At 71.2% G+C, this 56,010-nt stretch carries 53 protein-coding genes and 1 pseudogene; 25 read left to right on the forward strand and 29 right to left on the reverse strand.

Going from position 1 to position 56,010, the window contains the following annotated elements; all coding sequences use genetic code 11:
- On the forward strand, positions 1–222 hold a 222-nt coding region (locus ABZS69_RS15220; protein WP_355371656.1), incomplete at its 5' end, for a transposase.
- A gap of 1 nt (position 223) precedes the next feature.
- On the opposite strand, the gene ABZS69_RS15225 is transcribed toward ABZS69_RS15220, so the two are convergent.
- Entirely contained in the window at positions 224–352 is a 129-nt protein-coding gene (locus ABZS69_RS15225) for a hypothetical protein (RefSeq protein ID WP_355371659.1), read from the reverse strand.
- Positions 353–1,007: 655 nt separating this feature from the next.
- On the opposite strand from ABZS69_RS15225, the pseudogene ABZS69_RS15230 reads away from it, so the two are divergent.
- The 3 genes and pseudogenes from ABZS69_RS15230 to ABZS69_RS15240 all read left to right on the forward strand — a co-directional run.
- A pseudogene (locus ABZS69_RS15230) lies at positions 1,008–1,650 on the forward strand (IS30 family transposase); the annotation flags it as partial.
- Positions 1,651–1,805: 155 nt separating this feature from the next.
- A complete protein-coding gene (locus tag ABZS69_RS15235) occupies positions 1,806–2,867 on the forward strand; it encodes a DUF6461 domain-containing protein (RefSeq protein WP_355371662.1) in 1,062 nt (353 codons plus the stop codon).
- Positions 2,868–3,256: 389 nt separating this feature from the next.
- Positions 3,257–3,580, forward strand: a complete 324-nt coding sequence (locus ABZS69_RS15240; protein ID WP_355371665.1) for a hypothetical protein — start codon at positions 3,257–3,259, stop codon at positions 3,578–3,580.
- A 453-nt stretch (positions 3,581–4,033) separates the two neighbouring features.
- Here ABZS69_RS15240 and ABZS69_RS15245 read toward each other — a convergent pair whose 3' ends face one another.
- The 4 genes from ABZS69_RS15245 to ABZS69_RS15260 all read right to left on the reverse strand — a co-directional run bounded on the left by ABZS69_RS15245 (position 4,034) and on the right by ABZS69_RS15260 (position 6,658).
- Positions 4,034–5,119, reverse strand: a complete 1,086-nt coding sequence (locus ABZS69_RS15245; RefSeq protein WP_355371668.1) for an IS110 family transposase — start codon at positions 5,117–5,119, stop codon at positions 4,034–4,036.
- Positions 5,120–5,363: 244 nt separating this feature from the next.
- Positions 5,364–5,834: a DUF397 domain-containing protein gene (locus ABZS69_RS15250; RefSeq protein ID WP_355371670.1), complete on the reverse strand. Its 471-nt coding sequence runs from the start codon at positions 5,832–5,834 to the stop codon at positions 5,364–5,366.
- The gene (locus tag ABZS69_RS15255) at positions 5,831–6,289 is read right to left on the reverse strand and encodes a sigma factor (RefSeq protein WP_355371672.1); all 459 of its coding nucleotides are present in this window, start codon (positions 6,287–6,289) and stop codon (positions 5,831–5,833) included. Before ABZS69_RS15255 ends, ABZS69_RS15250 begins: the two co-directional genes overlap by 4 nt.
- A gap of 141 nt (positions 6,290–6,430) precedes the next feature.
- Positions 6,431–6,658, reverse strand: a complete 228-nt coding sequence (locus ABZS69_RS15260; protein WP_355371675.1) for a hypothetical protein — start codon at positions 6,656–6,658, stop codon at positions 6,431–6,433.
- A 778-nt stretch (positions 6,659–7,436) separates the two neighbouring features.
- On the opposite strand from ABZS69_RS15260, the gene ABZS69_RS15265 reads away from it, so the two are divergent.
- From ABZS69_RS15265 to ABZS69_RS15280, 4 genes are all read left to right on the forward strand, one after another.
- A complete protein-coding gene (locus tag ABZS69_RS15265) occupies positions 7,437–8,012 on the forward strand; it encodes a hypothetical protein (protein ID WP_355371678.1) in 576 nt (191 codons plus the stop codon).
- 187 nt (positions 8,013–8,199) lie between these two features.
- Positions 8,200–9,087, forward strand: a complete 888-nt coding sequence (locus ABZS69_RS15270; protein WP_355371681.1) for a hypothetical protein — start codon at positions 8,200–8,202, stop codon at positions 9,085–9,087.
- A gap of 23 nt (positions 9,088–9,110) precedes the next feature.
- The gene (locus ABZS69_RS15275; protein ID WP_355371684.1) at positions 9,111–10,019 is read left to right on the forward strand and encodes a hypothetical protein; all 909 of its coding nucleotides are present in this window, start codon (positions 9,111–9,113) and stop codon (positions 10,017–10,019) included.
- Positions 10,020–10,040: 21 nt separating this feature from the next.
- On the forward strand, positions 10,041–10,928 hold the full coding sequence (locus ABZS69_RS15280) for a hypothetical protein (RefSeq protein ID WP_355371686.1): 888 nt from the start codon (positions 10,041–10,043) through the stop codon (positions 10,926–10,928).
- Between the two features lie 4 nt (positions 10,929–10,932).
- Here the strand turns inward: ABZS69_RS15280 and ABZS69_RS15285 are convergent, their stop codons facing one another.
- The 3 genes from ABZS69_RS15285 to ABZS69_RS15295 form a co-directional block, all read right to left on the reverse strand.
- Positions 10,933–13,674: a SpoIIE family protein phosphatase gene (locus ABZS69_RS15285; protein ID WP_355371689.1), complete on the reverse strand. Its 2,742-nt coding sequence runs from the start codon at positions 13,672–13,674 to the stop codon at positions 10,933–10,935.
- A gap of 196 nt (positions 13,675–13,870) precedes the next feature.
- Positions 13,871–15,001 carry a UDP-N-acetylglucosamine--N-acetylmuramyl-(pentapeptide) pyrophosphoryl-undecaprenol N-acetylglucosamine transferase gene (locus tag ABZS69_RS15290; protein WP_355371692.1) on the reverse strand — a complete coding sequence of 377 codons (1,131 nt, stop codon included), beginning with the start codon at positions 14,999–15,001 and terminating at the stop codon, positions 13,871–13,873.
- A 4-nt stretch (positions 15,002–15,005) separates the two neighbouring features.
- The gene (locus ABZS69_RS15295; RefSeq protein ID WP_355371695.1) at positions 15,006–15,914 is read right to left on the reverse strand and encodes a formylglycine-generating enzyme family protein; all 909 of its coding nucleotides are present in this window, start codon (positions 15,912–15,914) and stop codon (positions 15,006–15,008) included.
- 49 nt (positions 15,915–15,963) lie between these two features.
- Between ABZS69_RS15295 and ABZS69_RS15300 the strand changes: the two genes are divergently transcribed.
- Genes ABZS69_RS15300 through ABZS69_RS15310 form a run of 3 tightly spaced genes read left to right on the forward strand, consistent with a single transcriptional unit; the run spans position 15,964 to position 18,592 of the window.
- On the forward strand, positions 15,964–17,172 hold the full coding sequence (locus tag ABZS69_RS15300) for a cytochrome P450 (protein WP_355371698.1): 1,209 nt from the start codon (positions 15,964–15,966) through the stop codon (positions 17,170–17,172).
- A gap of 15 nt (positions 17,173–17,187) precedes the next feature.
- A complete protein-coding gene (locus tag ABZS69_RS15305; RefSeq protein ID WP_355371701.1) occupies positions 17,188–18,153 on the forward strand; it encodes a Ppx/GppA phosphatase family protein in 966 nt (321 codons plus the stop codon).
- A gap of 58 nt (positions 18,154–18,211) precedes the next feature.
- Entirely contained in the window at positions 18,212–18,592 is a 381-nt protein-coding gene (locus ABZS69_RS15310) for a hypothetical protein (protein WP_355371703.1), read from the forward strand.
- Between the two features lie 22 nt (positions 18,593–18,614).
- On the opposite strand, the gene ABZS69_RS15315 is transcribed toward ABZS69_RS15310, so the two are convergent.
- Together ABZS69_RS15315 and ABZS69_RS15320 are read right to left on the reverse strand one after the other, a co-directional pair.
- Entirely contained in the window at positions 18,615–19,046 is a 432-nt protein-coding gene (locus ABZS69_RS15315) for an ATP-binding protein (RefSeq protein ID WP_355371706.1), read from the reverse strand.
- A gap of 90 nt (positions 19,047–19,136) precedes the next feature.
- Complete coding sequence (locus ABZS69_RS15320; RefSeq protein ID WP_355371709.1) at positions 19,137–19,682, reverse strand: helix-turn-helix domain-containing protein; 546 nt, start codon at positions 19,680–19,682, stop codon at positions 19,137–19,139.
- Between the two features lie 103 nt (positions 19,683–19,785).
- On the opposite strand from ABZS69_RS15320, the gene ABZS69_RS15325 reads away from it, so the two are divergent.
- The gene (locus ABZS69_RS15325) at positions 19,786–21,357 is read left to right on the forward strand and encodes an MDR family MFS transporter (RefSeq protein ID WP_355371712.1); all 1,572 of its coding nucleotides are present in this window, start codon (positions 19,786–19,788) and stop codon (positions 21,355–21,357) included.
- 78 nt (positions 21,358–21,435) lie between these two features.
- A complete protein-coding gene (locus ABZS69_RS15330) occupies positions 21,436–22,380 on the forward strand; it encodes a GNAT family N-acetyltransferase (protein ID WP_355371714.1) in 945 nt (314 codons plus the stop codon).
- 12 nt (positions 22,381–22,392) lie between these two features.
- On the opposite strand, the gene ABZS69_RS15335 is transcribed toward ABZS69_RS15330, so the two are convergent.
- From ABZS69_RS15335 to ABZS69_RS15350, 4 genes are read right to left on the reverse strand one after another with little or no spacing between them, the layout of a single operon-like run.
- Positions 22,393–23,670, reverse strand: a complete 1,278-nt coding sequence (locus ABZS69_RS15335) for an AAA family ATPase (protein WP_355371716.1) — start codon at positions 23,668–23,670, stop codon at positions 22,393–22,395.
- On the reverse strand, positions 23,667–25,094 hold the full coding sequence (locus ABZS69_RS15340; protein ID WP_355371719.1) for a hypothetical protein: 1,428 nt from the start codon (positions 25,092–25,094) through the stop codon (positions 23,667–23,669). Before ABZS69_RS15340 ends, ABZS69_RS15335 begins: the two co-directional genes overlap by 4 nt.
- On the reverse strand, positions 25,091–26,221 hold the full coding sequence (locus tag ABZS69_RS15345; RefSeq protein ID WP_355371721.1) for a hypothetical protein: 1,131 nt from the start codon (positions 26,219–26,221) through the stop codon (positions 25,091–25,093). The genes ABZS69_RS15340 and ABZS69_RS15345 overlap by 4 nt, the downstream gene beginning before the upstream one ends.
- On the reverse strand, positions 26,218–26,988 hold the full coding sequence (locus ABZS69_RS15350; protein ID WP_355371725.1) for a hypothetical protein: 771 nt from the start codon (positions 26,986–26,988) through the stop codon (positions 26,218–26,220). Before ABZS69_RS15350 ends, ABZS69_RS15345 begins: the two co-directional genes overlap by 4 nt.
- 149 nt (positions 26,989–27,137) lie before the next feature.
- Here ABZS69_RS15350 and ABZS69_RS15355 point away from each other — a divergent pair, with 149 nt between their 5' ends.
- The gene (locus ABZS69_RS15355; protein ID WP_355371728.1) at positions 27,138–27,596 is read left to right on the forward strand and encodes a hypothetical protein; all 459 of its coding nucleotides are present in this window, start codon (positions 27,138–27,140) and stop codon (positions 27,594–27,596) included.
- A 33-nt stretch (positions 27,597–27,629) separates the two neighbouring features.
- Positions 27,630–28,265 carry a TetR/AcrR family transcriptional regulator gene (locus ABZS69_RS15360; RefSeq protein ID WP_355371730.1) on the forward strand — a complete coding sequence of 212 codons (636 nt, stop codon included), beginning with the start codon at positions 27,630–27,632 and terminating at the stop codon, positions 28,263–28,265.
- A 16-nt stretch (positions 28,266–28,281) separates the two neighbouring features.
- Here ABZS69_RS15360 and ABZS69_RS15365 read toward each other — a convergent pair whose 3' ends face one another.
- From ABZS69_RS15365 to ABZS69_RS15375, 3 genes are read right to left on the reverse strand one after another with little or no spacing between them, the layout of a single operon-like run.
- The gene (locus tag ABZS69_RS15365) at positions 28,282–29,235 is read right to left on the reverse strand and encodes a phosphotransferase family protein (RefSeq protein ID WP_355371733.1); all 954 of its coding nucleotides are present in this window, start codon (positions 29,233–29,235) and stop codon (positions 28,282–28,284) included.
- A complete protein-coding gene (locus ABZS69_RS15370; RefSeq protein ID WP_355371736.1) occupies positions 29,232–30,422 on the reverse strand; it encodes an acyl-CoA dehydrogenase family protein in 1,191 nt (396 codons plus the stop codon). Before ABZS69_RS15370 ends, ABZS69_RS15365 begins: the two co-directional genes overlap by 4 nt.
- 52 nt (positions 30,423–30,474) lie before the next feature.
- Positions 30,475–31,269 carry a CPBP family intramembrane glutamic endopeptidase gene (locus ABZS69_RS15375; protein WP_355371739.1) on the reverse strand — a complete coding sequence of 265 codons (795 nt, stop codon included), beginning with the start codon at positions 31,267–31,269 and terminating at the stop codon, positions 30,475–30,477.
- Between the two features lie 61 nt (positions 31,270–31,330).
- On the opposite strand from ABZS69_RS15375, the gene ABZS69_RS15380 reads away from it, so the two are divergent.
- Positions 31,331–31,675 (forward strand): DUF6285 domain-containing protein, encoded by a 345-nt coding sequence (locus ABZS69_RS15380; protein WP_355371742.1) that lies wholly within the window; start codon positions 31,331–31,333, stop codon positions 31,673–31,675.
- A 99-nt stretch (positions 31,676–31,774) separates the two neighbouring features.
- Here the strand turns inward: ABZS69_RS15380 and mctP are convergent, their stop codons facing one another.
- The 3 genes from mctP to ABZS69_RS15395 all read right to left on the reverse strand — a co-directional run bounded on the left by mctP (position 31,775) and on the right by ABZS69_RS15395 (position 34,676).
- Positions 31,775–33,385: a monocarboxylate uptake permease MctP gene (gene mctP, locus ABZS69_RS15385; RefSeq protein ID WP_355371745.1), complete on the reverse strand. Its 1,611-nt coding sequence runs from the start codon at positions 33,383–33,385 to the stop codon at positions 31,775–31,777.
- Positions 33,382–33,591 carry a DUF3311 domain-containing protein gene (locus tag ABZS69_RS15390; protein WP_355371747.1) on the reverse strand — a complete coding sequence of 70 codons (210 nt, stop codon included), beginning with the start codon at positions 33,589–33,591 and terminating at the stop codon, positions 33,382–33,384. Before ABZS69_RS15390 ends, mctP begins: the two co-directional genes overlap by 4 nt.
- A gap of 536 nt (positions 33,592–34,127) precedes the next feature.
- Complete coding sequence (locus ABZS69_RS15395; RefSeq protein ID WP_355371750.1) at positions 34,128–34,676, reverse strand: VOC family protein; 549 nt, start codon at positions 34,674–34,676, stop codon at positions 34,128–34,130.
- A gap of 78 nt (positions 34,677–34,754) precedes the next feature.
- Between ABZS69_RS15395 and ABZS69_RS15400 the strand changes: the two genes are divergently transcribed.
- A complete protein-coding gene (locus ABZS69_RS15400) occupies positions 34,755–35,645 on the forward strand; it encodes an SDR family oxidoreductase (protein WP_355371752.1) in 891 nt (296 codons plus the stop codon).
- 6 nt (positions 35,646–35,651) lie between these two features.
- Here the strand turns inward: ABZS69_RS15400 and ABZS69_RS15405 are convergent, their stop codons facing one another.
- The 7 genes from ABZS69_RS15405 to ABZS69_RS15435 all read right to left on the reverse strand — a co-directional run bounded on the left by ABZS69_RS15405 (position 35,652) and on the right by ABZS69_RS15435 (position 45,510).
- Positions 35,652–36,596 carry a WYL domain-containing protein gene (locus ABZS69_RS15405; RefSeq protein WP_355371755.1) on the reverse strand — a complete coding sequence of 315 codons (945 nt, stop codon included), beginning with the start codon at positions 36,594–36,596 and terminating at the stop codon, positions 35,652–35,654.
- Positions 36,578–38,164 (reverse strand): CocE/NonD family hydrolase, encoded by a 1,587-nt coding sequence (locus tag ABZS69_RS15410; protein WP_355371758.1) that lies wholly within the window; start codon positions 38,162–38,164, stop codon positions 36,578–36,580. Before ABZS69_RS15410 ends, ABZS69_RS15405 begins: the two co-directional genes overlap by 19 nt.
- 60 nt (positions 38,165–38,224) lie before the next feature.
- Positions 38,225–39,097, reverse strand: a complete 873-nt coding sequence (locus tag ABZS69_RS15415; protein ID WP_355371761.1) for a DUF4394 domain-containing protein — start codon at positions 39,095–39,097, stop codon at positions 38,225–38,227.
- A gap of 105 nt (positions 39,098–39,202) precedes the next feature.
- Positions 39,203–42,724: a S8 family serine peptidase gene (locus ABZS69_RS15420; protein WP_355371763.1), complete on the reverse strand. Its 3,522-nt coding sequence runs from the start codon at positions 42,722–42,724 to the stop codon at positions 39,203–39,205.
- A gap of 166 nt (positions 42,725–42,890) precedes the next feature.
- Complete coding sequence (locus tag ABZS69_RS15425; protein WP_355371766.1) at positions 42,891–43,505, reverse strand: TetR/AcrR family transcriptional regulator; 615 nt, start codon at positions 43,503–43,505, stop codon at positions 42,891–42,893.
- Positions 43,502–44,323 carry an oxidoreductase gene (locus tag ABZS69_RS15430; RefSeq protein ID WP_355371769.1) on the reverse strand — a complete coding sequence of 274 codons (822 nt, stop codon included), beginning with the start codon at positions 44,321–44,323 and terminating at the stop codon, positions 43,502–43,504. The genes ABZS69_RS15425 and ABZS69_RS15430 overlap by 4 nt, the downstream gene beginning before the upstream one ends.
- A complete protein-coding gene (locus tag ABZS69_RS15435) occupies positions 44,320–45,510 on the reverse strand; it encodes a cytochrome P450 (RefSeq protein WP_355371771.1) in 1,191 nt (396 codons plus the stop codon). The genes ABZS69_RS15430 and ABZS69_RS15435 overlap by 4 nt, the downstream gene beginning before the upstream one ends.
- 276 nt (positions 45,511–45,786) lie before the next feature.
- On the opposite strand from ABZS69_RS15435, the gene ABZS69_RS15440 reads away from it, so the two are divergent.
- From ABZS69_RS15440 to thyX, 3 genes are all read left to right on the forward strand, one after another.
- Positions 45,787–47,913: an anthranilate synthase component I gene (locus ABZS69_RS15440; RefSeq protein WP_355371774.1), complete on the forward strand. Its 2,127-nt coding sequence runs from the start codon at positions 45,787–45,789 to the stop codon at positions 47,911–47,913.
- 76 nt (positions 47,914–47,989) lie between these two features.
- A complete protein-coding gene (locus ABZS69_RS15445) occupies positions 47,990–49,150 on the forward strand; it encodes an amidohydrolase family protein (protein WP_355371777.1) in 1,161 nt (386 codons plus the stop codon).
- Between the two features lie 196 nt (positions 49,151–49,346).
- A complete protein-coding gene (gene thyX / locus ABZS69_RS15450) occupies positions 49,347–50,036 on the forward strand; it encodes an FAD-dependent thymidylate synthase (RefSeq protein WP_355371780.1) in 690 nt (229 codons plus the stop codon).
- 7 nt (positions 50,037–50,043) lie between these two features.
- Here the strand turns inward: thyX and ABZS69_RS15455 are convergent, their stop codons facing one another.
- The gene (locus ABZS69_RS15455; RefSeq protein WP_355371782.1) at positions 50,044–50,334 is read right to left on the reverse strand and encodes a hypothetical protein; all 291 of its coding nucleotides are present in this window, start codon (positions 50,332–50,334) and stop codon (positions 50,044–50,046) included.
- A 334-nt stretch (positions 50,335–50,668) separates the two neighbouring features.
- On the opposite strand from ABZS69_RS15455, the gene ABZS69_RS15460 reads away from it, so the two are divergent.
- The 3 genes from ABZS69_RS15460 (at position 50,669) to ABZS69_RS15470 (ending at position 53,295) form a co-directional block, all read left to right on the forward strand.
- Positions 50,669–51,787: a globin domain-containing protein gene (locus tag ABZS69_RS15460; RefSeq protein WP_355371785.1), complete on the forward strand. Its 1,119-nt coding sequence runs from the start codon at positions 50,669–50,671 to the stop codon at positions 51,785–51,787.
- A 66-nt stretch (positions 51,788–51,853) separates the two neighbouring features.
- The gene (locus ABZS69_RS15465; protein ID WP_355371788.1) at positions 51,854–52,489 is read left to right on the forward strand and encodes a sialidase family protein; all 636 of its coding nucleotides are present in this window, start codon (positions 51,854–51,856) and stop codon (positions 52,487–52,489) included.
- Complete coding sequence (locus tag ABZS69_RS15470; RefSeq protein WP_355371791.1) at positions 52,462–53,295, forward strand: hypothetical protein; 834 nt, start codon at positions 52,462–52,464, stop codon at positions 53,293–53,295. The genes ABZS69_RS15465 and ABZS69_RS15470 overlap by 28 nt, the downstream gene beginning before the upstream one ends.
- Here ABZS69_RS15470 and ABZS69_RS15475 read toward each other — a convergent pair.
- Positions 53,292–54,098 carry a helix-turn-helix transcriptional regulator gene (locus ABZS69_RS15475; RefSeq protein WP_355371793.1) on the reverse strand — a complete coding sequence of 269 codons (807 nt, stop codon included), beginning with the start codon at positions 54,096–54,098 and terminating at the stop codon, positions 53,292–53,294. The two genes, ABZS69_RS15470 and ABZS69_RS15475, sit on opposite strands and share 4 nt — an antisense overlap.
- Before the next feature lie 139 nt (positions 54,099–54,237).
- On the opposite strand from ABZS69_RS15475, the gene ABZS69_RS15480 reads away from it, so the two are divergent.
- Both ABZS69_RS15480 and ABZS69_RS15485 read left to right on the forward strand, forming a co-directional pair.
- Positions 54,238–55,317: an exo-alpha-sialidase gene (locus ABZS69_RS15480; RefSeq protein WP_355371795.1), complete on the forward strand. Its 1,080-nt coding sequence runs from the start codon at positions 54,238–54,240 to the stop codon at positions 55,315–55,317.
- A 3-nt stretch (positions 55,318–55,320) separates the two neighbouring features.
- The gene (locus ABZS69_RS15485) at positions 55,321–55,620 is read left to right on the forward strand and encodes a hypothetical protein (RefSeq protein WP_355371797.1); all 300 of its coding nucleotides are present in this window, start codon (positions 55,321–55,323) and stop codon (positions 55,618–55,620) included.
- Positions 55,621–56,010: the final 390 nt, after the last annotated feature.

The following is a 56,010-nucleotide window of genomic DNA, read 5'->3' on the forward strand; positions in this document are numbered from 1 at the left end:
CCCGAGCCGCGCGATCAGCGCGCCAACCGGCGTCGGCGCGGCTCGGCCGGGGGACGGCCCACCGGCTTCGACGCCGAACGCTACAAGGCAAGGAATGTCGTGGAACGGGCGATCAACCGGCTGAAGAACTTCCGAGCCGTGGCCACGCGTTATGACAAACGCGCCTACATCTTCCTCGGCACCGTCACTCTGGCCGCCCTGATCATCTGGCTCCGCACCTGATCTAAGAAACAGCTCTTAGCGGCCAGCCCAGCTCGGCACCCACGGCGACGTGGAGGCGCACGGCTATGCGTTCGCTGTCGATGAGCACGCCGTCGCAGTCGAAAATGACGAGTTCAATCGGATTGATCATCCGGACAGCGTAGGGAGGAGTGGTCGCCCGTGTCAGCTGCATGGTCCGGTTGAGGGGCTTCGGGACACCAGGCGCCGTACTCGGTTGCTGTGGTCGTCTTGTCGGCGGAGTCGCTGGATCTCCTCGTGTTGGGCGGCGAGCCGGGAGAGTGCTTGGGTCTTGAAGGCGGAAAGGTCGGCGATCGTCTGGTCTCGGTGGGTCAGCCGTTCTCTGAGCGAGTCGATCTCGGCTTTGAGTCGCTGGATCTGGGCGTCGCGCCGGTCGGGGAAGCCGCCTGCCTGGAGCTGGGCTTGGAGCAGGGTCTCGAACTCTTCGCGGAGATGGGCGTAGGGCCGGGTGCCGTAGGAGCTGTCCGGTCCACGTTTGATTCTCGGGCGAGGGTCTTGACGTCGCATTTTCCGTCCGCAGGGATCTCCCCGCTCAGCAGCGAGTCCATGACGTCCCGGATCCGGCGCTCGTTCTCTTTGCGCTGCTCAGCACTGATCCGCATGCTTACTGTTCCTGGACCCGGACCCTTCAGTGGTGAAGCGTCCGGAAAACCGGGACCCTTCGCCCGTGCCGAAGGGTCCGGAAATCCAGACCGAAGGGTCCGGGAAAACCGGCGGTAGCGTCCGGGAAAGGCGGACCCCATCCCCTCAATCCCCTCAAGACTCCTCATCTCCGCGCGCGGCCGCGCGAGCTGCGCCGCGAGCTGACCCGGGCGCTGCGTACCGGCCGCGCCATGCGCAAGCCGCGCCGCTTGGCCCAGCAGCGCCAGCCCCGCTACAGCACGCCCATGGTCATGATCAGCGAGCGGCCCGCCGAAGCTGACGACCGGACCGTCCCCGGCCACTGGGAAGGGGACTGCGAACATCATCGGCAAGAACGGCAGCTCGGCCATCGGCACGCTGGTCGAGCGCACCACCCGCTACGTGATGCTCGTCCACCTGCCGATCGACCGCAGCGCCGAGCGTATGCGCGACGCCCTGCTGGACACTGTCGCGACGCTACCCGGGCATCTCAAGCGCCCTCTGACCTGGGACCAGGGCAGTGAGATGGGTCGTCACCACGAGTTCTCCGTCGCCGCCGACATGCCCGTCTACTTCTGCGACCCGGCCAGCCCCTGGCAGCGCGGCTCAAATGAGAACACGAACGGCCTGCTGCGCCAGTACTTCCCCAAAGGCACCGACCTGTCGGTCCACACCCGCGACCAGCTCGACGCCGTCGCCACCGAACTTAACGCCAGACCAAGAAAGATGCTCGGCTGGGAAACCCCAGCCGAGCGTCTCGCCATGCTGCTGGCCGTCGACAGCTCATGAAATCCCCGGGAATCCTCCGGAGGAGGACGTGACACCGCTGTTTTGGCAGTGTGCACCGCCTTCGGGGGTGCCGCTCGACCTCGGCCCCGGCCCGAACGTCGGCAACACATTTATGCTGTCGCCCAATTGTCGGTGAGGGTGGACATACTGCCCCAGTGATTGACGAGACGCAGCGCCGGTATGCCGATTTCCTGCAGCGCAACCCCTATCTCGCACAGGCCACCTGCTGGACTGTCGTGCAGCCGATCGCCTCCCCCTTAACCGTCGAGGCCATCGCCGAGCGACTCGGCGGACGGGCCGAGGACCTGGAGCCAGAGCCCGACGACAATGTGGACGAAGCCGACTACGAAGGGGCTTTCTACATCAGCCACGACGACGCGTCGTTCGTCCTCTACGAGGACAACGGCTACCAGGGCAACCGTCCGGAGGTGTTGCGGCGGCTGAGTGACGGAGCCCGCGCGCTGAGCCTTTTCTGGAACGTCAACTGGACGGCCAGGCTGACATACGCCGCTTACGGCACGATTGTCACCGAGTTGGACCCGAAGTTTCCCGGTGAGCGATGGGGTAAGACTCCGCACGTACTAGATACAGAGCTCACGGTTCTGGAGGCGGCGGCCGAACCTGGCGAATGGCAGGCGGCCGCAATGGCCGTCGTCGAAGCCGTCACCGGAGTGAGACTCGATCTGCCTGACGCGAGCGCGCCACGACTGCTGCTGGAGGAGACCATCCCGGATGACCCGCGTGCTCCGAGCGCATTGGGTGGCGTCGATCCCGATCTGGACGTTCGGCTGCGCCTGGCACCCGAGCCCGTACAGCACGCGGTGATCCATCGCGTCGTCAACGCCTACGTCGCGGCAACTGGCCTGACGGGCGAACCGATGGTCCGGGAGGCGCTCGACCGCCTGGTGACCGGCGGCGGTGATGCAAGGCGAGCAGGGGCCGGCCTGACGCCGCTCCTGGCCCGGCTCATGGACGATAGGCGTGACGAGCAAGGAGCGGTTCTTGCGGAGGACCATCCTGTTTCGCGCCGCTTCTGGGCGGCCCGGGCTCTGGACGAGGCCATGCCGGGACGCACTTGGCCTGACCGCCTGGATGTGCTCGCCAACGCGCCCACGATCCTCGGCGACATGTGGCCGGCGCTACGTGCCCAGATCAAAACCATGATCGCCGAAGGGAGGAGCTCATCGTCCACCCGCGCTCCTCAACCGTTCGAATAGCTATGCCCTGGGCAGACGCGCTCTCTTGGGCTGGTCACACGTTCGATCACGGCATCTAGACCCAAGGTGAGGGCGGCCCACGCCAATAGCGAAAGACGCTCGGCCAGGGCAGCCCTACCGAGCGTCTCGCTATGCTTCTCGACGGTAACAATTGATCACTGTGTTGCGACGACCCCTGGAATTCGCCAATTTTGAGGGGGCCGGGGGCCTCTCTTCGTGCCGGGTTCCCCTGGTAGGGGGACCAGGATGGCGCCGATACTGTGCTGGCGCTCCTGGACACCGGCACCACGGTGGTCCTGGCCCGCTGCGACTCTGCATGATCATGCACACGATTCCAACTTTGGAGAGTGGCATAGTTGTGCCGGTGTGTGACGCCACGATGAGGCGCCATGAGCTTCCCCCGTCGCAAGAGTGCCGCCACGACCGCGGCCGCCGCTGTCATCGCCGTCGCCGGCTGTGGCTCCACGTACGACGAGCGCATGAGCTATCTGCACAAGGTGGCCAGCCGAGGTGTGGACACCTACAAGCTGCTGTACTCCCAGGAGGCGCACATCGACAAGGCGCGCTGCGAGCGTGCGTTCGAGGGAAACAGTGCTGGAAGTGACGTGCCCGGTGACTACGAAGACGGCAGCACTGCCGTCGGTTGGAGGGCGCAGGTAAAGGTTCTTCGTGGACTCCTGCATCAGCGGCAAGCCCAAGCTCCTCCCGGGTGACCTTCCCGACCCCTCCGCCTCACCGCAGGCCTCCACGACAGCCTCTCCCACGTCATCGCCCACGAGGTCGGCCGCGACGGTCACCCCGACCACGACGCCATAGACGGGGAACGGAGGAGTAGGGCCCGCGCTCAGCCCTGGAACCTCTGGCTGCGGGGCCGGGGGTTCCTCCTTTCGACCGGAAATGAGGTCGCCGAGTGGCTTATTGAGCACGCCCGATGGCCGCCTTGTGAGAGAAGGCCAGCTTGGGAAGTTTGGCCCACGCCGTGGGGCGGCTTTGTCTTGCATGGCCGCCCCACGGCGGGGCTTCGCATGTCCATCCACGGTGGGGACATGGATTTTTGGACATCACCAAGTCCTGGTCATCCACTCGAGATCCCCGCGCCGAGACTGATCCAGAACGATGCCGTCTTCCTGCTTGATGCCTGGGCGATGGGGATGCTCCTATTGATGTCAATCGTTGGGACCATGATCGTTTCTGGTGATGATCTGGTAGAGCTCGCGGGCGATGTAGCGCTTGAGACAGCGGATGATCTCTTTCTTGGACAGGCCGTCTTGGGTGCGTCGGTCCATGTAGGCGCGGGTGCGTGGGTCCCAGCGCAGGCGGACGAGGGCGATGCGGTACAAGGCCGCGTTGGCTTGGCGATCGCCGCCGCGGTTGAGGCGGTGCCGGTGGGTTTTGCCGGAGGAGGCGGGGATCGGGGCGACGCCGCAGAGCATGGCGAAGGCGGCTTCGGAGTCGAGACGGTCGTGGTTCTCTCCGGCGGTGACCAGGAGTTGGCCGGCGGTGTCGGGTCCGACGCCGTGCACGGCGAGCAGGGCGGGGTTGATGGCGGCCACGAGGGGTTCCAGCAGTTCGTCGAGGTCGTTGATCTCTGAGGTGAGCTGCTGGTGGCGGCGGGCCAGGCAGGCGAGCGCGATCATCGTCGCGGTGGCTGGGTCGTGGGCGTGGTCGTGGGCGTGGGCGTGATCGGGTCGCAGGGTGGCGCAGGTTGCGATCAGCTTGCCGGTGGGCAGGCCGCGTAGCTGCGAGCGCAGATGGTCGGGAGCCGTGACGATCAGGGTCTTGATCTGGCGTTGGGTGTTGGCGCGCTGGTCGACGGCCGAGCGGCGGGCGATGCGCAGGCAGCGCAGGGCTTCCACCCGGCCGTCGCGCTGTTTGGGAGTGCCGGTCCGGTCGCCGGACAGTGCTGTCTTGGCGGCGGCGATGGCGTCGATCGGGTCGGACTTGCCTTGGAACCGTCGGGTTTTGCGGTCGGGCCGGTCGATCTCGATGACGTCGATGTGTTCGGCCTGCAGCCGGCGGGTGAGCCCGGCTCCGTAGACGCCGGTGCCCTCGACCCCGATGCGCGTCAGCTGCCCGAAGGTGCGCATCCATGCCAGCAGGGCGGTGTATCCGGCCGGGGTGGCGGGGAACTGCTCGGTGCCCAGCACCCGGCCGACCACATCGATCACGGCGGCGGTGTGGGTGTCTTGGTGGGTGTCCACACCGCCGGCGACTTCGGCGAGCGGCGCGTTGTGGGGTGTAATGGGGGTCATCGTCGTCCTGTCGTCTTGACCGGGGCAGGGCGGCACGCACCAGCCGGGCAACGCGGACAAGACAGTGATGGGGCCTCTGGCCAGGCTCCTATGAAGTCACAGGCGCCACGTCCGGTGAGTGCACATGAGCGCTTCCCGGCCGGGGACGACAGATCCCGTTGAGGACCCGAGGTCAGTCAGTCGGTGGGTCAGACCCTGGCGGGAAGCGCTCACCTACACCATCACTGTCAGTCGGTCATGATCATCAGCTCACACTGTGAGATCGAGTTGGCGCATCTATGTCCGGTGCCCGATCTTGGTCTGACGCTCCGGGTGGAATCATCCGGCTGCCGCTTGCGTATTCGTCCTCCGGAGTGTCGTATTCGCCCATCTTGACGCCTTGGATGAATTTGTTCCACTCCGCCAGCGTGAAGATGAGGACGGGGCCGTCGTGTTTCTTAGAGTCGCGAACCGCGATGTGTCCGTCCGCTAGAAGCGTGACCTCGACGCCGCCGCCCCGTTCGGCAGGAGCAGGCCTGGGTTGTGTCTGATCGTGGTGGCGTGTATCTGCAATAGGAGTCTCGTGCTGGCGGAGTCCTGCGGCCGACCGTTGTGCGCGCGCCTGGGTCTGGGCGAGAGTCCGCTCGACATCGACTATCTCGTCCAGGTAGCCGACAAGGTCCTCATGTGAATTCTGGAGGCTGCTGAAGGCGTCCGGAGCCGTGTCACCACTCATGGGCGGCCTCCTTCCTCGCTTCGAGCCGACCGCAGCTGCTCCAGCCGTCGTCGCGCGTGCCTTCGAACGGAGCGGACAGTCGCCTGGGTCATCTTGCGCTCCCGGATCGCGGATATCCGTTCGGCGATTTCCGCGCTGGTGAAGCCGTCCAGAGTCCATGAAAGCACCATCCGCTGCAGGGCGGTCAGCTGGTTGAGAGCCTGGACATGTTCGAGGTTGTCGATTCGGGAGGTGATCTCATCCTGATCGCGTCGATCATCGTTCCCCCAGTCAGCCTGTTCTTCCAGTTGGCGCCCCCGTTTTAGCCGATTGCGCCATTCGATCATCAGGCGTGTCGCGGTCGTCCGAGCGTAGGACTTGGGCGACGCGATCTCTGACCACTTCTCGTAGACCCGCAGCATCGTTTCGGCGACAATCTCTTCCGCCTCATGAAACCGGCAGCCTTGGTTGATCATGAATGCGGTGAGGCGGGAGAGATCAATCCGAACGTACTCCTCAAAGGCGGCATTCGTAGATCCGCTACTGGTCCGTACAGGGCTCGACTCGCCTGACGGCAACTCGCCTGCAGCCGCAGCAGGGTCGGCGCTACCCATTGCTCAGCCGCTGGTCCGACGGCCCCGCAGGGCCATGCACCCCGCCAGCGCCGCCACCAGAGCCGCAGCGACCAAGGTGACGAGCACGGAATGTGTAGCGATATAGAGGCCGCCAAGGCCTGCGGTCGTGGCGTTCAAGAAGAGCACCAGACCGGGGATATCCCAGCCAGACTGAGCTGGAGTCTCGTTCTCCTCCGACCCGGTGGGGTCGGCTTCGTTGTCGTGTTCCATGCCTGTAAGAAGGCTGGGGAGGCTGTCGCGTGCAGTCCAGCTCTGCCATCAGTTCAGGGCAAGCACACCACTGTGCCATGCGGCTGAAGCTAACTCTGGAACGCCACTCGCACAATGAGAGATCGCGGTACTGTTTCGGCGCCCGAGCCTTTTTGGGGTGATCGGGTGGAACATGTCGGGTTCATTCCTGGGACGGCCCCGGTACCGTCTTGAACCCCTGGCTCCGTCCCACATGGTCGCCGGCGACATCAACGTCAACACCGTCGTGCTGAGCGGCGACGGCCTCACCACCGTCCCCGGCGACAACCCCGCCGGGATCTCCAAGTCGTTCGGCGGCGGCAAGAACAAGAAGAAGCGCAAGGCCCTGGGCTCCCCTCCTCCGCGAGGGGAGCCCAGGGCCTCTTTGCGTCTCAGGCGGCCGCCGCAACGAGGCCCGCACAGCCACCAGCCCCCACCATCACTCTCATTGGGCTGTTCGGGTGCGTGCTCGTGCTCGCCGCCGCGCTGCGCGCGCTGGTCATGCTGGGGTACGACACGGCTCGGCTCTATTGGTACGACTCGTTCACGTACCTGGAAACGGCGGTGCGCCTGCGGCCGCGGGGAGCCTTCCACCCGGCGGGCTATTCGTGGTTCCTGTGGGCGCTGCGGCCCTTCCGGAGCGTGGAGCTCGTGGCAGGGGTCCAGCACGCGATGGGGCTGGCCGTCGGCGTGCTGATCTACCTGCTGCTCCGCCGCCGGTCGGTGCCCGGCCGGGGGCGCGGCGCCGGCGGCGGCGCCGGTGCTGTTCGACCCGGCGTTCGTGCGCCTGGAGCACGCCGTGCTGTCGGACACGCAGCGGCGGGTGCCGTGGCGGGCGTCACTCGCGCTGGTGGCGGCGGGCGCGCTGCCGCTGGCCGTCTACGCCGGCTGGTACGCCCAGCACCACGGCAGGTTCGCGCTGAGCGGCTCGGACGGCGTCGCCCTGTGGGCCCGCACCATGACCTTCGCCGACTGCTCGATCATCGAGCCGCCCCCGGACCAGGCCGCGCTCTGCCCGAACGGCACCGTCCTGGACGCCGCCTCCGAGTACGTCTGGGACCCGCGGGCCTCGCTCAACCGCCTGCCCGGCGACCGGTTCGCCCACAACGACCTGGCCAGGGCGTTCGCGATGTTCCTGCTCGTGGCGCCGGTGGCCGCCCTCGACTTCGACCACCGCTACGTCCTGCCCGCCATCCCGGTCGCCTGCGTGGCCGCCGCCCTGGCCCTCGCGCCGACCATCCGGGGGCTGACGCCGGGCCGCGTGGGTGGTTACCCTCGTGGCTACGATCATGTTGCGCGTCCGAAAGCAACGGCGAGCGGGTCCCGCGCGTCTTAAAAGGGTGGGGTGGCCGTCGCGGTGCTGGTGGAGGCCGCCGTGACGAGCCCTGCCGGTCATGGACGCGTCCCGCGATCGCCTCCACAGGTCCCCCCGACTGACCTTTCCGAGGCTGACACTTCGGCGGAATGTTACGTAATATCCGAACATCGCGAGCGTTGGGGGCGCCAGGGTGCCAGGACAGAGCGTGGGTGTGGTCGTCGATCCCGGAGTGCCTCCGGAAGTAGCCGGACTGCTGCGTGCCAACGCCTCGCTGCTGTCCAGGGTCAGGTCCGGATGGGTGCCGCCCGCGGAGCCGCCCGCGTCGCGCCGCAAGAGCCCGTCCAGCGCCATGCTCCTGGCCGCCACCCCCTTCGTGGTCGCGCTCATGGCCCTCCTGCTCGCCTCGCGGTTCGCGCCGGCCGGGTTCGTGCTGCTCGGCACGTACGTCTTCGTCGTCCTCGTCAAGATCGCCTCCATGAACGAGGTGCCCGAGGACGACCGGCCGCAGGAGCGCGGCATCTACGAGCAGGCCCGCTGGTACGACGGCCGCTACCTGCTGCCCGAGGACTTCGACCAGGAGGCCCGCGCCGTCCTGGTCAGGGCGCAGCGGGCCATCGGGTCCGTGCTGCGCTCCCACGTCAACGCCGAAGGACTGCTCGACGACGCCCGCAACGCCGTGATGCTGCCCGCCCAGGAGTGGGAGATCGCCCGCCTGCTCGCCAAGCTGTCGGCGCTGCGCCTGGAACACCGGGAGCTGCTGGCCAGGGGCATCGCGCCCGAGGTCGTCGCGGTGATCGAGCCGCTCGAACGGGCCCTGGTCAACAGCGAGGCCGCCGTCGTCGCCCGCGTGGAGGCGCTGGAACGTTACGCCGGCCACGTCGCCGAGGCCGAGCGCGCCTACCACGCCCGCGGCCAGATCGAGGAGCTGCGCGCCCGGCTGCCGCGCTACGAGGAACTGCTGGCGGAGTCGGGCGCGGACAAGCTCGCCGTACCCGAGATCGAGCGCCTGGCCGAGGACGCCGACGTGCTCGAACGCACCTTACGGCGCAGCGTCCAGTCCGCCCACGAGGCGTTCCGCTATCTCGAAGGCTGACACGCGGACATAGGATCGATAACGTGCCCGGACGTCATACGAAGGTGATAGTCGATCCGGCGGTGGCCGACGACGTGGCGGCCCTCTTACGTGACAACCGCAAACTCCTCGTACGCATCCGCGCCGGCTGGGTGCCCGCGCACAGGCGCCGCCGCCCGCTGGTCGGCATCGTGACCAGGCTGGCGGCCACCGGCACTGCCGCGGTCGCGGCCGTCTACGGCCTGGCCCTGTTCGTCGCCGGCCGCTACACCCCCTTCGCCGTCATCATGACCGGCGCCGCCCTGCTCGTCGTCAGCGTCCTGCTCAGGCCCAGGCCCGACGCCGAGGTGGAGCGCGCGCACGCGCTGGAGCGGGCGGTCTACGACGGCGCCCGCAGGCATGAGGGCCGCTACGTCATGCGCGAGCAGCTCGACGAGCCCGCCAGGGCCCTCATGATCCGCGCCCAGACCGCCATCGACCAGGTCATGTCCTCCGGCGTCAACGCCGAGGGCCTGCTCGACGACGTGCGCAACGCCGTGATGCTGCCCGCCCAGGAGTGGGAGATCGCCCGGCTGCTGGCCAAGCTGTCGGAGCTGCGGGCCGAGCACGAGGAGGTCGTCGCCGAAGGGCTCACCCCCGAGGTCGCCGCCGTCGCCGAACCCCTCGCCCAGGCGCTCGACAGCAGCCAGCAGGCCGTGATCGCGCGCGTGGAGGCGCTGGAACGTTACGCCGGCCACGTCGCCGACGCCGAGCGCGCCTACCGCGCCCGGCACCAGATCGAACGCCTCAACGCCAAGCTGCCCCGCTACGAGGAGCTCCTCGCCGAGTCGGGTGCCGACGGGGCGGCCGTGCCGGAGCTGAGCCGGTTGTCCGACGACGCCGACCGCCTCGAACAGGCCCTCCGCGACAGCGTCAGCTCCGCGCACGAAGCTTTTCGCCACCTGAGGGGGTGACTTCCCTTAGGATCCGGTTCTGTGGCGGATGTGGTGGTAGACCCCGAGGTACCGCCGGATGACGCGCAGTTGCTCAGGGACAGCCGGCGGGTGCTGACCAAGATGCGCCAGGGCTGGGTCCCGGAGTCGAGGCGGGCCATATCGAGCGCGCAGTACCGGATAATCGCGGCGTTCGGATCGGTGGCGCTCTTCGGCGTGATGGCCGGCAGCGGCCTGGTCGGCAAGGGCCTCGGCCTGCTGATGCTCGTGCTCTTAGGCATCCCTCTGATGATCGTGCTGTTCGTCCGCAACGACCTGCCCGACGACGACGAGGAGGAGTACGAGCGCGAGGTCTACGAGCAACTGTGCTGGTACGAGGGCCGCTACGTGCTCGTCGACGACCTCGACGAGTCCTCCGCCCGACTGCTCGCCCGCGCCCAGCGCGCCATCGACACCGTGACCGAGTCCCGGGTCAACGCCGAGGGCCTGCTCGACGACGTGCGCAACGCGGTGATGCTGCCCGCCCAGGAGTGGGAGATCGCCCGGCTGCTGGCCAAACTGTCCGCGCTGCGCACCAAGCACAGGGAGACCGTCTCCAAGGGGCTCACGCCCGAGGTGGAGGCCGTGGCCGAACCCCTCGCGCGGGCGCTCGACAGCAGCGAGGCGGCCGTGCTGGCCCGCGTCGAGGGGCTGGAGCGTTACGCGTCCAACGTGGCGGACGCCGAGCGCGCGTACCAGGCCCGCCACCAGATCGAGGAGCTGCGGGGGCGGCTGCACCAGTACGAGGAGCTGGTGGCGGAGACGGGGGCCGACGGGTTCGCGGTGCCGGAGCTGGAGCGGCTGTCGCAGGACGCGGACCGGCTGGAGCAGGCGCTGCGCCGCAGCGTCACCTCCGCCCACGAAGCCTTCCGCCACCTCGACCGTCCGTAGCGCCTCACTCGTCGTCCAGCAGGTCGTACAGGTCCAGGCCGGCCTGCTCGGGGATCAGGGTGGGTGATTCGGGGTTCAACGGCTGTTCGGTCCAGATGGATTTGCCGGTGGCGGTGTAGCGGGTGCCCCAGCGCCGGGAGATCGCGGCGACCAGCTGGAGCCCGCGGCCGCCCTCGTCGGTCTCGGCGGCGCGGCGGATGCGGGGCGTGGTGAGGCTGCCGTCGGAGACTTCGCAGGTGAGCACGTCGGTGCGGAGCAGGCGCAGGTGGATGGGGCCCTTGGCGTGCCGGACGACGTTGCCGACCAGCTCGCTGGCCAGCAGCTCGGTGGTCATCGACAGGTCGTCCAGGTGCCAGGCGCTGAGCTGGGCGCGGACGTGTTCGCGGGCCTCGCCGGCGGCCTTGGGGTGCTCGGGCAGCGGCCAGGTGGCCATGTCGTCGCTCGGCAGCGCGTGGGTGCGGACGACCAGCAGGGCGGCGTCGTCGTCGGCGGTCCCCTGCCTGCCGGGCAGCAGGGCGGCGGTGATGCTGTCGCACAGGGATTCGAGGCATTCGAGGCAGTCGAGCCCCGTCGCGTCCGGCTCGGCGGCGTGCTCCCGGTGCCCGGCCGGCGCCCCGGAGATCGTGCCCCTGAGCGCCCTGGCGAGCTGGGCCATGCCCTGGTCGATGTCCATGGTGGAGGATTCGACCAGGCCGTCGGTGTAGAGCACCAGCAGGCTGCCTTCGGGCAGTTCCATTTCCACGGTGTCGAAGGGCGGGGCGGCCGCGCCGAGGGGCGAGTTCGGATCGGCCTCGGGGAAGAGCACGGTGCCGTCGGGGCGGACCACGGCGGGCGGGGGATGGCCGGCGCGGGTGAGGACACACGAGCGGGTGGTGGCGTCGTAGACCAGGTACAGGCAGGTGGCGTAGAAGTCGTCGCCGAGCTCGCTGACCAGGTCGTTGAGGTGGGAGAGCAGCTCGTCGGGAGACAGCTCCAGGTCGGCCAGGGTGCGCACCGCGGTGCGCAGGCGGGCCATGGTGACCGCCTCGGCCACGCCGTGCCCCATGACGTCGCCGATGACGATGGCGACCCGGTCCGCCGACAGCGGGATGATGTCGTACCAGTCGCCGCCCACCTCCATGTCCTTGCCGGCGGGCAGGTAGCGGGCCGCGGCGGTGACCGCGGGCAGCCTGGGCAGCTCACGCGGGAGCAGCCCGCGCTGCAGCTCCCGGGCGCGCGTGTGCTCCCTGTCGTACAGGCGCGCCCGTTCCATGGCCTGGGCGATCAGCCCGCTGAGCGTGGTGAGCAGGTTGCGCTCCACGCCGGTGAACTGGCGCGGATCGGTGAAGCCGACGACACAGCTGCCCACCGGGCGTCCCGAGGCGATCAGCGGCAGGAAGGCCCACGCCTGCTTGCCTCCCACCGCCGGGATGTCGGCCGTCGCGGGATAGCGTTCGACGTACTCCTCGGACGAGCTGATGAACATCGGGGTGCGCTCCCGCAGGACCACCGTGATCGGGAACCCCCAGGAGACCGGCATCTGGGCTATCCGGTCGACGAACTCCTTGGGATACCCGGTGGACCCGACCGGCCGCAGGTGCTCGCCCTCCAGGAGGGCGAGCATCAGCCCGGAGGCGCCGAACGACGGCAGGATGTGATCGGCGGAGGCGGCCACGACGTCGCGGACGGTGACCGCCTCGGCCAGCGCGCCGGCCAGCCGCCTGATATGGGAGGCCCGCTCCGCGGAAGAGCTCTCGGCGTTGCGCGCCTGCGGTTCGGTGATCGCGTCCAGGACGTCGTGGGTCCTGGAGACGTCCCACAGCGTGCCGATCATGCGTGCCGGCTCGCCGTGGTCGTCGCGCACCAATCTGCCGCGGACCCGCACCCAGCCGGTCGTCCCGTCGGGGTGGCACACCCGGTACTCGGTGCTGTGCATCCTGCCCGTGTAGATCGCCTCGTCCATGTCGGACAGCACCCACGGGAGGTCTTCGGGGTGGATGGTGCCCATCCAGGTGTCGATCCGGCCGTCGACGGTGTCCGGATCGAGGCCGAGCACCGTGGGCATCGCGTCGTTCCAGCTGATGTCACCGGTGCGGATGTCCCAGTCCCACGTGCCCACCGCCTGCAGCTCCTGCGGCAGATGCGAGCCGGTGGGCTGTTCCTGCTGCTCCGTGAGGGCCGGATCGGGCGTGGAGGACTTGCCCAGGCGCTCGCCCGCCCATCGGCCCAGGGTGTCGAGGAAGGCCCGTCGCCCGGCCGACGGCCGGTGCGTGGAGAGCGTCACGACCGACAGCGTGCCGACCGGCCCGCCGGGGCCGAGCAGCGGCACGGCCGCCATCGCCGTGCCGGCCGGCCAGGATCCGGCCCTGGCCCCGTCCTGCCGCCCATCTGGCCGCCCGTTCGCCGCCCCGCCGGGCTCGGGCATCCCACGGTCAACGTTCGACAAAGAGGCCTGTACGAACACGCCGTCGCGGAACGCGCGTGCCGGGGCGAGCGGGCCGTTCCCGTCGACGCGCTCCCAAGCCTGGGTGAGGGCCGGAGGCAGCCCGCTGGTCACCGCCAGGCGCAGCCCGCCACCGTAGCCGGGACTGCCGAGGTGCACCATGCCGCCCAGGCCGGCGAGCTCGGCGACCGCCTGCTGGATCGCGAACCGGAGCAGCTCGATCCCCCACAGGTCGTCACCGGCCAGCGCCAGGAGCCGTTTCCGCTTCTCGGAAACCTGGCCCGCCCCCCTGAACCGCAGACCCGGCGCACGCTGTTCGCGCATCCCCATCCCCTGCCCTTCACCGCGTCACCTGCGGAGCCCAGGCTCTGGCACGCGTCTGCGGCACCGATCCGGGAGGAATCTGGCATTCGGCGATATACCAGTATAACTACCTAAACGCGCACGTCATGGCCCCACAGCGCCGATCCCGAAGGACCTCAAAGCGCGGTGGGGCGGCTCAGGAGAGGCGGGGAGCCCGTCAGACGGGGCGGGCGGTCTCCAGAAGGAGGTCGCACAGGGCGTCGGCGGCGTCCACGCGGCCGAGCTTGGCCGACGCCTGGCCCATCGTCTGGCGCAGCCCCGGGTCGGCCAGCAGCGGCATCAGCTCGGCCAGCAGCTGCTCGGCCGACGGATGCGGCTCCAGCAGGGCCCGCGCCGCCCCCGCCTGGACCAGGTAGGCGGCGTTCTTGCGCTGCTCGTCGCCCCCGGTGGGGATCAGGGGGACCAGCACGGCAGGCTTGCCGATGGCCGTCAGCTCCGACACCGTCCCCGCCCCGCTGCGGGAGATCACCACGTCCGCGGCGGCGAACAGGTCGGCCAGCTCCGCGCCGACGTACGGCACCGGATGGTAGCGATCGGCCAGGTCCACGGGCAGCGCGACGGCCCGCAGCTGGTCGATCCACGCGGGCCCGCACTGGTGCACGACCTGCGCGTGCGGCAGCAGCCGCGGCAGGACCTCCGCGATCAGCGTGTTGACCTGCTTGCTGCCCTGCGCGCCGCCCGTCACGTAGATCAGCGGCACCTCGAACGTCAGCCCGAACAGGTCGTACGCCGCCGCCCGGTTGCCCTGCAGCAGCTCGGGCCTGATCGGGTTTCCCGTCACCACGGCCTTGGGCCGCGCGGAGGCGGGCAGGTAGTCCAGCGACGACTCGTGCGACAGCGCGATCCTGGTCGCCAGCCTGGCGAGGATGCGGTTGGCCAGCCCCACGACGGTCGTCTGCTCGTGCATCACCAGCGGCCGGCGGATCAGCTTGGCCGCGACCCCGATGGGCACCGCCACGTACCCTCCGGTCGACAGGACCACGTCCGGCAGGTAGCGGGCCGCGTGCCCCACCGCCTGCAGCACTCCGATCGGGATGCGGAAGACGTCGGCGATATTGGTGCCCAGCTCTTTGAGGTTCGGACGGCGGCGCAGCTTTCCTGTGGTGATGGCCTTGAACGGGATGCCGTGCTCGGAGGTGATCCGCGCCTCCAGGCCGCTGGCCGTGCCCACCCAGAGCACGTCGTGGGGCACCTGGCGCCGCTGGACGGCCGACAGCGTGGTCAGAGCCGGATAGGTGTGACCACCGGTGCCGCCGCCGGTGATCAACAGTCGCAGGGTTCGTGACATGCGATCAGACTAGGGCCGCACAGCGGAAACCCGTGTGCCCGGTGGAGGAGTCAGGCGTGTTGGAGGTGCGGGCGGCCACGCGGTAGCGGTTGCAGTAGGAGTCGTGGCACAGGTACGAGCCGCCGCGGATCACCCTGGCCGTGCCCTGCGCGGGCCCGGCGGGGTCGTCGGCGAACGGCTCCCAGGCCGTGCCCCACCAGTCGGCCGTCCACTCCCAGACGTTGCCGGAGACGTTGTAGAGGCCGTACCCGTTGGGCTGGAACGACTTCACCGGCACCGTCCCCTTGCTCGGCGCCACGGGGAAGCGGCCCTGCCAGATGTTGCACCGCTGCCGCCCCTTGGGCGCCAGTTCGTCGCCCCACGGGTAACGCCTGCGCTCAAGCCCGCCGCGGGCCGCCATCTCCCACTCCGCCTCCGTGGGCAGCCGCTTGCCCGCCCACGTCGCGTACGCGGTCGCGTCGTTCCAGGACACGTGCACGACGGGATGGTTCTGCCGGTCGCCGGCCGACGACCCCGGCCCTTCCGGCGAGCGCCACGACGCGCCCTCGACGCCCGCCCACCAGGGCGCGCCGGGCACGGCGGCGTCCATCACCCCGCCCGTGGCGAACTGGGCGAACACGAACGACCAGCCGATCCGCTCCGCCTCGGTGACGTACCCGGTCTCCTTCACGAACGTGGCGAACTGCGCGTTCGTGACGCACGTCGGATCGATCATGAACGGCTCCAGCCGCACCTCGCGCACCGGCCCCTCGCCGTCCTCGGGCCGCCCGTCGGGGTCGTCGCCCCCCATGAGGAACGTCCCGCCGGGCACGCGCACCATCCCGCGCGGCGCCTCCCGCCGCACGGCGACCACCGGCCGCGCGTCCGGCTCGGCGGCGGCGCCGTCTCGGCTCGGGCCACAGCAAGCGCTCAAAAGTCCCCCAAACGTGTCCACGACATCAAGGAAGGGTAGTCCCTGGAACATGTCCACGATCACGCGGCCGTCCCGGGTCACGCCTGCGGAGGCCCTCGCGCTGGCCGCCACGGTGGCGCTGCCGTCCATCGCGCAGGGCCCCGTGGCCCGCCGCCCGTTCGCGGTGCGCCTGGCGGAGCTGACCGACGCCGACGGCCGGGCGATCCGGCTGCTCGCGCGGCTGCGCGCCGGGCACGGCGACGGGCCGCTGCTGGTACGGCTGCCGGGCGGCCGCTGGGTGATGCTGCCGCTGGCCTCCCGCGACGTGCGCGCGGTGCTCGAGGACCGGGCGTTCACCCCGGCGGCCAGGGGGAAACGCGGCGCGCTCGGCCACTTCCAGCCCGACGGCGTGCTGATCACCCGCGATCCCGACCTGCGCGAGCGCCGGCGCGCCCTGAACGACCAGGTGCTCGGCTCCGGCTTCTGCCACTTCGCCCGGGTCGTCGAGGAGGAGGCCGCCACGCTGCCCCGCTACGGGCTGCTGACCTGGCCGCGCTTCCACGCCATGCACTGGCGGATCGTGCGGCGCGTCGTGCTCGGCGACGGCGCGCGGGACGACGTGATCCTCACCCGGCAGCTCGACCGGCTGCGCGCCGACGCCAACTGGTCGGACCTGCGCGGGCGCCGTACCGACGTGTTCAACGCCTTCCGGCGCCGGCTGGACGGGCACCTGGCGCGGGCCGAGCCGGGCAGCCTGGCCGCCGTGCTGGCCCGCGCGCACGCCGCGCCGGACGTGCACCCCGAGGGGCAGGTGCCGCACTGGCTGTTCGCCTTCGACGGGGCCGCCATGGTCGCCTACCGGGCGCTCGCGCTGGCCGCCGCGCAGCGGGGGCCCGTCGACCTGCGGGCCACCGTGCTGGAGTCGGCGCGGCTCTGGCCCGTCACGATCGACATCGTGCGCGAGGCCGTCGGCCCGACCGAGTGGGACATCCCGGAGGGTACGACCGTGGTCAGCCACAGCCCGTATGTCAACAGGGCCGAGCCCGGCGACACCTACCGGCCCGAGCTGTGGCGCGAGGGCGGCGGCGAGTGGGCGGGGGTGCCGTTCAGCGCCGGGTTCGCGCGCTGCGCGGGGGAGGACCTCGTGCTGTTCACCGCGGCCACGCTTCTGGAGGCGGTCCTGCGTGAGCGGTCAGTCAGAGCGTCCGTGAGCTTGACGGGCGCGCTGCCGGCCATGCTCAACCACTTCCGGCTCCGCTTCGCCGTAAAAGCCACGTAACGGTAGCGTTTTCCCATGCGACTCGGCGTGCTGGACATCGGTTCGAATACCGTCCATTTACTGGTCGTCGACGCCCACAGGGGCGCCCGGCCGATTCCCGCCTACTCCCACAAGGAGGGGCTTCGCCTCACGGAATACCTGGACGAGGACAACCGGCTCGCCGACGAGGGCATTGACCGGCTCGGCGCCTTCGTGGAGGAGGCCGTGCGCCTGGCGGAGGACAAGGGGGTGGAGGACCTGCTGTCCTTCGCCACCTCGGCCGTGCGCGAGGCGGCCAACGGCGAGGCGGTGCTGGCACAGGTCGCCGAGCGCAGCGGCGTGCACATCGAGGTGCTGTCCGGGCGCGACGAGGCCAGGCTGACGTTCCTGGCCGTGCGGCGGTGGCACGGGTGGTCGTCAGGGCGGCTGCTGGTCTTCGACATCGGCGGTGGCTCGCTGGAGATCGCCTCCGGGGTGGACGAGGAGCCCGACGTGGCCGTCTCGCTGCCGCTGGGGGCCGGGCGGCTGACGCGCGACTGGTTCACCGACGATCCGCCCTCCGCCGAGGAGGTGCGCAAGCTGCGCAAGCACGTACGGACCGAGATCGCCCGCACGGTCGGCGACGTCGTCCGGTACGGCGAGGCCGACCGCGCGGTGGCCACGTCCAAGACGTTCAAGCAGCTCGCCAGGATCGGCGGCGCCGCGCCCTCCAGCGACGGCCCGTACGTCTCGCGCCCGCTGTCCAGGCAGGCCATGGCCGACTGGGCGGTCAAGCTGACCACCATGGGGGCCGCCGACCGGGCCCAGCTGCCCGGCGTGTCCGAGGGGCGGGCGGCGCAGCTCGCGGCCGGGGCGCTGGTCGCCGACGCGGCCATGGACCTGTTCGAGGTGGACCGGCTGGAGGTGTGCCCGTGGGCGCTGCGCGAGGGTGTGATACTGCGCCGGCTCGACATCCTGCCGGGACGTTTCGACCAGCGAAGCGGCGGCACCTCAGCAGAGTAAGGTTGATCTATCCCGAAAAATCGGCATAAAGCGCTGGTTGACGGGCATTCTCCGCCGAATGATGGAGGTGCTCGGCACGATCGGCTCCCTCGCCGTCGTGCTCCTGCTCATAGCCCTGTCCGTGCTGACCCTCTCGGTCGTCGTGCTGGTCGTCCTGGGGCTCATGGCCGGCTCCATGGTGGCCGACCGGCGCGGCCTGTGGCGGCGGCTCACCCGGCACGGGCCGCTCGGGCGCGGCCGGGACCCGAGGCTGACGCTCAGGCGCAGCGGGGACGCCGCGCCCGCCCGGCTGCGGGCGAAGCTGAGCGGGAGCACACCCGGGACGCGCCGCCGCTTCCTGCTAGGCGGCTCCCGGCCCGGAGGGCACGGGCGCGGCGGGGACCCGCGCGGTTCGAGGATTCACGGGCCTCGCCCGGTGGAGCGGCAGACCCGGCTTTGAGCGCGCGAACGGCCGGGCCGTGTCACATGGCCATGAGGTACTGCCCGGCCGCCCCCGGCGCGTACCGCAGCCGTTTCTCCAGGCAGACCACCGCGCCGTGCTCCCGCCTGTTGACGAAGCGGATGTCGTCGGCGAGCGCCCGCATGATCAGCAGCCCGCGCCCGTGCTCGGCGCCGGGGGTGGGCTCCATGATCAGGCTCGGGTCGAAACCGTCCCCGTTGTCGATGACCTTGATGATGCACCTGTCATCGAGGACGGACGCGCTGACCGTGTAGTCGTCGCTGGGATCCGCGTGCCTGATCACGTTGGAGCAGGCCTCGGTGAGCATGAGCTCGATGTCATCGCGGATCTGCGGCTCGACGCCGAGTGAACGCAGCGTGCCGTCCAGCATCTTCCTGATCAGGGGGACGCTCGCCGCATCCCTGGGCAGTCGGAGCGCTATCGTGGCCTCCACTGGGGCCTCCTTCTCCCATCTGGATGCGTGTGTCCCTCCTTCCCCCGTTCAGGCGCGCCAATCGTCCCGTCAGCGCTCCGGAGCCCGGAACTACGGCTCCAGCAGGCGCAGGGCGACCTCCAGGGAGGCCTTGGTGACCTCGTCCTCCGAGAGGTCGCCCGACTCGATCATCCATTTCCCGGCGTGTATCGCGAACAGCGCCGTCGCGCGGCTGACGCGCTCGACGGGCGTGGCGCCGGGCTCGTTCAGCTCGGCCACGAGCTCCATCATCCGCTCACGGGTCTTGATGAGCGTCGGATGGTCGCGCAGCGCGGTCTGGTTGCGCTCCAGGAACCTGGCCACCCCGATGTGCTGGGCGCGCAGGATCCCCTCGGCGTAGCGCTCGACCAGCTCGCGGCGCGTCTCCGGCGTCTTCGGCCGGCCCCGGACCCACGCGAGGAGCTCCTCCAGCTCCACCAGCCGGCCCTCGACCAGGCTGGTCACGATGTCGTCCTTCGTCTTGAAGTGGTAGTACAGGGCAGCCTTTGTCACCCCGAGCTCCTCGGCGATCTCACGCAGTGACGTCGCCTCGTAACCCTGCTCGGTGAACAACCTGAGCGCGATCTCCTGGATCCGGGTCCGCGTGTCTTCCCGCACTTCACACCTTTTCGACTTGACGGCCGACAAGTAAGTATCTAGCTTATTCTATGCTTGCCGGACGGCAAGTAAGCAAGATCCAAAATGCAATGGGGGGTGTCTGGTGGCGGAGGCAGTCGGACGGCGCCGCGAGGTCATGGTCGTCCTGCCAGGACTGATGTTAGCCATGGTTCTGGCGATGCTCGACAACATGATCGTGGGCACGGCCATGCCGCGCATCGTCGGGGAGCTCGGCGGTCTGACGCATCTGTCCTGGGTCGTGACGGCGTACGTGCTGGGCACGACCGTATCGACGCCGATCTGGGGCAAGATCGGTGACCTGTACGGACGTAAGACGATCTTCATCATCTCGATCGTCATCTTCATGGCCGGCTCCGCGCTCTGCGGCATGGCGGGCTCGTCGCTGCTCGGCGGGCCGGACGGCGGCATGGGCGAGCTGATCGCGTTCCGCGCTATCCAGGGGCTCGGCGCGGGCGGTCTGATCGTGAACGTCATGGCCATCATCGGCGACCTGGTGCCGCCCCGCGAGCGGGGCCAGTACCAGGGCATCATGGCCGGCGTCATGTCGCTGGCGATGATCGCGGGCCCGCTGGTCGGCGGCTTCATCACCGACCACCTCGACTGGCGCTGGGCCTTCTACGTGAACCTGCCGATCGGCGCGATCGCGCTGGGCATGATTGTGACGCAGCTGCACCTGCCGAAGCTGCGTAACAAGGTGCGCATCGACTGGGCGGGCGCGATCCTGCTGTCCGTCGGCATCACCGCTCTGGTGCTCATCACGACCTGGGGCGGCAACGAGTACGCCTGGGGCTCCTGGCAGATCCTCTCCCTCGTCGCGGTCGCCGTGGTCACGCTGGCGGCGTTCGTCGCGGTCGAGCGCAGGGTCGAGGAGCCGATCATGCCGTTGCAGCTCTTCGCCAACCGCAACTTCACGCTGATCTCGATCATCGGCTTCCTGCTGGGCTTCGCCATGTTCGGCGCGATCAACTTCCTGCCGCTGTTCCAGCAGATGGTGCAGGGCTCCACGGCCACCAACTCCGGCCTGTTGATGCTGCCGATGATGGGCGCCGCGATGGTCGTGTCGCTGTTCGTCGGCAAGGCCATCACCGTCACGGGCAAGTACAAGATCTACCCCGTGCTCGGCGGGATCGGCATGGCCGTGGGCATGTGGCTGCTGTCCACGATGGACGTCGCCACGCCCTCCTGGGTCACCGGGATCTACATCGCCGTGCTCGGCCTCGGCATGGGCTTCCTCATGCAGACCACGATGCTCATCGCGCAGAACAGCGTCGAGCAGAAGGACCTGGGCGTCTCCAGCAGCGCCACCACGTTCTTCAGGTCGATCGGGGGCTCGTTCGGCGTCTCGCTGTTCGGGGCGATCTTCAACAACCACCTCCTGTCGGAGCTGACCGCCCGCTTCGGCGAGCAGGCGGCGGACCGGGTGGCCAAGAGCGGCGGCCGGATGGACCCGAGCGCGGTCGCCCAGATGCCCGCCCAGATGCGCACCGGGCTGCTGGAGTCGCTGGCGATCTCGATCTCCGGCGTCTTCTGGTGGGCCATCGCGTTCGCGGTCGTCGTGCCCGTGCTGGCCGCGTTCGTCAAGGAGATCCCGCTGCGCGGCGGCGCCCCGGCGCCCGCGCCGGACGAGCAGGCCGTCGGCCAGGCGGCCGGCTGAGCGGCCGGCTGAGCGCGCCTCCCGCCTGGTGAGAAAAATGGGAGGCGCGCGGCCGGTGTTTTGTGGACAATCCCCGCTATGCACCACACCCTCGGCCGCCCGCGCGTAGAGGACGCCGCGGCCATCCACGAGCTGATCACGGCCTACGACACCGCGGTGATCGGCGGCCCGGACATGACGCTCGACGACGTCGCCGACGAGCTGGCCGAGCCCGGCTTCGACCGCGACCAGGACGGCTGGCTCGCCCGCGACGCCGGCGGCCGTCTCGACGGCTGGGCCTGGGCGTGCCGCGTCGGCGACAGCGGCACGGTGGACGTCGAGGTGATCGTCCGGCCCGGCGTGACCGGCCTGGACGACCGGCTCTGGCGCCTGGTGACCGGCCGGGCCCGCGAGCTGGCCGCCGAGGCCGGCCACGACGGCGCCACCCTGCACATCGGCGTCTACCGCGCGGACGACGCCAAGCGGGCCGCCGCCGAGGAGCGCGGCTTCGCGCCCGGCACCAGCTTCCACCGCATGCGCATCGACCACCCCATCGACCACGGGGGGCCCGTGGAGCCGCTCGCCCCGCCCGCCGGGCTGACGCTGCAGACGGGGGAGAGCGAGGACGCACGGCGCGATGCCCACCAGGTGCACCAGGAGGGCTTCGCCGAGCACTTCGGGTTCGTGCCGGTCGACTACGACGCGTGGTACGCGCGCCGCCAGGCCCAGTCCACGACCGACTGGGCCCAGCTCACCCTCGCCCGCCTCGACGGCCGCCCCGCCGGGGTGCTGATCGCCAACAACCAGTTCGTCCCGGACGAGGGCTGCGGCTACGTGGCCACGCTCGCGGTCGTCCCGGAGTTCCGCGGCCGGGGCCTGGGGCGCTTCCTGCTCCGCCACGCCTTCGCCGCCGACGCGGCGCGGGGCCGCAAGGGCACGATCCTGCACGTCGACTCCAACAACACCACCCCGGCGCTGGGGCTGTACGAGTCGGCCGGCATGCGCCCCGTCCTGGTCATCGACGTCTGGCAGCAGCACATCTGAGCACCGGCGGTCTCAGACGCGGTGGCGGGCCAGGTGGTCGAGGATCGACTGGTTGGCCTCCCAGCCGTCGGGGAACTTGACCGGCACGCCCAGCTGCACCGGCTCCCCCGACGGGTGGGCGTCCAGGAGCTCGGCGATGCCCGCCCTGGCCACCACGACGCAGGCGTGCCGGTGCCGCGAGGCCAGCACGCACAGCCGCCCCGACTCCAGGTGGAAGGCCGTGGCGTCCCGGCGGCCGGACAGCGGGTGCAGGACGATGGTCACGTCGTACTCGCGCCCCTGCAGGCGGTTGGCCGTGTCCACGGTGATCTCCGCCGGCACCCCGGCGGCCCGGATGGCGGCCACCTGGTCGCGGTGGGCGGCCCCGACCGCGATGCGGTCGGCCGTCACCGGCCGCTCGCCCTGCTCGGAGGAGGCCACGGCGCCGCGCTGCAGCAGCCGCTCGGCCAGCAGGGCCACCGCCAGTACGGCCTCCCCGTCGGTACGCACGGTGTGCCGGTTCGGCAGCTCCAGCAGCGCCCACCCCGACCGGGCCGCCTCCTCCAGCGCCCGGTCGTGCACGGTCCCCATGCCGCCGGTCATCAGCTCCAGCCGCCGATCGCCGTGCGAGGTCCCCGACCGGAACCCGGTGAACGGGTAGAACGCCTGCGACACCACCGGCGCGGCCGAGGCCGGCAGGCGCCACGACACCGGCAGCCGGTGCACCGGGAGGTCCGGGTTGTGGCGCAGCAGCACCGACACCGCGCTCTGCAGCGGGTCCCACGACAGCCCCGACCACCGGTCACCGTCCACGATCGAGAACGGGTCGAGCTGCCCCGGATCGCCCACGAACAGCGCCCGCTCGAAGAGCCCCGCGATCCGCAGCAGCTTGTCCGAGCGCATCTGGTACGCCTCGTCCACGATCGCCCACGGCCACACCCGGCCGCCGATCCAGGCCCACTTGTCGGCGGTCGCGATGACGATGTCCGGATCGCCGAGATCCTGGATGCGGGTGCCGACCCGGACGCCGGGCAGCTCCAGCAGCCGCAGCGGCGGGATGTAGCCGCCGGCCGACAGCCGCCCCACGGTCAGGTGGGGATGCTTGTCGGAGATGCGGGTCACCAGGTCGTCGACCTGCTCGTTCGTCTGGGCGACGATCATCAGGGGCTCGCCGGTCGCCGCGATGTGCGCCGCCGCCCGCACCACCAGCGTGGACTTGCCCGCGCCCGGCGGGGAGTCGACCACGACGCCGCGGTGCCTGGGCAGGTCGGCGAGGACGTTCCTGATGACCTGCTCCGGGCTGTCGGTCACGACCACTCCTCCTGGGCGTCCTCGTCGTCGGGCACGTACTCGTGCGGCGGCCCGCCGTGCGTCCACGGCGTGGCCTCGGAGTCGGGCAGGCTGGGGGAGCCCTGGAAGTCGTCGGTCAGCGAGGTGTAGCAGACGCGCTCGCCGATCTCGGGCACGGCTCCCGGCGCGGCCGTCTTTCCCCGGCCCATGCCCTTGGTGATCTTCAGGGTGACCAGGCCCTCGCCGGCCTCCACGAGCTCGGCGCCCTGGCCGCGGCGCTGCGGGGTGCCCAGGGAGGTGCCGGGCGCCAGGCGTACCGGGTCGTCGGTCTTGATCACCACCAGCGGGCGGAGCTTGCGCGAGCGGCCCTCGCCCTCGGTGTTGTCGGGGACGGTCTCGATCACCTCGCCCGCGAACGCCTCCCCGGTCAGCCGGTACTCGGCCATGACCAGGGGGTCGTCGTAGGCGCGCTGCACCTCGTACGCGGCCTGGGCCCGCTCCATGCGGGACAGCTTGGCCGCGGCGGCGACCGCCCCGTCGCGCCTGGCCTGCGGCGGTGCGCCCTCCGCGACGTGCACCGCCATGCCGCTGAACGAGCCGCGGTCCTGCTCCCACCGCTGCGCGACGCCGGCGCCCGCCTCCAGCCCGGCCAGCAGGTCGACGGCCTGCCACATGAGCCGCCACGTGGGCTCCAGCTGGGTACGCAGCGCCTCGGTGACGCGCTCGGCCGACTCGCTGTCCATCGCCGGCGCCAGCACCTCCGCGTCGAACCCCGGGTCGGTCGCGGGCCCGGCAGGCGGCCAGATCAGCGGGTCCTCGGCCTCGTCGTCCGGCCCCCTGGTGATCCAGGCCAGCAGCGCGGCCAGGTTGGCGTCCTCCAGGGCGCTCTGCCCGCTCGCCCAGTGCCGCCCCAGCTCCTCGGTCGCGGCCAGCATCATCGACGAGCCCGGGTACGCGGCCCGCTCCGCGAAGTACGTCAGCCACCGCCCCAGCAGCGGCACCGACTCGGGCACCGGATAGGGCCCGTCGGCCCGGCGGAAGCGCGTGGAGCGGCCGAGCAGCCTGGTGAAGGCCACCCCGGTCTGGTTGGGCACGATGAGCTGCGGCGCGTCCAGCGCCCGCTCGTAGGGGTCGGCGTTCTTGCGCTCGACCGTCTCGGTGTCGGCCAGGAAGCCCTCGACGTACGGCAGCAGCACCCCGGCCAGCTCGGCGGCCCAGGCGAAGCGCAGGTCGCGGTTGCGCGGCTGGGTCACCACGAGCAGGCGCGGCCGGCGCCTGTCGGTGCCGAGCATGGCGGCCAGCGGGGCGGCGGCCTCGCCCGACAGCTTGAGCGGGATGAACACCATCGGCCGGTCCGACAGATGGCAGTGCCTGACGGTCGCGACCGGCTGCGCGATGCCCTCCTCCAGGGCCCGCAGCCGCGCGAGCGAGGTCAGCAGGCTCACGTGAGGCACTCCCTGCGCAGGCGTTCGGCGTTGCGGAGCAGCCGGGCGATCTCCTCCTGGCCCTCGGCCGGGTCGCGGGAGCCGTCGGCCAGCCCCAGCGCCTCCGCCACCGAGGCCACCCCGCCCAGCTCGTCGCGCACCTGCCGGCCGAGCAGGTCGGAGGCGCCCTCCTGGCGGGCCTCGTCGCGGCAGAAGAAGCACAGGTCGCACGCGGACATGCAGTCGGGAGCGTAGCGGGCGGTCGCCCGGCGCAGCGCGTCGGCCAGCTCGGCGACGGGCCTGGTGGGCCGCCCGTCCTCGCCGGGCCGCAGGTCGAACGTCAGGTCCTCGGGCAGCCCGTCCAGCAGCCGGTCGAGCGAGGTCATCCGGGTGAGCTGGCGGCGCAGCACGGCCAGCTGCTTGCGCACGTCGACGAGGGTCGCCGCGGGCCGGTTGGCGAAGTTCTCCGGGCAGACCAGGACGACGTCGTGCGAGACCTTGCCCGGGTCGTGGCCCAGGTCCTCCAGGAGCGTGCGCAGCGCCAGCACGTACACCGCCGCCTGCCGGGCCGCCGCGGCGACCGCCGCCGGGTCGGCCTGCCCGTCGATCACCGCGAACGACTTGATCTCCACGATGTGGAAGCGGCCGCCGAGCTGGAAGGCCACGACGTCGGGCTCCAGGTAGGCGGTGTGGCCGGCGATCTCCAGGGTGAGCAGCGGGTGATCGTACAGGGTGCCCACGTCCTGGCCCTCGCGGGCCGCGCGGTCGATCAGCGCGCGGGTGTGGGCGTGGCGCAGGTGGGCGCCGACGTTCTCCACGTCGTGGTAGGCGACCTCGGCGACCGGCAGGCGCAGCAGCTCGCGCAGCATCCGCAGCAGCTCCGCGCATCCGTCGGCCTTGACCAGCGCCTCGAACATGTTGCCGCGCGTGATCGCGAACGGCGACTGGCCGAACGGCGCGGGGAAGCCGAGGTGCCGGGCGGCGGCGTCCTTGTCGATGCCGGCGCCGTCGAGCAGGGCCCGGCGGGTGCAGCCGGGGTTGGCGGCCAGGGCCGCGATGGCGCGGGCGTCGTGCGGGCGGGGCGGCGTGGTGCCGCGCAACGCGTCGAGCTTTTTCACGTGGTCGCCTTCGCGCTTCAAGCCGCTCACTTCGCGTTCTCCTTCTTGATCGTGCTCAGCGTAGCGGCGCCGAACAGGCGGGCGGCGTCACCGAGCTGTGCCGCGGCGCGTTCTGCCAGCTCGGCGCGATCCCGCGTGTCGCGGTCGCCGTGCACGCGCAGCTCGGCGCGGGCCGCCTCGATCACCCGGTCCGGGTCGGGCGGGCCCAGCGTGCCGTCGGTGGCGCCGGGGATGTTCCTGGCCATCCGCAGGAGTAACCGGTCTGCCCGCCCGTCCGGCGACTCGTGCGAGGCGACCGCGATGGCGCAGGTCAGGAAGTCGACGCGGGGGCTGAGCGGGCCGACCACGCGCTGCTCCAGCGGCCAGGCGCTGAGCGTGAGCAGCCCGCGGGCGGGGGAGAGGCGGTCGGTCAGCGCGGCGCACAGGTAGTAGGGCCGCCCGTGCGGCGAGGACCGGAACGAGCGCTCCTCGTCCCTGCGCAGGCTGGTGAGCTGGGCGCTGCGGATCGTGCCGCCGAAGAACGCGTCGCTGACGGCCACGACCAGCCGCGGCTGGGCGGAGGCCCCGAGCAGCCGCAGCCCTTGGTGCACCTGCTCGCGCACCGTGACCAGGCGGGGCGGCTCCGGCTTGGGCTGGGCGGGCTCGCCGCTCACGAGGGCGTCCCAGGCGCGCTCCGCGGTGCGCAGCTCGGCGCGCAGGGCGCGGGCCGTGGCGCCGTCCCTGACCCGCATCGCCTTGCGCACACCCGCCCGCAGCTCGTCGATCCGCCGTTCGAGATCGTCCAGCCGGTCACTCATGGCGGCGAGCGTATCAACAGTCCCAGTATTTTCCAGTAATTTCGCGATTTCGAGGCGAACGTGTGATCTACGACGTAAAGGGGGCCGCGCTGCCGGGGGACAGCGGCCTGACGTGCGTAATCGGTGCGGGAGGCGGGGACGAAGGCGGTGTGACCCGTGAGAATCTCCATCTGGTGGGAGCCGCCGCAGGCGTGGCCGCCCTCGTGCCCGTCTACTACCTCACCGAGGCGGCCGCGAGAGCCCTGCGTTCGAGCAACGCCACGTTCGGCCCCGCGCCCGCGGCGCTCGCCTATCTGGCCGCGGTGGCGGTCATCGTCACCCTCCTGACCGCCTGGCCCGCGGCGGCCCTCGGCTGCGGCATCCCGCTGGCGGCGGCGGGGGCCGTGTTCGCCCTCGACGTGAACGCGGCGCTCGGCGTGGCCGGCAGCCTGCCCTGGGCTCGGGAGGGCGGCCTGCCGTGGTCGCAGCCGACCGGCGTGCCCTGGGCCGAGCTGACCGAGCCGCCCGGCACCATGGCCGGGATGACCGGCCTCTACACGATCATCGGCGCGCTGCTGGTGCTCTCGGCGCTGCTGCCCGGCAGGCTGCGGTCGGCCCTGGGCAGGTGAAGGGAGAGATCCGGGGCGTCCTATCCTGGGCGGGTGAGTGGACGGGACCCCGACCGGCGCAGGGCGCTGCTCGACGCGGCCGACCGGGTCATCCTGACCCAGGGCCCTGAGGTCTCGATGGCGGCCATCGCCGCCGAGGCGGGCATCACCAAGCCCATCCTCTACCGCCACTTCGGTGACAAGAGTGGCCTCTACCAGGCGCTGGCCGACCGCCACGTGCGCAAGGTCATCGCCCAGCTCCGCCCCGAGCTCGTCGCCCCCGGTGCCGACCTGCGGGGCAGGGCCAGGGCGACCATCGGCGTCTACCTCGACCTGATCTCGGCCAACCGCAACCTCTACCGGTTCCTGTTCCACCGGGCCAGCGCCGAGGACTCCAGGATCCGCTCCCACATGACCGCGCTCGTGCGGGGCCTGGGCGAGGAGCTCGGCGGCCTGCTGGCCGGCGAGCGCGCGGTGCCCGACCCGGTGCGTGCGCAGGTGCTGGGGCACGCGTTCGTCGGCATGGTGCAGACGACCGGCGACTGGTGGCTGGAGCATCCCGAGGTGGAGCGCGTGCAGGTGGTCGAGGGCCTGGTGGAGGTGATCGCCGCCGCCCTGGTGCCACCGGCCGTCGCCGGCGCGGTCGGTCCCCGGAGCGGGAGAGCCTCCCGCGCCGCCGGGCGCGGCTGAGCACCGTGCCCGCCGGTCACGCCGGGGTGATGGGCTCTCCCCGGAGCATGCGCAGCAGGTCCCACTCGTTCTCGCACACGCGCCGGCCGATCGCGGCCAGCTCCACCGAACGGGCGCCGCCGCGCAGGTGCCGCATGGTCTGCATGACGCAGATGATCCCCCACTTGAGCACGCCGAACGTCTCCCACCAGCGCAGCGCGTCCCGGTCCACCGGGTGGCCGGCGGCGGCCTCGTACGCGCCGATCAGCTCGTCGTAGGCGCCGAAGCCGCCCACCGGCAGCGGCGAGCCGAAGCGCCACGCCTTCACGCAGAGCCACCCGAGGTCTTCGAGGGGGTCGCCGAGGTGGGCGAGCTCCCAGTCGAGCACCGCCCTGATCCCGTCGGGGCCGACGATGAGGTTGCCGTTGCGGAAGTCGCCGTGCACGACCGTGCGCCGTGTGCCGGCGGGGCGGTCGGCGGCCAGCCGGCGCAGCGCCAGCTCGAACACCGGGTGCGGCTCGCCGAGCAGGTCGAGCACGTCCCGCCAGCGCCGCAACGGATCCTCATCCGGATCTTGCGCAAGGCAGGAGGGCGGCATGCGGTGGATCGCGGCCAGAGCCTGCCCGCACTGCGCGGCCAGCCGGGGCCGGGCGGCGGCGTAGGCGTCGTCGCGCAGGATCTTGCGCGGGATGGTCTCGCCGGCCACGCGGGTCATGAGGATGTACGACTCGCCGGCGGCGACGACCGCGGGCACCGGCACCCCGGCGTCGTACGCGGCCCGCATCAGCGTGGCCTCCGACGCCAGGCTGCCGCCCGCCTCCAGCGCGGCCCCGGAGGAGTCGAGCCGCAGGACGAGCTCGTGCCGCTCCTCGCCCGCGACGACGTCGAGGGCCCAGGTCTCGCGGGAGGCCCCGCCGGGCAGCCGGGCGCTGAAGGGCACCGTCGCGCCGGCCCCGAACACCTCGCCGACGATCTCGTGGAGGCGGGTCATCGCAGGCCGAACTCCCAGTTGCCGCCCGCCGCGTACTCGCCCAGGATGCGCCGCCCCACGGCGTCGATGTGCACCTCGTCGGGCCCGTCGTAGATCCGCCCGGCCCGCGCGTGCCGGTACATCCGGTCCAGCGGCGTGTCCGGGGTGAGCCCGGCGGCGCCGTACACCTGGATGGCCCGGTCGATCACGTTGTGCAGCGTGCGCGCCCCCACCACCTTGATCGCGCCGATCTCCACGCGGGCCTGCGAGCCCGCGTCGACGGCCTCGGCGGCGTGGAGCGTGAGCAAGCGGGCGGCCTGGATCTCGGCGTAGGAGTCGAACACGTGCTGGCGCATGAGCTGCTTCCTGGCGAGGGGCTCGCCGAACGCGGTCCGCTCCTGCAGCCGGCGGCACATCAGGTCGAACGCCCGCTGCGCCTGCCCGAGCCAGCGCATGCAGTGGAAGATCCGGCCGGGCCCGAGTCGCTGCTGCGCGATGACGAACCCGTGGCCGCGCGGGCCGAGCAGGTTGGCGGCCGGCACGCGGACGTCCTCGTACCGGACCTCGCAGTGCGCCCCGTCGAGCCCCAGCACGGGCGTCTCGCGGACGATGCGGTAGCCGGGGGTGTCCGTCGGCACGAGGATCATGGAGAATGCCAGGTGCGGCGGCGCGTCCTGCTCGGTCCGGCACATGACGGTCGTGTACGCCGCCCGCGACGCGCCGGTCGTGAACCACTTGTGCCCGTTGATCACCCATTCGTCCCCGTCGAGCACCGCGGACGTCCTGATCTGGGTGGGGTCGCTGCTGGAGATCGCCGGTTCGGTCATGGCGAAGCTGGGCCAGATGTCGCCCCGCACCAGCGGCTCGAGGTAGCGCTCGCGCTGCTCGGGGGAGGCATGCTCGTGCAGCATCAGCGAGTCCTGCAGCGTGAACGTGCCCAGCGCGAGCTGGCCGAACTCGCTGCGCCCCTGCACCTCGTTGACGTAGACGTAGTCGAGGAACGGCAGGCCGCCGCCGCCCAGCTCACGCGGGTGGCCGAGCGCCCACAGGCCCTCCTTCCCGGCCTCGGCCCGCAGCCCGTCCAGGGCGGCCGCGGCCTCGGGCCCGCCCGCGTGCAGCACCGGCTCGGCCGGCTCCACCCGCTCGGTCATGAACGCGTGGACGGCGTCGCGGATCGGCCGGACACTGTCGGGTACGGCGAAGCTCATGTTCCGGATCTCACCCGAAGACAGTTGTCAGGTCAACGGTTTCGGGACTGTTTCAGGGCAGCCAGCTCACGCGCCCGTGCAGGAAGGCGTACCCGACGAAGGCGACGGCGTCGATCAGGGTGTGCGCCACCACCAGCGGCATCGCGCGTCCCCAGCGCTGGTAGAGCCGCCCGAACACCACGCCCATCACGACGTTCCCGATGAATCCCCCGAACCCCTGATACAGGTGGTACGACCCCCGCAGCAGCGCCGACACCGCGACGGCCTTCCACGGCGACCACCCGGCCTGCCCGAGCCGGTGCAGCAGGTACCCGGCGACGAGCACCTCCTCCAGCACCCCGTTCTGCGCCGCCGCGAGCAGCAGCACCGGCACCTGCCACCACACCTGGGGGAGCTGGCCGGCGACGACGGTCAGGTTCACGCCCGCCGCCCACACCGCGAGGTAGAACGCCAGCCCGGTGCCGCCGATCGCGGCCGCCAGCAGCGCCCCGCGCCCCGTGTCGCGGCCCTTCTCCCGGAAGTCCGCGCCGATCGTGCGCAGCGACTCCCCGGAGCGCACCATCAGGTACGCCACCAGCGCGACCGGCGCCACGCTGACCGCGATGTCGGCGAGCTGCAGCGCCAGGTCCAGCCAGGGCCGCCCGGGCGCCATCGACCTGACCAGCACGGCCTGCTGGCCCTTCAGCTGCTCCGGTGCCGTGAGCGCGCCGATGAGGCGGATGAGCGCCAGGAGGCCGCTGGCGCCGAGCGAGACCGCGAACACGACGAACAGCTCGGCCCTGATCAGCCGGGGCGTGAGCGCCGGGGGCGGTCCCAGGGGAGACGCGGTGGGAGACTCTGTGCGCATGGCCGCAGGCTAGCCGTTCTTCGATCGGATGCGAATAAATAGCTACTTGAGGAGAAATCGGATGACATCTGGTCCGCATGACGTGCCCACGGCGGCCCAGCTCGTGGCCGCCGTCCGCGACTTCCTCCAGAGCGACGTGCTCCCGGCCGTGGACGGGCGGGTGCGCTTCCACACGCGGGTGGCGGTCAACGTGCTCGGCATGGTGGAGCGGGAGATCACGCTCGGTCCGGAGCAGGCGCGCGAGCACGCGGCCCGGCTGGCCGGGCTGGGCATGGCCGACGACGCCGAGCTGGCCGCCGCCATCCGCGAGGGCCGCGTCGAGGACGACCACGCCCTCGTCGCAGCCCTGGAGCAGGCCGTACGGGCGAAGCTGGAGGTAGCCAACCCCGACTACCTAGAGGACTGAGGCCACGTGGAGACTGACGGCCACGTGGAGGACCGGTGGCCACGTGGAAGACCGACGGCCCGCCCCGCGCGTGGCGGGACGGGCCGTCAGCCCTGAAGGTCAATGCGAACCGGTCAGGTCCAGATCCTTGACCTTGGGGTCGCCCTCGTCGGCGAAGTAGTCGTCGCGGGCCGTCGCGTCCTCGCCGTCGGCCACCTTGATCGCCCGGAACAGCAGCGTACCCAGCGCCGCCACCACCAGGTTCACGGCCAGCGCCAGGAACCCGGCGTAGATCGTCATCTTGGTGTCGAAGCCCAGGTTCGACAGCGCGAACGCCGAGCCGCCGAAGTGCTCCTGGTGCTTGGCCGGATTCGGGGTGAGGTACAGCATCCACATGCCCGCCGCCAGGCCGGCCGCCCAGCCCGCGATCAGGCCGCCCTTGTGGAACCAGCGCGTGTACAGGCCCAGTGCCACCGACGGGAGCGTCTGCAGGATGATCACGCCGCCGATGAGTTGCAGGTCGATCGAGAACTGCGGGTCGAGCAGCAGGATGCACAGCACCGCGCCCACCTTGACGACCAGCGACACGATCTTGGAGACATTCGCCTCCTGGGCGTCGCTGGCGTCCTTGTTGATGTACTCGCGGTAGACGTTGCGGGTGAACAGGTTGGCCGCCGCGATCGACATGATCGCCGCCGGGACGAGCGCGCCGATGCCGATGGCCGCGTACGCGACGCCCGTGAACCAGTCGGGGAACATCTTGTCGAACAGCAGGGGCACGATCGTGTTGGTGTCGTCCGTGCCCGCCGCGGTTGCCAACGGCTTGATGCCGGCCGCGATGGCCATGAAGCCGAGCAGCGCGATCAGGCCGAGCACGAAGCTGTAGGCGGGCAGCGCCGACATGTTCCGCTTGATGACGTTGCGGCTCTTCGAGGCCAGCACGCCGGTGAGGCTGTGCGGGTAGAGGAACAGCGCCAGCGCCGAGCCGAAGGCCAGCGTCACGTACTGGAGCTGGTTGTTGGCGTTCAGGAGGATGCCGTCGCCCGGTGCCGGGCTGGCGTCGAACTTGGCCTTGGCCGCGTCGAAGATCGAGTCCCAGCCGCCCAGCTTGGCCGGGATGTAGATCACGGCCGCGAGGATCACGATGTAGATCAGCGCGTCCTTCACGAACGCGATCAGCGCGGGCGCTCGCAGGCCCGACTGGTAGGTGTACGCGGCCAGGATCGCGAACGCGATGACGATCGGCAGGTGCCCGGTGATGCCCATCGCCTTCAGCACCGCCTCGATGCCGACGAGCTGGAGCGCGATGTACGGCATCGTCGCCACGAGCCCGGTGATCGCGATCACCAGCGCCAGCGTCGGCGACCCGAAGCGGGCCCGGACGAAGTCGGCGGGGGTGACGAACCCGTGTACGTGCGACACCGACCACATCCGCGCCAGCACCAGGAACACCAGCGGGTACACCACGACCGTGTACGGCAGCGCGTAGAACCCGATCGCGCCGGAGCCGAACACCAGCGCCGGCACCGCCACGAAGGTGTAGGCGGTGTAGAGGTCGCCGCCCACCAGGAACCACGTGATCCAGGACCCGAAGCTGCGCCCGCCGAGCCCCCACTCGTTGAGGCTGGCCAGGTCGTTCGGCCGCCGCCACCGCGCGGCCACGAACCCCATGACGGTGACCAGGAGGAACAGCAGCACGAAGACGACCAGCTCGGTCGTGTGCCCGCTCACTTGGTCATCCTGTAGACGATGGTCGTGGACACGACGCCCACCACGATGAAGGCGAGCTGGAGCCAGTAGAAGAGCGGGAAGCCGAACAGGCGGGGCTCGTCGGCGTTGAACAGGAACGTCAGCAGCGGCAGCACGATGGGCAGGATCAGCAGCCAGTTCCAGGGGCTGCGGTCGGTGCGTGGCTGCCCGGGTTCCCCGGTAGTCATCAACCCTCCGATGAGTGGATCTGGAGCCGGCTGTGACCGGTTCCTGACGGGTAGTCAATGGAGGGAGAGTAGCTTTGCGGTGGTATTAATCCAAATGTCGGCAATATTACGGTTTGGCCTAAAATCTTGAAGCGTTTATGGCCTCGCCACACACGCCACCACAGCAACCATCAGCACCGGCCCGCCACACCCCCCGCGCCCTGATCGCCGAACGGTCCCTTCCCCGCGCCCAACGGTCCCACCGCCGCACTTGGCGCATCACCCGATGACCCCCCGCCCTCCCGCCACCGCTCCGCCGCCGGACCGCCGTGGCGCAGCGCCTTACCGGCGCGCCCACCATCGTGCGCGGCGCCGCGCGTGTGCGGGGGCGGGTCGTCGTAGGACGGTGAGCGCGTCGTCGTGGGCGGCGACGCGCGCCCGCGCTTGGGAGCGCCGCGTCGGCGGGTCGGGGTGCGGCGGAGCCCGGCGCCGTCGACGGTGCCCGGCCCTTCGGGTGCGACGTGCCGCGCCGCCGGGGCGCCGTGCTGGTGGGGGCGTCAGGTGGTGCGGTCGGCGGCGGTTTTGGGGGTGTGGTGGACGTCCCCCGGCTGCCCCACCGCCCGGGTCCAGGCCGCGAACTCCACCAGCACCCCATCGGGATCCTTGAAGTAGATCGACCTGACGAACACCCCGTCGTGCATCTCCGGCGCCACCCCGAACTCGCTGTCGTCGTGGTTGAGCAGCACCCCCACGTCCACCCCCTTGGCCACGAGCCGTTCCCGGTACTCCTCGATCCGCTCCGGCGGCACGTCGAAGGCGATGTGGTTCATCGACCCGACCGCCGACACCAGCTCCCCCCGATCCGGCAGGTTCTTCGGCGCCGACACCCCGGGCACGCCCTCGGGCGCGTCCGGGAACCAGAAGAACGCCAGCGCGTTCCCGCCCCCGCAGTCGAAGAAGAAGTGCTGGCCCCAGCCCATGGGCAGCTCGATCGTCTTGATCAGCGGCATGCCCAGCACGCCCGAGTAGAAGTCGACGGTCTGCTTCATGTCCGAGCAGACCAGTGCGACATGGTTGACCCCGCGCAGCTCGAATTCGCTGTTCATAGTAAATCCGTACTTATCACAGGGTTATGCGAAAAAACATGACACGAGATGTCGGGTATTCGGGGAACGATCGGGCTCATGATTGCTTTGGTGGCGGGGGCGACCCGCGGGACGGGACGCGGCATAGCGGTCGCGCTGGGCGCGGCAGGGGCGACGGTCTACTGCACGGGCAGGAGCACGCGGGAGCGGCGCTCGGAGATGAACCGGCCGGAGACCATCGAGGAGACGGCGGAGCTGGTGACCGCGGCCGGCGGGACGGGCATCGCGGTGCGGGTCGACCACCTGGACTCCGGCCAGGTCGCGGCGCTGGCCGAGCGGGTGGAGCGCGAGCAGGGCCGCCTCGACGTGCTGGTCAACGACGTGTGGGGCGGCGACCACCTCTGGGAGTGGGACACCCCGGTCTGGAAGCACGACATGGACAAGGGGTTCCGGCTGCTCAGGCTGGCGATCGACACGCACATCATCAGCAGCCGCCACCTGCTCCCGCTGCTGATCAGGAACGAGGGCGGCCTGGTCGTCGAGGTCACCGACGGCACCTGGGCCTTCAACGAGACCCGCTACCGCGAGAACGTCTACTACGACCTGGCCAAGGTGTCGGTGAACCGGCTGGCGTTCGCCTGGTCGCGCGAGCTGCGCCCGTACGGGGGGACCGCGGTGGCGGTGACGCCGGGCTTCCTGCGCTCCGAGGCCATGCTGGACAACTTCGGCGTCACCGAGGACAACTGGCGCGAGGCGAAGGTGGACATCAGCTGGATGGTCTCCGAGACCCCCGCGTACGTCGGCAGAGGCGTCGCCGCCCTCGCCGCCGACCCCGACCGGCGGCGCTGGTCGGGCAGGTCGGTCTCCAGCGAGGACCTGGCCGGGGAGTACGGCTTCACGGACGTGGACGGCAGCCGCCCGCGGGTGTGGAGCTTCATCACGGAGGTACGGGAGCCGGGCAAGGACACCGACCCGGCCGAGTACCGCTGAAAAGCGTCAGGGCCGGTAGAGGGCCGACATGCGGGCGGCGGCGTCGGCGACCAGCTCCCGCAGCTCGGGCGGGTCCAGCACCTCCGCCTCCGGCCCGAACCGCAGCACCTGCGAGTACGCCACCGGCACCGACTCCACGGCCAGCCGCACCGTCCCGTCCGGCTGGAGCGAGGCGAGCGCGTCCTCGAGCGCGGCCGGGTCGGCGACGTGCCGCAGCAGCCGCACCCCCAGCTCGCTGAGCCGCAGCGTGATCACCTCCCGCAGCAGCGACCGGGTGAACTCCGCCGACTGCCCAGCCCAGAAGGCGGCCAGGTCGAAGGAGGGCTCCCGGTCGAACGGCTCGGCGAGCACGGACACGGCCCCGAACCGGTGCACCCGGAAGATCAGGAACCGGGTCCCGAGCCGCGCGGCCAGGTACCAGGCGCCGGCCTTGAGCACCAGCCCGTACGGCTCCAGCGTGCGCACGTTCCCCTTGTAGACGGCCGACACGCGGCGGTCGTTCCACACGGCCCTGGCCAGCGGCGCGAGCGCCTCCGGCGGCGGATCGCCGCCGACGAACCAGCCGGGCGCGTCCAGATGGAAGCGCTGGGCGGCGAGGGCGGGCGCGTCCCGCAGCGCGGGCGAGAGCGCGGCCGCGGCCTTCAGCCGGGCCGTGGCCGCCACCTCCTCCAGCCCCATCTCCCGCAGCGCGGCCGGCACCCCCGACAGGAACAGCGCCTCCGCCTCGGCCCGGTCCAGCCCGGTCAGCCGCGTCCGGTACCCGTCCAGCAGCCGGTAGCCGCCGCCCCGCCCCCGGTCGGCGTACACGGGCACGCCCGCCTCCGACAGCGCGAGCACGTCCCGGTGCACGGTCCGCTCGGAGACCTCCAGCTCCTTGGCCAGCTCGGCCGCCGTCATCCCGCCCCGGCCCTGCAGCAGCAGGACCAGCGACATCAACCGCGAGGCGCGCACAGCGGCAGCACCACCGCGGAAGGCAGGCCGGGGGAGTGGAAGACCTCGACGTCGGCGGGCACCATCGCGCCGTCGCCCCCGCCGAGGGGGTCGCCGGTGCCGGGGTTGCGGGCGATCGTCGGGTACGCCCCCGCCGCCACGTGCACCCTGATCCGGTGGTCGCGCCCGAACCGGTGCGCGATCGGCCACAGATCCACACGGACCCGCCGTATACCGTCGAGGGCGTCGGAGACGGACAGGCGGCGCACGCCCTCGCACACGTTGAACGAGCGCCCGTCCGGGTGCACGTCGCACACCCGCACCACCACGTCCACGTACGGCGTGCTCGACCGCACGAACAGCTCGCCCCGCACCGGCCCGATCATCTCCACGTCCGACTCCAGTGCCGCCGAACTGTACACCAGCACGTCGCGCCGCTGCTCCAGCCGCCGCTGATCACGTGGCCGGGAGTCGCCGAGCAGGACCGGCCCGCCGATCACCGGCGTCGGATGGGCGGGGTGGTACCGGAAGCGGTCGGGCGGCGCGTCCTGGGGCCCGTCGAGCCCCAGCCCGGACCCGTGCTGCAGGTGCCAGCGCTGCTCCCGCATCCCCGGCACCGGCCAGTCGGAATAGTCGCGCCACTCCTCGGCCCCCGTCACGTACAGGCGCACGGGGTCGGGCCGCAGCCCGGAGGGGTCGCCCAGCAGGTGTGCGCGGAACCAGGCCAGCGACTCGGCCATGGAGGGCCGTCCGTGCCGGGTGTCGATGTGGTACCAGGGCCCGATCGTCAGGTACGGCCGCCGCCCCGCGGCCCGCATCGCCGTGTAGTCCTTGAGCTGCCACGGCAGGAAGACGTCGTACCAGCCGCCCAGCATGGTGACGGCCGCCTCCACCTCGCCCACCCGCGGCGAGAAGTCGCGCTGCCGCCAGTAGGGCGCGTCCGGGTGGGCGTGGTGCAGGAGCAGGTCCTGGTAGAACCGCAGCGGCCGCCCGGCCGAGGCCAGGTCCAGCTCGGCCACGGGACGGCCCGACAGGACCGCCCTGCGGGTCAGCCGGGGCGCGGTCAGCACGGCGGCGCCGCCGAACCGGCGCGACATGCCGTCGGTGAGCGTGGTCCAGCTCAGCGTCGACTCCAGCGCGAACGCGCCGCCCACGTACGCCGCGTCCCTGAACTGGGAGGCGGTGATCTGCGTGGCCATGGCCTTCAGTTCGGGCCCGGCGTAGGGCGCGACGGCCCACTGCGTGTAGCCGAGGTAGGAGGGGCCGAACATCGCGAACGAGCCGCCGTACCAGGGCTGCTTGCGCAGCCAGGCGATGGTGGCCAGGCCGTCGTCGTGCTCGTCGCCGAGCGGGTCGAGCAGGCCGCCGGAGCCGAAGCCGCCGCGGCAGCTCTGGATGACGACGTGGAAGCCGTGCCGGGCGAAGCCGCGGCCGTAGTACCAGCCGAACAGGCCGCGCCGGCCGTACGGGGAGCGCATCAGCACGACGGGGGCCCGCCCGCCTCCGGGCGGGGCGTAGTGGTCGGCCAGCAGTGTCACGCCGTCGGGCATCGGAACGGGAAGATCCCGCTGGAGCCGCACGCGTCTCATGTACTAACCAGTAACAGATGCCGCCCGGGGTGCGGTAGCCCGGGGGCATCCATTGCGGATTCAGCCCAGTTGAACGGCGATGTCACGCACCTGGCGGTTCATCGGGAACGTTCCAACGAGGACGGCGTCGCCGGTCAGCGCGTTCACCGTGTAGAAGCGGTAGGCGCCGCGCACCTTGAGCGCGGCGTAGGCGGTGTTCGACACCGTCACGCCCCCGCGCAGCCGGCTGAAGACGTCGAACCCGGCGCCGGTCGCCGCGTCCACGCCCAGCCTGCCCGCCGGGGCCAGGTTGCCGGCGTTGGCAGGGGACTGCACGGAGATCTGGTCGCCCGTGGTGTCCACGTCGAACAGCGTCGTCGCGGTGGCCGGGTCCAGGTCGTTGTTGGTGTAGCCGGCGCCGGTCACGCCGGTCGCGCTCGCCCCGGCCGTGGCGGGCGGGACGGGCGGGTTGGTGAGGGCGCCGTCGCCGGCGGTCGTGCCCGCGGCGGGCGCGCCGTTCGGGTCGTCGAGGTTGTGGCGCAGGTTCTGGCCGGTGTCGCTGATGACGCGAAGCCGGTTCGCGGCGGGGTTGAAGTCGACGCCGAACGCGGTGCCGCTCAGGGGGACGGTCAGCTGGGACACCTTGGCAGCCCTGGCCCGGTTGTCCAGGGTGTAGACGCCGCCCTTGTCGCCGACGGCGTACAGCCTGCGGTTCTGGACCCGGTAGTCGATGCCGACGACCTTCATGTCGCCCCTGAGGCCGCTGATCCTGCCGACCCGGCTGACGTCGCGCGGGTCGCCCGCGTCGAAGAGGACCAGGTCGCCCCTGGTGGTCAGGCCCGCGACGCGGGGGCCGTCGAAGCGGTGCCGAGCCTGCGCGGGCGAGGCCGGGCCGGCGCCCAGGACAGCGCCCGCGCCGAGCACGACGACGGCGAGCGCCAGTTGCTTGCGCATCAGATCTCCTTGTGTGGGTGTTGCCTTGCTCCTTTCTTCGCCGGCCCGCCGTCTTTGGATGGGTAAGGGCACCCGGTGACAAAGGGTGCCCTTACCCGAGGGCCGCTACGGGGTCGCCCGGTCGGGGCGCTCCGAGATGCGGACGGCGTTCACGACCGTGTCGCCCTGCCGGGTGGCGAAGCGCACGTTGAGCTGGCCGTCGGTGACCTTCACCGTGTACTGCCTGCTCACCGCCGTGTACGTGCCCGCCTCCAGGGCCAGGTCGAGCGCCGGGATCGCCAGCTGCCCCTCGACGAGGACGTCGAAGACCCGCTTGCCCGGCTTGGTGCTCTTCAGATCGGCGAAGTCCAGCTCGACGGTGTACGTGCCGGCGGGCACGTTGTCGAACCGGTACTCCAGCATCTTCTCCCTGGCGGTCTTGAACAGCGCCTGGTCGGCGGTGCCCGCGATGGCCTTGGACGTGCTCGACGTGCCGGTCGAGGTGGCCACGTAGCCGTAGCCGCCCGCGGCGTACTTCTTGTCCGGCGTCCAGGTGTCACCGGCGCTGTCGACCACGTTCTTGGAGGCGCCGGTGTCGATGGCGACCTGGAGCTTCGGCACCACGACCGACACCTTGATCTCGATGGTCGGCTGCCGGCCGCTGGCCGAGCGGACGAGGAGCTTGCCCGTCTTCACCGTGCCGGGCGCGACGCCCGCGCTGGAGAGCGTGGCCTTCAGCGTCGCCTTCTGCCCCTTGGCCAGCTCGCCCGAGGCCGGGGTCGTGGCGAACCACGGCTCCGACACCACCGTGTACGGCGTCGGCGAGCCCAGGTTCGTCAGCTCCAGCGTCCTGGTGCGGGTGGACTCGGCCGGCATCACCACGGTCAGCTCGCCCGCCGACGCGCTCACCTGGCCGGTGACCAGCGCCGTGTCGATCCGGGTCACCGTCGTGGGCGCGATCGTGACGGCCTTGGTGAAGGTGCCGTAGTGCTCCTTGGCCACCACGACCTCGTAGTCGCCGGCCAGCACCTGCCCGTAGAACGCGCCGTCCTCGCCGGTGGTGAACGTGACCACGTCGCCCACCTTGACCGTCGCCCCGGCCAGCGGCTTGCCGTCGTTGGCGTCGGTGACCGCGCCGGTGACCAGGCCGTGCCGGCTGGCCGTGAACGTCAGGCCCTGCCCCGAGGACAGCGCCGGCTCCTCGTAGGAGTACTGCATGGCGTCGGTGCCGCCCGCGTTCTCGATGCCGACGGTGGCGCTGGAGCCCTGCTCGCGCTCGCTGTCGATGTCCTTGTACCGGAAGGCGATCGAGCCGTCCTCACCCAGCAGCGCCGAGAACGACACCCGCAGGTCGGCGGCGTTGTAGAAGCCGGCGTTACGCCACTCCACGACGAACGTCCGGTGCGGCGCCGTGCCCGTCACCCCGGTGTAGACCCCGGCCTGGGCGTCCACGATGAGGTCGTCCCAGTACGGGTAGACCGCGTTGTTGGGCGTGGTGGTGGTCGGCAGGCGGCCGTTGCTGCCGGTGGTGACCCGGTCGGTGGCGAAGGAGACGTACCCGTTCGTGCCGATCCACGCCTTGCCGTTGCCCGTGCCGTAGAACGGGACCGGGAACGGCAGCGTCACCTGCACGGCCTCGTCGTCGCCGGACAGCGCCAGCTTGTCGGTGCCCGCCACGTACGCCTGGGCGCCGCTGCGGCAGGTGTAGCCGAAGTTGTCGCCGCGCAGCGGCAGCTCGACGTCCTTGGTCACGTCGCCGGTCACCGAGACGGACGCCGTCGTGCCGCTGGAGCAGCGGGACACCGGCGTGATCGTCAGCTCGTAGTCGCCGTGCGGCAGCGTCAGGCTGTAGCGGCCGGAGGCGTCGGTCACGGCGCTCGCCGGCGTGCCGGTGGCCGCCACCGTCGCGCCCGCCTCCGGCGTGCCCGCGGTGCTGACCGTGCCGGACACCACGCCGGACTGCTGCCTGGCGATGCTCACGTCCGCGGTCGTGGCCTGCCCGGCCGTGATCACGGCCGTCGCGGTGGCCTTCGCGTAGCCGAACTTCTCCGCGCTGACCTGGTACTCGCCCGGCAGCAGGCGCGGCACGGCGTACGTGCCGTCCTGGCCGGTCGTCACCGTACGGCTCAGCGGCCCCGAGAGCGTGACCGTCACGCCGGCCACGGGCGCGCCGTCGGAGATGACGGTGCCGCGCAGGTCGCCGAGGTCCTCGTGCGGCGCGGCCTGAACGGCGGCGTACGTGTCGAGCCGGCCCTCGCCCCAGACGTTGTTGTCGGCCGCGGTGCCGCCGCAGCTGGTGTCGCTGACGTCGACGGCGGTGCTGTCGAGCAGCGGCCGGGTGGCCGCCACCTTGCCCTGCAGGCCGGGCGAGCCCGACCAGATCAGCGCGACCGTGGCCGCCACGTGCGGCGAGGCCATCGAGGTGCCGGTGAAGCTTTCGTAGGTGTTGCCCGGGGTCGAGGAGCGCACGTTGACGGCCGGGGCCGCGATGTTCGGCTTGATCTCGCCGTTCTCGCCCTCGCCCTTGCTGGAGCGGGTGTACAGCGCGTTGTTGATGTCGAAGCCGCCGGCGCTGTAGCTCTCCACGTACTGGCCGGGCGAGCCGCTGGTGCGGCAGGCCGGGCCCTCGTTGCCGTTGGCGAACGCCGGGAAGATCCCGGCCGCGACCCACGCCTCGACGGTCTCCTTGTACCAGGGGTCGTAACCGTCGCCGCCCCAGGAGTTGTTGACGATGTCGGGGGCCAGGTCGGGGCGCGGGTTCTGGCCGTTCAGGTCGGTCGGCGCCAGGACCCACTGCCCGGCCGCCAGCAGGGAGGCGTCGGTGCAGGTGTTGACCTCGCAGCCCTTGGCGGCGATCCACTTGGCGCCGGGCGCGACGCCGATGCCGTTCGCGCCGACCATCGTGCCCATGGTGTGGGTGCCGTGGCCGTTGTTGTCGCACGGCGCGGCGCTCGGGCAGACGCGCGCCGGGTCGAACCAGTTGTAGTCGTGCGTGAACGTGCCGTCCTGGTTCCTGCCCCGGTAGCTCTGGACCAGCTCGGGGTGGTCGAACTGGGCGCCGGAGTCGATGTGGGCGATCACGATGCCCTCGCCGCGGTTGCCCAGCTCGCTCCAGACGCGCGGGGCGTTGACCCGGTCGATGTTCCACTCGACCGCGACTTCTGATGTCGCCGAGTCCGCGACCTTGACCTTCGCCTCGGTCTTGCCCGGCGTGGAGTCCGGCAGCTTGACGGTGCGGACCGGCTGGATGCTCTCGACGTCGGGCAGCTTGGCGATCTCGCCCGCGAGCTTCTCGTCGGCGGTCACCCGTACGGCGTTGACGATCCAGTACGGGGTGTAGTCGGTGTGCCGGGCGTCGAGCAGCTTGCGCAGGCCGGCCTGGGAGGCGGTGGCCCGCTCGGTCTTGGCCTCGAAGACCAGCTCGGCCTTCGTGTCCTTGGCGATCGCCCGGCGGGCGCCGCTCAGGTCGGCCGCCCCTTTCATCCGGACCCAGAAAGTGGCCTTGTCGTCCTTGTCGAGCTGCGCCTGGACGGCGGCGTCGATCTTCGCAGGCTCCGGCGCGGCCTGCGCCGGGACCTGCGGGACGCATAAGCCTGCGGTGACGGCGATCCCGACCAGGACCGCACGCCAGCGGGGGGTGTTGAGCACGCGACTCTCCTTCGAGTCCCTCGAGACAAGAGGTGATCTTTACGCTTCTGTCGAGAAGCGTGGATAGATCTTGTCGGGAAAGCAAGAGGTGTCGCGAAATGTAACGTGACTGCCTGAAATGTAATCTGGTCAGTGGAAATATCGCCGTATTATCCGCCGATCCTCGTCACGGCCGGTAACCGACCTGCCGCATGATCGCCAGGAAGTACGCCTTGATCTCCTCGGCGCCCTCGTCGTCGGGATGGCCCGCGAGATGGCCCGTGACCGCGCTGCTCAGCAGCTCCCGCACCACGTCCACGTCGAGGTCCGCCGGGAGCTCGCCGCGCTCGCGGGCCGCGGCCAGCGCGTCGCGCACCACCCTCTCCCGCCGCCCGCCGTTGGTCTCCCGGTAGGTCCGCAGCAGATCCGGATAGTCGTCGACCGTCCCGAAGACCCGCCGGAGCAGGATCCGGTTGCGCGGATCGGCCAGATGCAGCGCCCATTCGGCGAACATGTGGTCGAGGTCGCGCCAGCCGGCGACCGCGGGGTCGAAGTCGTGCAGGGCCCACTGCAGGGTGCGCGCCAGCAGCGCGGTCTTGTCGGTGTACCTGCGGTAGACCGTCGCCCTCGTCACGCCGGCCCGCTTGGCGACCTGCTCGATGCTGGTCTGCTGGGCGCCGTACTCGATGAGCAGGTCGAGCGCGGCCGCCAGGATGGCCGTGTCGGCCTCCTGGCTGCGCGGCCGTCCGGCGGGACGCGCTGCTCGCGGGCCGGTCGTGCCGAGGTCGTCGGTGGTCATCATGCGCGGCGGGTCACCATCTTGTCGTAGAGGCGGTCCGGCAGGAGTCTATTGACCCACAGCATCAGCCCGGCCAGGTAGCCGACGGCGTAGCGGGGCTTCGGGTCGCGCGTGGCCACGATCCGCGCCACGGCCCGGCCGACCACGCGCGGGTCCGACGCCCTGCTGCCGGGCCCGAATCCCTTCTCGGCCCCGGCCGCCATCCACTCGGCGACGTCCGCGTACGGGCCGTGCCCCGAGATCTCGCGCAGTTCGCGCGGCGTGTCGTCGCCGAACTCGGTGGCGATGATCCCGGGCCGCACCACCACCACCCGCACCCCGAACCGCCCGACCTCCTGCCGGAGCGAGTCGGAGTACCCCTCCAGCGCGTGCTTGGAGGCGTGGTACCAGGCGCCCAGCGGCAGGGCGATCTCGCCGCCGATCGAGGAGATGTTGACGATCGTGCCGGAGCGGCGCTCGCGCATGTGCGGCAGGACGAGCTGGGTCAGCCGGGCCAGGCCGAACAGGTTGACCTCGAACACCTGCCGCGCCCGCTTCAGCGGCACCTCCTCGGCGGCGCCGTACACGGAGGTGCCCGCGTTGTTCACCAGCACGTCGATGCGCCCCTGCTCGTCGAGGACCGTCCGCACGGCGCGCTCCAGGTCGGCCTCCGCGGTCACGTCCGCGCCGATCGCGTGGCCGCCGGCCTCGCGGATCACCTCCATCCGCTCCACGCGGCGCGCCAGGCCGTACACGGTGTGGCCGGCGCGCAGCAGCTCCAGCGCGGTGGCCCGGCCGATGCCGGACGACGCGCCCGTGACGACGCAGACCCGGCCGCTCATTCCTGGACGTCCCAGGTGACCGGGAGGCTGTGCACCCCGTAGATGAGCATGTCGGTGCGGAGCGGCACCTGCTCCGGCTCGACCGCCGGCCGCAGCGACGGGAACCGCCTGAACAGGGCCGGATAGCCGGCCCGCATCTCCACCCTGGCCAGCTGCTGGCCCAGGCACTGGTGCACGCCGTGGCCGAAGCTCACGTGCCCGCCGGTGTCCCGGCGCAGGTCGAGCACGTCGGGGTCGGGGAACCGTTTCGGGTCGCGGTTGGCGGCCGGGACCGAGATCGTGACCGTCTCGCCGGCCCTGACCAGCTCGCCGCCCAGCTCGACGTCCTCCAGCGCCGTACGGACGAGGAAGGGGACGATCGTGAGATAGCGCAGCAGCTCCTCCACCACCTGGTCCACCCGGCCGGGTTCGTCGCGCAGGAGGGCCAACTGGCCGGGGTGGCGCAGCAGCGCGAACGTGCCCAGGGCGAGCATGTTGGCGGTGGTGTCGAGCCCGGAGCCCAGGAGCAGAAAGCCGATGTTGGCCAGCTCCTCGTCGGTGAGGTCGCTCCTGGTGAGGTCGCTGAGCAGGTCGTCGGTGGGCTCGGCCCGCTTGGCCACGACCAGGTCGCGGATGCGCGCCCGCATCGCCAGGAACGTGGAGATCTTCTGCTCCTGCGCGGCGTCCGGGCGCACCAGCACGGTGGCCTCGGTCATGAAGCCCGGCCGCTCCTCGTCGGGCACGCCGAGCAGCTCGCAGATCACCACCGCAGGCACCGGCGCCGCGAACGCCTCCACCAGGTCGGCGGGCGGGCCCTGCCGTTCCATGAGGTCCAGCCGGTGCTCGGTGATCTCCTCGATGCGCTCGGTGAGCAGGCGCATCCTGCGCACGGTGAACTCGCCGGTGAGCAGCCTGCGGTAGCGGGTGTGCTCGGGCGGGTCCACCCCGATGAACATCCCGGGCGGGCTCGGCCGGCCCGTGCTCGTGCTCTCGACGGGGCTGTGCCGCAGCTCGGAGCGGGTGCTGAGGCGGCGGTCGGCCAGCACCTCGCGCACCAGCGCGTGACTGGTGACCAGCCAGCCCAGGTGGCCGTCGGGGTAGGCCAGGCGGGTGATGGGGGTGCGCTCGCGCAGCCCGGCCAGGTCGGCGGGAGGGTCGAACGGGGTCGGGCGCGCGGTGGGGAGGGTGATCGCCTCGGTCTCGGACATCTCGGGTCTCCTCTCGATCACATGAATACAGTACAGCTCTGTATTTAAAGTCGAGCACCCCGCCCCCTCGGGCCGTCACCGGGGGCGGGTCGGCGTTGCGCGATCATGGTGCGCCGGTTAACCTGTTCCCATGCGAAGTCACGCCCAGCTCCAGTGGTGGCGCCGCTCCTAGGCGGCGCGTGTTTCGCATTCCTCAACGGACGGCCGCCCCGGATGGCGGCCTTTCGCGTGTCCGCCCCCGGGGCTCGATCATTTGACGTGGTAAAGGGGCAGGAAGTGGAGACGAGCGGATATACCACCGCCGGGGGCATCGGGGTCGAGCGCGAGGCGCGCGAGGTGGACGAGGCCGCCCTCGAAGAGATCGTGACCGCGCTCGGGCACAGGCGCGGCGGCGCGTTCTCCTCGGGCATGGACTACCCGGGCCGTTACAGCCGATGGGCCTTCGGCTACGTCGACCCGTGCCTGGAGCTGGTCGCCAAGGGCCGCACCATCTCGGCGACCGCGCTGAACGAGCGCGGCAGGGTCGTGCTGCCCGCCGTCGCCTCCTGCCTGCTGGCCGCGGGCAAGCCGGTCTCCGAGCCGACGCCGGACCGGGTCGAGGTGTACGTCCCAGAGTCGGAGGACCTGCTGCCGGAGGAGCTGCGCAGCCGCCGGCCCACCGTGTTCACCGCGATCCGCGAGGTCATCGCCGCCTTCAAGGGCGACGACCCGCACCTCGGCCTGTACGGCGCGTTCGGCTACGACCTGGCCTTCCAGTTCGAGCCCATCAGGCAGGAGCTCGTCCGCCCCGACGACCAGCGAGACCTCGTCCTCCAGCTGCCCGACCGCATCATCGTGATCGACCGGCAGCGCGAGTCCAGCATCGAATACCGCTACGAGTTCACCGTCGACGGCGCCACCACCCGCGGCATGGAGCGCACCGGCGCCAGCGCCGAGCCCGTCACCCCCGGCGAGCTGCCCAAGAACCCCGAGAGGGGCGAATACGCCAAGGTCGTGGCGGCCGCGAAGGAGAAGTTCAAGCGCGGCGACCTGTTCGAGGTCGTGCCCGGGCAGGTCTTCCACGCCTCCTGCACCGACCCGTCGGCCTTCTACCGCGGCCTGCGGCACAGCAACCCGGCGCCGTACGAGTTCATCATCAGCCTCGGCCAGGGCGAGCACCTGGTCGGCGCCTCGCCCGAGATGTACGTCCGGGTCAGCGGCGACCGCGTCGAGACCTGCCCCATCTCCGGCACCATCGCCCGCGGCAGCAACCCGGTCGAGGACGCCGAGGCCATCCGCACCCTCCTGTCCAGCGTCAAGGAGGAGTCGGAGCTGACCATGTGCACCGACGTCGACCGCAACGACAAGTCGCGCATCTGCGTGCCCGGCACGGTCAAGGTCATCGGGCGCCGCCAGATCGAGCTCTACTCCCGCCTGATCCACACGGTCGACCACATCGAGGGGCGGCTGCGGCCCGAGTTCGACGCGCTCGACGCGTTCCTCACCCACATGTGGGCCGTGACGGTCACCGGCGCGCCCAAGACGTGGGCCATGCAGTTCATCGAGGACCACGAGGCCACCACCCGCAGGTGGTACGGCGGCGCCATCGGCTTCATCGGCTTCGACGGCTCCATGAACACCGGCCTGACCCTGCGTACCGCCCAGATCAAGAACGGCGTGGCGACGGTCAGGGCCGGGGCGACGCTGCTGTTCGACTCCGACCCCGAGTCGGAGGAGCGCGAGACCGAGCTCAAGGCCAGCGCCCTGCTCGGCGCCCTGGCCGCGGTCAACCGGCCCGGCACCGTCCCGGTCCCCGAGCCCAGGCCGCAGCCGGGCCAGGGCATGAAGGTGCTGCTCGTCGACCACGAGGACTCCTTCGTCAACACGCTGGCCGACTACTTCCGCCAGGAAGGCGCCGACGTGGTGACGCTGCGCCACGGCTTCCCGATCCACATGGTCGACGAGATCGCGCCCGACCTGGTGGTGCTCTCGCCGGGGCCCGGCTGGCCGTCCGACTTCGGCATGGCGGCGCTGCTCGACCAGATCTACGCCCGCGACCTGCCGGTGTTCGGCGTCTGCCTCGGCCTTCAGGCCATGGTCGAGCAGGCCGGGGGCACGCTGGAGCTGCTCGGCTACCCCGAGCACGGCAAGCGCGGGCAGGTCTCGCGGATCGCCGACAGCGCGCTGCTGGAGGGGCTGCCCGACGAGTTCACCGCGGCCCGCTACCACTCGCTGCACGCCAAGCAGCCCGGCGTCGTCGGCTTCGCCGCGACCGCGCTCACGCCCGACGGCAACGTCATGGCGATCGAGGACGTCGAGCGGCGGCGCTTCGCCGTGCAGTTCCACCCCGAGTCGATCCTCACGCAGGAGGGCAGCGCGGGCGCGAAGGTCATCGCCAACGTGCTGCGCCTGTCCCGCAGATAACGCCCGCAGATAACGCCTGCGGATTGCGTAGGTAAAACGGCCGCGGGGGCGTGCGGAGCTCCCCTAGAGTCTCCGCATGCTCCCCGTAGACCTGCCCGGCACGGTGCGTGACGCGCTGCTCGCCCCGCTCGTCGACCACCACTGTCACGGGGTGCGCCGCGACGACCTGAGCAGAGCCGCGTTCGAGCTGCTCATCAACGAGGGCGGGTGCCCGGCGCCGCCCGGCACCACCCACTTCGACACGCCGCTCGGGGCGGCCGTGCGCCGCTGGTGCGCGCCGCTGCTCGACCTGGAGCCGCACGCCCCGCCGGCCGTCTACGTCTCGCGCCGCGAGGAGCTGGGCGCGGCCGAGGTCAACCGGCGGCTGCTGGCCGGGGCCGGGGTGGTGGCGTTCCTGGTGGACACGGCACCCGCGGAGATCGGCCCGGGGGACATCGACCTGCTGACGGCCACCGAGATGGGCCGCCACGGCGGGGCCGCCGCCGACGAGCTCGTACGGATCGAGCAGGTCGAGCGGGACGTGGCCGAGGACGCGCCGCTGGCCGTGGACTACCTGGACGGCCTCGGCGACGAGCTGACCGCCAGGGCCGCCAGGGCGGTCGGGCTGAAGACCGTCGTCGCCTCGCTCTACGGCCTCGACTTCGACCCGGCCAGGCCCACCAGGGGCGCGGTGATCGCGGCGGCCAACCGGCGCCTGTCGGACCCGAAACAGCCGCTGACGGACGAGGTCCTGCTGCGCCACCTGCTCTGGAGCGCGATCGACGTGGCCAGGGAGCGGGGGCTGCCGGTGCAGTTCCACACCGGCTTCGGCGGCTCGGGGCTCGACCTGCACCGCACCGACGCGGGCCGGCTGGGCGTGTTCGCCAGGCTCCTGCAGCCGGTCGGCGTGCCGCTCATCCTGCTGCACTGCTACCCGTACCATCGCCAGGCCGCCTACCTCGCCGGCCGCTACCCGCACGTCTACGTGGACGTCGGGCTGGCGCTGCCGCACACCGCCGCCGCCTCTGCCAGGGTCGTGGACGAGCTGCTGGAGCTGGCGCCGTTCCACAAGCTGCTGTTCAGCTCCGGCTGCCACGGCGTGGCCGAGACGTGCTACCTGGGTGCGCTCTACTACCGGCAGGCGCTCGGCGCGGCGCTCGGGTCGCGGCTGTCGGCGGGGGAGTGGAGCGCCGCGGACGCCGCCAGGATCGCGCACATGATCGGCTCGGGGAACGCCCGCCGCGTCTACCGCCTGTGAGCCCCCGGGGCGCCGACGCACGCCGAGCTGTGAGCCCCGGGGGCGCCGACGCGCGCCGAGCTGTGAGCCCCGGGGGCGCCGACTCGCGCCGAGCGGCCCGACCTGGTTTGCTGGGGCCGTCACAACACCCGACCTGAGCAGGGGGCTCTCTGTGGGCACTGTCGAACCCGAGGACGAGATCACGTTCCGCAGTGACGTGGACGTGGAGCTGGTGAAGGCCGCCGCGTCGGACGCCGACGTGTTGTGGGCCGCGCGCGTCTCCACGAAGGGCGAGAGCTCTCTGGAGGAGATCGAAGCCGATCCCCAGCGTTCCAAGGGCCTCATCAACTTCCTGATGCGCGACAGGCACGGCACGCCGTTCGAGCACTCTTCGATGACCTTCTACGTCAGGGCGCCGATCTTCGTTTTCCGGGAATTCATGCGGCACCGCACCTTTTCCTATAACGAGGAGTCCGGCAGGTACCGGAAGTTGACGCCGGTTTTCTATGTGCCCGGCCCCGATCGGAAGCTGGTGCAGGAGGGAAAGCCCGGCAAGTACGTGTTCCTCGACGGCACCGCCGAGCAGCACAAGCTGGTGACCGAGGCGACCCAGGAAAGCTACCGGCAGTCCTATCAGGCCTATCTGGAAATGCTCGAGGCCGGGGTGGCGCGCGAGGTGGCCCGCACGGTGCTGCCGGTCGGCCTCTACTCCTCGATGTACGCCACCTGCAACGCCCGTGCCTTGATGAACTTCCTGTCGCTCCGGGTCAAGCGCGAGGACTCCACGTTCCCGTCGTTCCCGCAGCGTGAGATCGAGATGGTCGCCGAGAAGATGGAGGCGCTGTGGGCCGAGCTCATGCCGCTGACCCACGCGGCGTTCGAGGCCAACGGGCGGGTCTGCCCCTGAACCCAGCTCAGGGCAGGCGGGACCTGGTCTCGCCGATCAGCTGAGTGAGGATCGGCGCGGTCGCGCGGCGGGTGTCGAGGAGCTGGTCCAGGCGGGCCCGCCACGCGCCCGCCTCCTGGTGGATCGCGTCCGCGTCCGCCTGCAGCCGCATCCGCGTCTCGCAGAGCCGCGCCTGGTACGCGACCCCCAGCCGGTGGCCGACCGTGTCGCTGAGCCACCAGTAGGCGTCCGTGTCCGCCGCGGAGACGAAGATCCGGGCACCCTCCCAGGCCACGCGCCTGGGATGGAGGACTGCCATGGCCGGATGTTACGCCCCTCGCGCCGGGACGGGAAAGGGATCGCCCACCGTTCACCGCGCGGGTGCCCCGGGAATGAACTCCGCCGGGTGAATACGATTTTTTTTCGCGTTTTCCGTCCGAAATTCGCCTGCGAAGCATAACGAGGTAACTACAGATGGTTCGCTTCGCACCGTATTGAGGAGAAACGGTTGTGACGCGTCATCAGTGGTGTAAGACTCAATTTTGAGCGCATCGGCTGTGCCGGGGTGGGGCCGCGCGCTCAAGACCCGGAGCCGTCAGGGAGGTGAACGACACGACCGGAACCCGATTCCGGTCCAAAGGTGGGGTTGATAAATGTCGTTGAATCCGCGCCTGGTAAAAGAGAGTTTCTCCGTCATCGAGCCGGTGGCCGACAAGGCGACGGCCTACTTCTACGGCCGGCTGTTCACCGAGAGCCCGCATCTGCGGGGCATGTTCCCGCCCGCGATGGACGTTCAGCGGGACCGTCTGTTCAGCGCGTTGACCCGGATCGTCTGGAGCCTGGACAGCCCGGACAGCCTCGCGGCGTACCTGGGCCAGCTGGGGAGGGATCACCGCAAGTACGGGGTGATCGGCGAGCACTACACCGCCGTCGGCAACGCCCTGCTCGCCACCGTCCGCCGCTTCGCCGCCGAGATCTGGACCAACGAGATCGAGGCCGCCTGGGTAGCCGCCTACACGGCGGCCGCCAATCTCATGATCGAGTCCGCCGAGTCCGACTCCGGGGTCTCGCCCGCCTGGTGGCCGGCCGAGGTGATCGACCACGAGCTGCGCCACCCCGACATCGCCGTCCTCACGCTGCGGCCGGTCGAGCGGCTGCCGTACACGCCGGGCCAGTACGTCAACGTGCAGACCGCGCGCTGGCCGCGCGTCTGGCGGACGTTCTCCATCGCGAACGCGCCGCGCGCCGACAACACGCTCAGGCTGCACGTCCGCTCGGTCCCCGGCGGCTGGGTGTCCACCACGCTCATCAGGCACACCCGGATCGGTGACACGGTCCTGCTGGGCCCCCCGATGGGCACGATGGCGCCGTGCGAGCGCAGCATGCGCGACGTGCTGTGCGTGGCGGGCGGCACCGGCCTGGCTCCGCTGAAGGCGATCATCGAGCACATCATCGTCTCGGGCCGGCGGCCCAACATCCACCTGCTGTTCGGCGCGCGCACGGCCGGGGAGCTCTACGACATGCCCGACCTGATCAGGATGGAGTCGTCGTTCCCCTGGCTGCGGGTGCTGCCCGTGGTGTCGGACCAGCCCGGGTTCGACGGGATGCGCGGCCACCTGCCCGAGGTCACGCAGCGCTTCCACTCCTGGGCGGAGCACGACGTGTACGTGTGCGGCCCGCCCGGCATGGTCAACGAGACCGTACGCCGCCTCCAGATCGACGGGGTGCCCCTGTCGCGTATCCACCGGGACGTCGTCCATAGCGAACGCTGACAGATATTGACACTTCGGGTCGAAAGGTGCGAGGTGGAGGATGACACGCCAACGTGGAGGTGGACTGTGCCATCCCCCGCCAGGCGCCGACGAATCGGCGGGCTGCTGACCGTACTGCTCCTCCTGATCCCCCTTCCCGCCCTGGCGTCGTCGGAGGCCATCCCGCTGACGGAGCTGGGGACGGGCACGTACGCGAACGTCACCGGCCAGCCCGGCACCCAGGCCGGGCCGGACACCTTCCAGGCGGGCACGACGATCGTGACCACCCACCAGGTGGGCCGGTTCTTCGACGGCGGGGCGTCCGGCATCGCCTTCGCGACCTCGTCCGACGGCGGCGCCACGTGGACGAAGGGCGCGCTGCCGGGCATCACCGTGTCCGGCGGCGGGTCCTACCAGCGGGTGAGCGACCCGTCGGTGGCCTACGACGCCCGGCACGGCGTCTGGCTGATCTCCTCGCTGGCGCTCACCGACCAGGGCGGGGTCACCGGGGCGGCGGTACTCACCAGCCGCTCCGCCGACGGCGGCCTGACCTGGGAGGCCCCGTCACGATCGCCGTCGCGGGCGGCGGCGACCTGGACAAGAGCTGGATCGTCTGCGACAACGGCTCCCGCAGCCCGTACAACGGCCGCTGCTACGCCGTCTTCGACGACATCGCCGCGGGCCGCGCGATCAAGGTGGCCCGCTCCTCCGACGGCGGCCTGACCTGGGCCGAGACCGGCACGTCCGCGACCGGGCTCGGCGGGCAGCCGGTCGTGCGGCCGAACGGCGCCCTCGTCGTGCCGTACCTGAGCGACACGGGCCAGATCCGCGCCCTGCGCTCCCGCGACGGCGGCACGAGCTGGGGCCGCAGTGTGCTCGTATCCACCGTGCAGCGGCACGTGGTCGCGGGCGGGCTGCGGGCCGCGCCGCTCCCGTCGGCGGAGGTGGACGCGGCCGGCACCGTGTACGTCGCCTGGCCCGACTGCCGCTTCCAGCTCAGCTGCGGCGGCAACGACATCGTCATGAGCACCTCGGCCACCGGCGCGGAGTGGAGCCACGTCCTGCGCGTCACCGACGACGGCGGCGACCACTTCATCCCCGGCCTCGGCGTCGACCCCGCCGGCGCGGGCGAGACGGCCCGGCTGGCGCTGACCTACTACCGCTACCCGGCCGCCGGCTGCGCGGCCGCCACCTGCCGCCTCACGGTCGGCTACACCTCCTCCGCCAACGGCGGCGCGACCTGGTCCGCCCCCGTCGAGCTGTACGGGCCGATGGAGCTCGACTGGCTAGCCGACTCCGCGCAGGGCCGCATGGTGGGCGACTACCTCTCCACCTCGGTCGTGCCCGGCGGCAACGCGTACGTGGCCTTCACCGCCGCCGGGGCTCCGGCGGGCGCGGGGCTGGACATGCGGACCTACACCGTCACGGGCGGGCTGCCGATCATCGGCGGCGGCCGTCCCACGATCGCCATCGAGGCGCCCGTCGCCGCCGGCGAGGAGGTGCCCGGCCCGCCCGCCCCCGCCCGCTAACCCAGCAGGCCCTGGTGGAACGCGGCGGCGGTCTCCTCGTCGTTCGGCCAGAACGTCTCGATGGCCAGCTCGGAGACCGTCACGTCCACCGGCGTCCCGAACGTCGCGATCGTCGTGAACATCGACAGCACCCGGTCACCGGCCGCGATCCGCAGCGGCACCAGGATGTCGGCGGGGCCCGGCACGTGCGCCACGTTCAGGTCCACCCCCGGGTAGGTGTAGGAGCTCAGCTCGTCGTGCAGCTCGGCCAGCCGCCCGTCGCCCGAGCCCTCGGCCTGCCGGCGTAGCTGGTACAGCAGGTGCGCCCGGACCTCGGCCAGGTTCAGCAGCCGGCCGCCCATCGCGTCGGGGTGCAGCGAGAGCCGCATCACGTTGATCGGCGCCTCCAGCAGCTCGGCGGGCACCCCGTCCATGAACATCGCGGCCGCCGAGTTGGCCGCCACCAGGTTCCACACCGCGTCCACCACGACCGCCGGGTACGGCTCGTGCCCGGCCAGGATCTTGTCCAGCGCCTGGCGTACGACCTCCATCTCCGGGGCGCGGACCTCGCGTTCCGGGTAGACGGGAGCGAACCCGGCGGACACCAGCAGCCTGTTGCGGTGCCGCAGCGGCACTCCCAGCTCCTCGGCCAGTTTCATCACCATCTCGCGGCTCGGCCGGGCGCGCCCGGTCTCCATGAAACTGATATGGCGGGCCGAAACGTCGGCCTCGATGGCCAGGTCCAGCTGGCTCACCCGCCGCCGCTGCCGCCACGAACGCAACAGCTCACCAAATGTCTCTTCATTTACGGCCACTGCTCCCATGTCCGGCACAGTAGCGGCTGGAGGGAAGCGTCACGATTACCTCCCGGGTAATGCGGTTTCGTGGACGGAAAACTCCCAGTCCTCTGAGACTGTCGCCCCTGCGTGGCACGATGGCCGCAGACCAACAAGGGAGCTTGCCATGAGTGACACGCTGCTCGCGATCGGCACCCGCAAGGGCCTCTTCCTCGCCCGCTCCACCGGCGGCGGCCCGTTCGACGTCGAGCCGATCCAGTTCTCGACGGTCGGGGTGTCCGCCGTGGCGATCGACACGCGAGGCCCCTCGCCCCGGCTCCTCGCGGGCATCGAATACGGTCATTTCGGTCCGTCCGTCATGTATTCGGATGACCTCGGGAAGACGTGGAAGGAGGCGGAGCAGCCGCCCATCGCCTTCCCCGACAAGACCGAGGCGACCCTGACCAGGGTGTGGCAGCTCGCGCCCTCGCCGTCCGAGCCCGGCGTGGTGTGGGCCGGCGTCGAGCCGGGCGCGCTGTTCCGCTCGGAGGACGGCGGCGTCACCTACCGGCTCGTCGAGGGCCTGTGGGAGCACCCGCACCGGTCGCAGTGGCAGCCGGGCGGCGGCGGCCTGTGCCTGCACACCATCGTCCTGCACCCGGCCGACCCGCGGAGCATGGGCGTCGCGATCTCCACCGGCGGCTTCTACCGCTCCTTCGACGGCGGGCTGTCCTGGGAGGCCGCCAACCGCGACATCCGGGCCCCGTTCCTGCCCGAGGGGGCGCAATATCCGGAGTTCGGGCAGTGCGTGCACAAGGTCGCCATGCATCCCTCCCGGCCCGAGCGCCTCTACCTTCAGCACCACTTCGGCGTCTACCGCAGCGACGACTTCGGCGGGGTCTGGCACGACATCGGCGCCACGCTGCCCTCCGACTTCGGCTTCCCGATCGCGGTGCACCCCTCGCGGCCCGACACGGTCTTCGTGCTGCCGCTGACGGCCGACGTCGACCGCACCCCGGTCGGCCACCGCTATCGCGTCTTCCGCAGCGACGACGCGGGCGGCACGTGGCAGCCGTTCGGCTCGGGCCTGCCCGAGGAGCCCGTGCACGCGGCCGTGCTGCGCGACGCGCTGACGGCCTCGGAGGCGGGGATCTTCTTCGGCACGCGCGACGGCGAGGTCCACGGCTCGCGCGACGGCGGCGAGACCTGGTCGCGGGTCGCCCGCCACCTGCCCGACGTCCTCACCGTGCGTGCGGCGGTGCTGTAGCCGATGGTCACGATGGTGGTCTTCGTGCTCCCGGGCATGCTGCGGCGATGGGTGAGCGGGCGGTCGGAGGTCAAGGTCTTCGCCGTGGCCTCCGACCGCGACTCGCCGCCCACCCTGGGAGCGGCGCTCGACACGCTCCGGCGTACGCATCCGCTGCTGGAGGAGCGGCTGCGCGACGAGTACGGGCTGATCCGGCGGCACATCAACATGATCGTGTGCGGCGAGAACGCCCGAGGACTCGGCGACCTCGACTGCGCCCTCCCACCGGGCGCCGAGATCTACGTAACCCCCACCCTCACCTAGACCCCACCCCCCAAGCCGGGGCCACCCCCAGGCTGGCCCCACCGCCCACCCTGAGGCCCCACTCAGTGCAGGGGCCGCCCGCCTGGACCGCTCCAGCAGCCCACCGACTCGCCAACCGCGCTGCTGGGGGCTGCCCGCCCGGGACCGCCCAGCGGTCCACCGACTTGCCCTCGCCCACAGCCCGCCCACCGCACCACCCGCCCCTCCGATCGCCCCGCCCGGCTCTCGGATCGCGCTGCCCCGCCACCGGACCGCCCCCCGGTCGCGCAACGCCGCGCCGTGCCGCTCAGGGCCGTGTGGTGCCGCTCAGCGCCGCCCCGGCTCGCCCCGTGCGGCCTTGCCCCGTGCCGCTCCCGGGTACCGCACCGGCGCTGCCCCCTGCGCGAGGGT

It is taken from the genome of Nonomuraea sp. NPDC005650, from assembly GCF_040605375.1.
In the GTDB taxonomy this organism is placed as follows: domain Bacteria; phylum Actinomycetota; class Actinomycetes; order Streptosporangiales; family Streptosporangiaceae; genus Nonomuraea.

Coding starts and splice junctions, on each gene's coding strand:
- ABZS69_RS15225 (WP_355371659.1), bottom strand. CDS start 352: ATGATCAATCCGATTGAACTCGTCATTTTCGACTGCGACGGCGTGCTC.
- ABZS69_RS15240 (WP_355371665.1), top strand. CDS start 3,257: ATGAGCTTCCCCCGTCGCAAGAGTGCCGCCACGACCGCGGCCGCCGCT.
- ABZS69_RS15245 (WP_355371668.1), bottom strand. CDS start 5,119: ATGACCCCCATTACACCCCACAACGCGCCGCTCGCCGAAGTCGCCGGC.
- ABZS69_RS15250 (WP_355371670.1), bottom strand. CDS start 5,834: ATGAGTGGTGACACGGCTCCGGACGCCTTCAGCAGCCTCCAGAATTCA.
- ABZS69_RS15255 (WP_355371672.1), bottom strand. CDS start 6,289: ATGATCAACCAAGGCTGCCGGTTTCATGAGGCGGAAGAGATTGTCGCC.
- ABZS69_RS15260 (WP_355371675.1), bottom strand. CDS start 6,658: ATGGAACACGACAACGAAGCCGACCCCACCGGGTCGGAGGAGAACGAG.
- ABZS69_RS15285 (WP_355371689.1), bottom strand. CDS start 13,674: ATGCGCGAACAGCGTGCGCCGGGTCTGCGGTTCAGGGGGGCGGGCCAG.
- ABZS69_RS15290 (WP_355371692.1), bottom strand. CDS start 15,001: ATGTCACGAACCCTGCGACTGTTGATCACCGGCGGCGGCACCGGTGGT.
- ABZS69_RS15300 (WP_355371698.1), top strand. CDS start 15,964: ATGTCCACGATCACGCGGCCGTCCCGGGTCACGCCTGCGGAGGCCCTC.
- ABZS69_RS15305 (WP_355371701.1), top strand. CDS start 17,188: ATGCGACTCGGCGTGCTGGACATCGGTTCGAATACCGTCCATTTACTG.
- ABZS69_RS15310 (WP_355371703.1), top strand. CDS start 18,212: ATGATGGAGGTGCTCGGCACGATCGGCTCCCTCGCCGTCGTGCTCCTG.
- ABZS69_RS15330 (WP_355371714.1), top strand. CDS start 21,436: ATGCACCACACCCTCGGCCGCCCGCGCGTAGAGGACGCCGCGGCCATC.
- ABZS69_RS15350 (WP_355371725.1), bottom strand. CDS start 26,988: ATGAGTGACCGGCTGGACGATCTCGAACGGCGGATCGACGAGCTGCGG.
- ABZS69_RS15365 (WP_355371733.1), bottom strand. CDS start 29,235: ATGACCCGCCTCCACGAGATCGTCGGCGAGGTGTTCGGGGCCGGCGCG.
- ABZS69_RS15370 (WP_355371736.1), bottom strand. CDS start 30,422: ATGAGCTTCGCCGTACCCGACAGTGTCCGGCCGATCCGCGACGCCGTC.
- ABZS69_RS15375 (WP_355371739.1), bottom strand. CDS start 31,269: ATGCGCACAGAGTCTCCCACCGCGTCTCCCCTGGGACCGCCCCCGGCG.
- ABZS69_RS15380 (WP_355371742.1), top strand. CDS start 31,331: ATGACATCTGGTCCGCATGACGTGCCCACGGCGGCCCAGCTCGTGGCC.
- ABZS69_RS15390 (WP_355371747.1), bottom strand. CDS start 33,591: ATGACTACCGGGGAACCCGGGCAGCCACGCACCGACCGCAGCCCCTGG.
- ABZS69_RS15395 (WP_355371750.1), bottom strand. CDS start 34,676: ATGAACAGCGAATTCGAGCTGCGCGGGGTCAACCATGTCGCACTGGTC.
- ABZS69_RS15400 (WP_355371752.1), top strand. CDS start 34,755: ATGATTGCTTTGGTGGCGGGGGCGACCCGCGGGACGGGACGCGGCATA.
- ABZS69_RS15410 (WP_355371758.1), bottom strand. CDS start 38,164: ATGAGACGCGTGCGGCTCCAGCGGGATCTTCCCGTTCCGATGCCCGAC.
- ABZS69_RS15415 (WP_355371761.1), bottom strand. CDS start 39,097: ATGCGCAAGCAACTGGCGCTCGCCGTCGTCGTGCTCGGCGCGGGCGCT.
- ABZS69_RS15425 (WP_355371766.1), bottom strand. CDS start 43,505: ATGATGACCACCGACGACCTCGGCACGACCGGCCCGCGAGCAGCGCGT.
- ABZS69_RS15430 (WP_355371769.1), bottom strand. CDS start 44,323: ATGAGCGGCCGGGTCTGCGTCGTCACGGGCGCGTCGTCCGGCATCGGC.
- ABZS69_RS15435 (WP_355371771.1), bottom strand. CDS start 45,510: ATGTCCGAGACCGAGGCGATCACCCTCCCCACCGCGCGCCCGACCCCG.
- ABZS69_RS15445 (WP_355371777.1), top strand. CDS start 47,990: ATGCTCCCCGTAGACCTGCCCGGCACGGTGCGTGACGCGCTGCTCGCC.
- ABZS69_RS15455 (WP_355371782.1), bottom strand. CDS start 50,334: ATGGCAGTCCTCCATCCCAGGCGCGTGGCCTGGGAGGGTGCCCGGATC.
- ABZS69_RS15460 (WP_355371785.1), top strand. CDS start 50,669: ATGTCGTTGAATCCGCGCCTGGTAAAAGAGAGTTTCTCCGTCATCGAG.
- ABZS69_RS15475 (WP_355371793.1), bottom strand. CDS start 54,098: ATGGGAGCAGTGGCCGTAAATGAAGAGACATTTGGTGAGCTGTTGCGT.
- ABZS69_RS15480 (WP_355371795.1), top strand. CDS start 54,238: ATGAGTGACACGCTGCTCGCGATCGGCACCCGCAAGGGCCTCTTCCTC.
- ABZS69_RS15485 (WP_355371797.1), top strand. CDS start 55,321: ATGGTCACGATGGTGGTCTTCGTGCTCCCGGGCATGCTGCGGCGATGG.